This is a genomic window from uncultured Sphingomonas sp. (assembly GCF_936927845.1).
Taxonomy (GTDB): Bacteria; Pseudomonadota; Alphaproteobacteria; order Sphingomonadales; family Sphingomonadaceae; genus Sphingomonas.
This window is the reverse complement of record NZ_CAKZHV010000066.1, coordinates 1-55133: the sequence shown is the minus strand read 5'-3', so window position 1 is coordinate 55133 and position 55133 is coordinate 1. Positions and strand designations below refer to the sequence as shown.

General features: G+C 69.1%; 59 protein-coding genes, 1 other RNA gene and 1 pseudogene (1 of these 61 running past the window's edge). 29 read left to right on the top strand and 32 right to left on the bottom strand.

Translation table 11 applies throughout. The features are described from left to right. From Q0579_RS14125 to Q0579_RS14100, 6 genes are all read right to left on the bottom strand, one after another. Positions 1 to 824, bottom strand: the 5' portion of a protein-coding gene (locus tag Q0579_RS14125; protein ID WP_298813468.1) for a chemotaxis protein CheB. The gene continues 190 nt to the left of window position 1, outside the view; 824 of the gene's 1014 nt are visible here — the first part of the coding sequence; it begins with the start codon at positions 822 to 824; its stop codon lies off the left edge, out of view. 65 nt (positions 825 to 889) lie between these two features. Continuing rightward, the gene (locus Q0579_RS14120; protein WP_174192139.1) at positions 890 to 1255 is read right to left on the bottom strand and encodes a response regulator; all 366 of its coding nucleotides are present in this window, start codon (positions 1253 to 1255) and stop codon (positions 890 to 892) included. A gap of 67 nt (positions 1256 to 1322) precedes the next feature. After that, on the bottom strand, positions 1323 to 1748 hold the full coding sequence (locus Q0579_RS14115; protein ID WP_298813461.1) for a chemotaxis protein CheW: 426 nt from the start codon (positions 1746 to 1748) through the stop codon (positions 1323 to 1325). Further along, a complete protein-coding gene (locus tag Q0579_RS14110; protein WP_298813459.1) occupies positions 1745 to 4057 on the bottom strand; it encodes an ATP-binding protein in 2313 nt (770 codons plus the stop codon). Before Q0579_RS14110 ends, Q0579_RS14115 begins: the two co-directional genes overlap by 4 nt. Before the next feature lie 73 nt (positions 4058 to 4130). Further along, positions 4131 to 4778, bottom strand: coding sequence for a histidine phosphotransferase family protein (locus tag Q0579_RS14105; protein ID WP_298813457.1), 648 nt, complete (start codon positions 4776 to 4778; stop codon positions 4131 to 4133). 83 nt (positions 4779 to 4861) lie between these two features. Further along, positions 4862 to 5284 carry a Mov34/MPN/PAD-1 family protein gene (locus Q0579_RS14100; protein WP_298813455.1) on the bottom strand — a complete coding sequence of 141 codons (423 nt, stop codon included), beginning with the start codon at positions 5282 to 5284 and terminating at the stop codon, positions 4862 to 4864. Between the two features lie 18 nt (positions 5285 to 5302). Here Q0579_RS14100 and Q0579_RS14095 point away from each other — a divergent pair, with 18 nt between their 5' ends. The 5 genes from Q0579_RS14095 (at position 5303) to mtgA (ending at position 9996) form a co-directional block, all read left to right on the top strand. Continuing rightward, positions 5303 to 6250, top strand: coding sequence for an RluA family pseudouridine synthase (locus tag Q0579_RS14095; protein WP_298813453.1), 948 nt, complete (start codon positions 5303 to 5305; stop codon positions 6248 to 6250). 75 nt (positions 6251 to 6325) lie between these two features. Then, on the top strand, positions 6326 to 7228 hold the full coding sequence (rpoH, locus tag Q0579_RS14090; protein WP_019516548.1) for an RNA polymerase sigma factor RpoH: 903 nt from the start codon (positions 6326 to 6328) through the stop codon (positions 7226 to 7228). Positions 7229 to 7278: 50 nt separating this feature from the next. After that, on the top strand, positions 7279 to 8058 hold the full coding sequence (locus tag Q0579_RS14085; RefSeq protein ID WP_298813450.1) for a hypothetical protein: 780 nt from the start codon (positions 7279 to 7281) through the stop codon (positions 8056 to 8058). Continuing rightward, positions 8055 to 9278, top strand: a complete 1224-nt coding sequence (locus Q0579_RS14080) for an NAD(P)/FAD-dependent oxidoreductase (RefSeq protein WP_298813448.1) — start codon at positions 8055 to 8057, stop codon at positions 9276 to 9278. Before Q0579_RS14085 ends, Q0579_RS14080 begins: the two co-directional genes overlap by 4 nt. A 43-nt stretch (positions 9279 to 9321) precedes the next feature. Then, positions 9322 to 9996, top strand: coding sequence for a monofunctional biosynthetic peptidoglycan transglycosylase (gene mtgA, locus Q0579_RS14075; RefSeq protein ID WP_298813446.1), 675 nt, complete (start codon positions 9322 to 9324; stop codon positions 9994 to 9996). Positions 9997 to 10053: 57 nt separating this feature from the next. On the opposite strand, the gene Q0579_RS14070 is transcribed toward mtgA, so the two are convergent. The 9 genes from Q0579_RS14070 to Q0579_RS14030 form a co-directional block, all read right to left on the bottom strand. Further along, positions 10054 to 10287 carry a hypothetical protein gene (locus Q0579_RS14070; RefSeq protein WP_298813444.1) on the bottom strand — a complete coding sequence of 78 codons (234 nt, stop codon included), beginning with the start codon at positions 10285 to 10287 and terminating at the stop codon, positions 10054 to 10056. A gap of 138 nt (positions 10288 to 10425) precedes the next feature. Continuing rightward, on the bottom strand, positions 10426 to 10749 hold the full coding sequence (locus Q0579_RS14065; protein WP_298813442.1) for a YbaB/EbfC family nucleoid-associated protein: 324 nt from the start codon (positions 10747 to 10749) through the stop codon (positions 10426 to 10428). After that, a complete protein-coding gene (locus tag Q0579_RS14060; protein ID WP_298813440.1) occupies positions 10746 to 12386 on the bottom strand; it encodes a DNA polymerase III subunit gamma/tau in 1641 nt (546 codons plus the stop codon). Before Q0579_RS14060 ends, Q0579_RS14065 begins: the two co-directional genes overlap by 4 nt. Before the next feature lie 201 nt (positions 12387 to 12587). Further along, an RNA gene (gene ffs / locus Q0579_RS14055) (signal recognition particle sRNA small type) lies at positions 12588 to 12685 on the bottom strand. A gap of 47 nt (positions 12686 to 12732) precedes the next feature. Then, positions 12733 to 12963, bottom strand: coding sequence for a hypothetical protein (locus Q0579_RS14050; protein ID WP_246248485.1), 231 nt, complete (start codon positions 12961 to 12963; stop codon positions 12733 to 12735). Between the two features lie 12 nt (positions 12964 to 12975). Beyond that, a complete protein-coding gene (locus Q0579_RS14045) occupies positions 12976 to 13245 on the bottom strand; it encodes a hypothetical protein (protein ID WP_298813436.1) in 270 nt (89 codons plus the stop codon). Positions 13246 to 13332: 87 nt separating this feature from the next. Then, positions 13333 to 13638, bottom strand: coding sequence for a 2Fe-2S iron-sulfur cluster-binding protein (locus tag Q0579_RS14040; protein WP_298813434.1), 306 nt, complete (start codon positions 13636 to 13638; stop codon positions 13333 to 13335). Beyond that, a complete protein-coding gene (locus Q0579_RS14035) occupies positions 13635 to 14720 on the bottom strand; it encodes a cysteine desulfurase family protein (protein WP_298813432.1) in 1086 nt (361 codons plus the stop codon). Before Q0579_RS14035 ends, Q0579_RS14040 begins: the two co-directional genes overlap by 4 nt. Continuing rightward, positions 14717 to 15793, bottom strand: a complete 1077-nt coding sequence (locus Q0579_RS14030; RefSeq protein WP_298813430.1) for an aminotransferase class V-fold PLP-dependent enzyme — start codon at positions 15791 to 15793, stop codon at positions 14717 to 14719. The genes Q0579_RS14035 and Q0579_RS14030 overlap by 4 nt, the downstream gene beginning before the upstream one ends. A 74-nt stretch (positions 15794 to 15867) precedes the next feature. On the opposite strand from Q0579_RS14030, the gene Q0579_RS14025 reads away from it, so the two are divergent. Further along, entirely contained in the window at positions 15868 to 16524 is a 657-nt protein-coding gene (locus Q0579_RS14025) for an alpha/beta hydrolase (protein ID WP_298813428.1), read from the top strand. 125 nt (positions 16525 to 16649) lie between these two features. Here Q0579_RS14025 and Q0579_RS14020 read toward each other — a convergent pair whose 3' ends face one another. Both Q0579_RS14020 and Q0579_RS14015 read right to left on the bottom strand, forming a co-directional pair. Next, positions 16650 to 16832 (bottom strand): hypothetical protein, encoded by a 183-nt coding sequence (locus Q0579_RS14020; RefSeq protein WP_298813762.1) that lies wholly within the window; start codon positions 16830 to 16832, stop codon positions 16650 to 16652. Continuing rightward, on the bottom strand, positions 16829 to 17788 hold the full coding sequence (locus Q0579_RS14015; protein ID WP_298813427.1) for a pyridoxal-phosphate dependent enzyme: 960 nt from the start codon (positions 17786 to 17788) through the stop codon (positions 16829 to 16831). The genes Q0579_RS14020 and Q0579_RS14015 overlap by 4 nt, the downstream gene beginning before the upstream one ends. Positions 17789 to 17949: 161 nt before the next feature. Here Q0579_RS14015 and Q0579_RS14010 point away from each other — a divergent pair, with 161 nt between their 5' ends. The 6 genes from Q0579_RS14010 to Q0579_RS13985 all read left to right on the top strand — a co-directional run bounded on the left by Q0579_RS14010 (position 17950) and on the right by Q0579_RS13985 (position 22374). Then, positions 17950 to 19179 (top strand): type III PLP-dependent enzyme, encoded by a 1230-nt coding sequence (locus Q0579_RS14010; RefSeq protein WP_298813744.1) that lies wholly within the window; start codon positions 17950 to 17952, stop codon positions 19177 to 19179. 106 nt (positions 19180 to 19285) lie between these two features. Next, complete coding sequence (locus tag Q0579_RS14005; protein ID WP_298813426.1) at positions 19286 to 20368, top strand: deoxyhypusine synthase; 1083 nt, start codon at positions 19286 to 19288, stop codon at positions 20366 to 20368. A 160-nt stretch (positions 20369 to 20528) separates the two neighbouring features. Further along, entirely contained in the window at positions 20529 to 20972 is a 444-nt protein-coding gene (locus Q0579_RS14000; protein ID WP_298813424.1) for an MAPEG family protein, read from the top strand. A 1-nt stretch (position 20973) separates the two neighbouring features. After that, positions 20974 to 21159, top strand: a complete 186-nt coding sequence (locus Q0579_RS13995) for a hypothetical protein (protein WP_017978200.1) — start codon at positions 20974 to 20976, stop codon at positions 21157 to 21159. A 71-nt stretch (positions 21160 to 21230) separates the two neighbouring features. After that, entirely contained in the window at positions 21231 to 21773 is a 543-nt protein-coding gene (locus tag Q0579_RS13990) for a hypothetical protein (RefSeq protein WP_298813422.1), read from the top strand. A 61-nt stretch (positions 21774 to 21834) separates the two neighbouring features. Then, positions 21835 to 22374, top strand: coding sequence for a DUF4337 family protein (locus tag Q0579_RS13985; protein ID WP_298813420.1), 540 nt, complete (start codon positions 21835 to 21837; stop codon positions 22372 to 22374). Here the strand turns inward: Q0579_RS13985 and Q0579_RS13980 are convergent. From Q0579_RS13980 to Q0579_RS13925, 12 genes are all read right to left on the bottom strand, one after another. Then, positions 22371 to 24263 (bottom strand): XrtA/PEP-CTERM system amidotransferase, encoded by a 1893-nt coding sequence (locus Q0579_RS13980; protein WP_298813417.1) that lies wholly within the window; start codon positions 24261 to 24263, stop codon positions 22371 to 22373. The two genes, Q0579_RS13985 and Q0579_RS13980, sit on opposite strands and share 4 nt — an antisense overlap. Next, positions 24263 to 25807 carry an exosortase A gene (xrtA, locus tag Q0579_RS13975; RefSeq protein ID WP_298813415.1) on the bottom strand — a complete coding sequence of 515 codons (1545 nt, stop codon included), beginning with the start codon at positions 25805 to 25807 and terminating at the stop codon, positions 24263 to 24265. Before xrtA ends, Q0579_RS13980 begins: the two co-directional genes overlap by 1 nt. After that, complete coding sequence (locus Q0579_RS13970) at positions 25804 to 26973, bottom strand: TIGR03087 family PEP-CTERM/XrtA system glycosyltransferase (protein ID WP_298813414.1); 1170 nt, start codon at positions 26971 to 26973, stop codon at positions 25804 to 25806. The genes xrtA and Q0579_RS13970 overlap by 4 nt, the downstream gene beginning before the upstream one ends. A gap of 4 nt (positions 26974 to 26977) precedes the next feature. Continuing rightward, complete coding sequence (locus Q0579_RS13965) at positions 26978 to 28024, bottom strand: FemAB family XrtA/PEP-CTERM system-associated protein (protein WP_298813412.1); 1047 nt, start codon at positions 28022 to 28024, stop codon at positions 26978 to 26980. After that, entirely contained in the window at positions 28021 to 28866 is an 846-nt protein-coding gene (locus Q0579_RS13960) for an XrtA system polysaccharide deacetylase (RefSeq protein ID WP_298813409.1), read from the bottom strand. The genes Q0579_RS13965 and Q0579_RS13960 overlap by 4 nt, the downstream gene beginning before the upstream one ends. A 4-nt stretch (positions 28867 to 28870) precedes the next feature. Next, positions 28871 to 29923, bottom strand: a complete 1053-nt coding sequence (locus Q0579_RS13955; RefSeq protein WP_298813407.1) for an AAA family ATPase — start codon at positions 29921 to 29923, stop codon at positions 28871 to 28873. Positions 29924 to 29935: 12 nt separating this feature from the next. Next, positions 29936 to 31570 (bottom strand): hypothetical protein, encoded by a 1635-nt coding sequence (locus tag Q0579_RS13950; RefSeq protein WP_298813405.1) that lies wholly within the window; start codon positions 31568 to 31570, stop codon positions 29936 to 29938. A gap of 2 nt (positions 31571 to 31572) precedes the next feature. Next, positions 31573 to 32604, bottom strand: coding sequence for an AAA family ATPase (locus tag Q0579_RS13945; RefSeq protein ID WP_298813403.1), 1032 nt, complete (start codon positions 32602 to 32604; stop codon positions 31573 to 31575). Further along, positions 32601 to 34124 carry an XrtA system polysaccharide chain length determinant gene (locus Q0579_RS13940; RefSeq protein ID WP_298813401.1) on the bottom strand — a complete coding sequence of 508 codons (1524 nt, stop codon included), beginning with the start codon at positions 34122 to 34124 and terminating at the stop codon, positions 32601 to 32603. Before Q0579_RS13940 ends, Q0579_RS13945 begins: the two co-directional genes overlap by 4 nt. A 10-nt stretch (positions 34125 to 34134) precedes the next feature. Beyond that, positions 34135 to 34782 carry an XrtA/PEP-CTERM system exopolysaccharide export protein gene (locus Q0579_RS13935; protein WP_298813399.1) on the bottom strand — a complete coding sequence of 216 codons (648 nt, stop codon included), beginning with the start codon at positions 34780 to 34782 and terminating at the stop codon, positions 34135 to 34137. Between the two features lie 101 nt (positions 34783 to 34883). Next, a complete protein-coding gene (locus Q0579_RS13930; RefSeq protein WP_298813742.1) occupies positions 34884 to 36113 on the bottom strand; it encodes a pyridoxal-dependent decarboxylase, exosortase A system-associated in 1230 nt (409 codons plus the stop codon). Next, the gene (locus Q0579_RS13925) at positions 36110 to 37609 is read right to left on the bottom strand and encodes an AMP-binding protein (protein ID WP_298813397.1); all 1500 of its coding nucleotides are present in this window, start codon (positions 37607 to 37609) and stop codon (positions 36110 to 36112) included. The genes Q0579_RS13930 and Q0579_RS13925 overlap by 4 nt, the downstream gene beginning before the upstream one ends. 89 nt (positions 37610 to 37698) lie before the next feature. Between Q0579_RS13925 and Q0579_RS13920 the strand changes: the two genes are divergently transcribed. From Q0579_RS13920 to Q0579_RS13910, 3 genes are read left to right on the top strand one after another with little or no spacing between them, the layout of a single operon-like run. Next, entirely contained in the window at positions 37699 to 37971 is a 273-nt protein-coding gene (locus tag Q0579_RS13920) for an acyl carrier protein (RefSeq protein ID WP_298813395.1), read from the top strand. Between the two features lie 56 nt (positions 37972 to 38027). Further along, complete coding sequence (locus Q0579_RS13915; RefSeq protein ID WP_298813393.1) at positions 38028 to 38627, top strand: hypothetical protein; 600 nt, start codon at positions 38028 to 38030, stop codon at positions 38625 to 38627. After that, positions 38603 to 39388, top strand: a complete 786-nt coding sequence (locus tag Q0579_RS13910) for a hydrolase 1, exosortase A system-associated (protein ID WP_298813392.1) — start codon at positions 38603 to 38605, stop codon at positions 39386 to 39388. The genes Q0579_RS13915 and Q0579_RS13910 overlap by 25 nt, the downstream gene beginning before the upstream one ends. A gap of 9 nt (positions 39389 to 39397) precedes the next feature. On the opposite strand, the gene trxB is transcribed toward Q0579_RS13910, so the two are convergent. Continuing rightward, positions 39398 to 40366 carry a thioredoxin-disulfide reductase gene (gene trxB, locus Q0579_RS13905; protein ID WP_298813390.1) on the bottom strand — a complete coding sequence of 323 codons (969 nt, stop codon included), beginning with the start codon at positions 40364 to 40366 and terminating at the stop codon, positions 39398 to 39400. 93 nt (positions 40367 to 40459) lie between these two features. Between trxB and Q0579_RS13900 the strand changes: the two genes are divergently transcribed. Further along, the gene (locus tag Q0579_RS13900) at positions 40460 to 41848 is read left to right on the top strand and encodes a M17 family metallopeptidase (RefSeq protein ID WP_298813388.1); all 1389 of its coding nucleotides are present in this window, start codon (positions 40460 to 40462) and stop codon (positions 41846 to 41848) included. A 4-nt stretch (positions 41849 to 41852) separates the two neighbouring features. Here the strand turns inward: Q0579_RS13900 and tpiA are convergent, their stop codons facing one another. Next, a complete protein-coding gene (gene tpiA, locus Q0579_RS13895) occupies positions 41853 to 42593 on the bottom strand; it encodes a triose-phosphate isomerase (RefSeq protein WP_298813386.1) in 741 nt (246 codons plus the stop codon). 154 nt (positions 42594 to 42747) lie between these two features. Here tpiA and Q0579_RS13890 point away from each other — a divergent pair, with 154 nt between their 5' ends. After that, positions 42748 to 44694 (top strand): peptidylprolyl isomerase, encoded by a 1947-nt coding sequence (locus Q0579_RS13890; RefSeq protein WP_298813384.1) that lies wholly within the window; start codon positions 42748 to 42750, stop codon positions 44692 to 44694. Positions 44695 to 44716: 22 nt separating this feature from the next. Next, complete coding sequence (gene trpE / locus Q0579_RS13885) at positions 44717 to 46222, top strand: anthranilate synthase component I (protein WP_298813740.1); 1506 nt, start codon at positions 44717 to 44719, stop codon at positions 46220 to 46222. 85 nt (positions 46223 to 46307) lie between these two features. On the opposite strand, the gene Q0579_RS13880 is transcribed toward trpE, so the two are convergent. Continuing rightward, positions 46308 to 46787, bottom strand: coding sequence for a hypothetical protein (locus tag Q0579_RS13880; protein WP_298813383.1), 480 nt, complete (start codon positions 46785 to 46787; stop codon positions 46308 to 46310). Positions 46788 to 46937: 150 nt separating this feature from the next. On the opposite strand from Q0579_RS13880, the gene Q0579_RS13875 reads away from it, so the two are divergent. From Q0579_RS13875 to Q0579_RS18305, 11 genes and pseudogenes are all read left to right on the top strand, one after another. Next, complete coding sequence (locus Q0579_RS13875; RefSeq protein ID WP_298813382.1) at positions 46938 to 47522, top strand: aminodeoxychorismate/anthranilate synthase component II; 585 nt, start codon at positions 46938 to 46940, stop codon at positions 47520 to 47522. Then, complete coding sequence (gene trpD, locus Q0579_RS13870; protein ID WP_298813381.1) at positions 47519 to 48514, top strand: anthranilate phosphoribosyltransferase; 996 nt, start codon at positions 47519 to 47521, stop codon at positions 48512 to 48514. The genes Q0579_RS13875 and trpD overlap by 4 nt, the downstream gene beginning before the upstream one ends. Further along, positions 48511 to 49296 carry an indole-3-glycerol phosphate synthase TrpC gene (gene trpC, locus Q0579_RS13865; protein WP_298813380.1) on the top strand — a complete coding sequence of 262 codons (786 nt, stop codon included), beginning with the start codon at positions 48511 to 48513 and terminating at the stop codon, positions 49294 to 49296. Before trpD ends, trpC begins: the two co-directional genes overlap by 4 nt. Continuing rightward, a complete protein-coding gene (gene moaC / locus Q0579_RS13860) occupies positions 49293 to 49760 on the top strand; it encodes a cyclic pyranopterin monophosphate synthase MoaC (RefSeq protein WP_298813379.1) in 468 nt (155 codons plus the stop codon). The genes trpC and moaC overlap by 4 nt, the downstream gene beginning before the upstream one ends. After that, entirely contained in the window at positions 49757 to 50335 is a 579-nt protein-coding gene (locus Q0579_RS13855; protein WP_298813378.1) for an NUDIX hydrolase, read from the top strand. The genes moaC and Q0579_RS13855 overlap by 4 nt, the downstream gene beginning before the upstream one ends. Beyond that, the gene (locus Q0579_RS13850) at positions 50332 to 51513 is read left to right on the top strand and encodes a molybdopterin molybdotransferase MoeA (RefSeq protein WP_298813377.1); all 1182 of its coding nucleotides are present in this window, start codon (positions 50332 to 50334) and stop codon (positions 51511 to 51513) included. Before Q0579_RS13855 ends, Q0579_RS13850 begins: the two co-directional genes overlap by 4 nt. Positions 51514 to 51582: 69 nt before the next feature. Further along, a complete protein-coding gene (gene lexA / locus Q0579_RS13845; protein WP_298813376.1) occupies positions 51583 to 52242 on the top strand; it encodes a transcriptional repressor LexA in 660 nt (219 codons plus the stop codon). A gap of 439 nt (positions 52243 to 52681) precedes the next feature. Next, entirely contained in the window at positions 52682 to 53056 is a 375-nt protein-coding gene (locus tag Q0579_RS13840) for a transposase (RefSeq protein ID WP_170171058.1), read from the top strand. Beyond that, on the top strand, positions 53053 to 53400 hold the full coding sequence (gene tnpB, locus Q0579_RS13835; RefSeq protein WP_277600066.1) for an IS66 family insertion sequence element accessory protein TnpB: 348 nt from the start codon (positions 53053 to 53055) through the stop codon (positions 53398 to 53400). The genes Q0579_RS13840 and tnpB overlap by 4 nt, the downstream gene beginning before the upstream one ends. Positions 53401 to 53443: 43 nt before the next feature. Then, entirely contained in the window at positions 53444 to 55006 is a 1563-nt protein-coding gene (locus Q0579_RS13830) for an IS66 family transposase (RefSeq protein WP_170171059.1), read from the top strand. Continuing rightward, positions 55003 to 55133 (top strand): annotated as a pseudogene (locus Q0579_RS18305) (plasmid pRiA4b ORF-3 family protein); the annotation flags it as partial. The gene Q0579_RS13830 and the pseudogene Q0579_RS18305, both read left to right, overlap by 4 nt.

The window sequence follows — 55133 nt, the reverse complement described above, 5'->3', positions numbered from 1 at the left end:
CTCAACACCACCGCCAGCAACCGCTCACGGTACACCGCCGCGAGTGTCGAGAACATCGGATCGACCGCCGGCAGGTTGCCGGTCGGCGCGGGCTCGCGCGAAAGCCGCAGCGCGGCGGTGCCGTCGCCCAGCGACACCGCGACGACATGCGCGTCGCCGGGTGCGACGACGATCTGACCGGGCACCAGCCGGACGCGGTCGCTTGCGACCTCGCACGGGCGCCCCGACGCCGCGGTGATCTGCGCCGCGAAAAAGGACGAGAAGCTGCTCGGCAGATGCTGCGTCACCACGATCGGGCGCTGCATCGTCGGTGGTATCGCGCGCAGCACGCTGGTCAGCGCGTGGATGCCGCCGGTCGATGCGCCGATCGCCACCACGTCGAACGGGAAGGCAGGACGCGGTGCGATGCGCGCCACCGCCGATACGGTCATGTCGGGCGATGAAAGCCCGTCAAGCTTGGCGAGCAGCACGTCGGCGAAGCGCGTGCCGATCGTCGCCGCCGCGGGCTTTACCAGCGTGTCCGCCGCCCCGAGCGCCAGTGCCTCGATCGCGTCCGCCGCACCGTCACCCGCGGAGCCCGACACGATCAGCACCTTTGCTCCGCGTGCCACGCGCAGCAGCTCGGGAAGCGCGGCGAGTCCGCTGGTATGCGGCATGTCGATGTCGAGCAGGATCAGATCGACCGAGGTCTGCCGCAGCAACGCCAACGCCTGCGACGCGCTGGCGCAGGTCGCGGCCAGGCTGTAGCGCGCGCTGTCGCTGACGATCCGCGACAGCGCCGCGCGCGCCACCGCCGAATCGTCGACGATCAGGACCCGCGGCAACGCGCGACCGGCGATCGGGCGAGCGAGCGAGCAAGGAGGCGGCACGTCGGCGCTCCCGGTCAGGTTCAGGCGACGCCGACGATCTGCAACTTGCTTTCCAGCGTTTCGCGGTCGAACGGCTTCATCACATATTCGTCCGCACCCGCCTCGATCGCGGCGCGGATGTGCGCCATGCCGTTCTCGGTGGTGCAGAACACGACCTTGGGTCGCTTTGGCAGCGTCTCGTCGCCGAGCGCGCGCAGAAACTCCATGCCGCTCATCACCGGCATGTTCCAATCGAGCAGCACCACGTCGGGGTGATGCGCATGGCATTGCGACAGCGCCTCGCGCCCGTCGGCCGCCTCGACCACCGCGAAGTTGAGCGTCTCTAGGATATGGCGCGCGACCTTGCGGATGACTTTCGAATCGTCGACGATCAGGCAGGTTTTCATGCTGTTACTCGACTCGCATCATGGTGTGGGTACAGTGGCGGCAAAGCCGTAAGCGTCGCGTTAATGGCTAGGCACCGGCCAGCTCGATCAGCCGACGAAGGTTGAGCATCATCAGCGTTTCATTGTTCCCCTCGGCGACGCCGCGTACGGCCGACCAGCCACCCTCCAGCGCCATGCCAGCCGGGGCGGGCGATACCGGCAGGTCGGCGACATCCTCCAGCGTGTCGACCGCGATCGCGTACAGGTGGCCGTCGATCATCGTGACGACACCGCGCGTGCCGCCTTCTCCCGCCCCTGCCAGGCCAAGCACGCGGTGCGTCTCGATCACGGTCGCGACCCGGCTGCGCAGCGCGGCGAGACCGCGGATCGTCGCGGGCGCACCAGGCGCGGGCACCACCGCGGGCAGATCAACCACCGAGTCCACCTCGGTCGCGTCGAAGAGGATGCCGCGTCCGCCCACGTGAGCGACGAGTTGCAAGCTGCGGTCGCTCATGCCCGGCACTCCTGCAACGCGGCAACCAGCGCAGCGCGATCACCGCGGTAGAGGCCAGCCCCGGCCTGCCGGCTCAACCGGATGACGCGGCCCGGCACGCCGCTCGCTTCCTCGTCCATCGCCAGCGCGACGGCGATCGCGGTTCCTGGCACGGCCTGTCGGACGACCTGATAGCCCGCAGCCTCGATCGTCGGGCGCAGGAACGCCTCCATCCAGCCGCTCTCGCTGCCGTGCAGCAGGCACAAGGGCCGCGCACTGGGCCGCGTCGAACCATCGAACAGCGCCAGCGGATCGACCAACTCGATCGGCTCCTCGCCGAGCATCACCACCGTTGTTCCCCCCGGCCCCTCGACCAGCTCGGCGGGCAGGTCGACAATCTCGCATGCTTCGATCACGGGATAGCCGAGCTCGCGGCCGTCCAGTTGCAGCCGCAGGATCGTGTTGACCTGCGCCGGATCATCGATCCGTCCGGTCCAGAGCGGGACCGCCGCGGCCTCACGCGTTACCCACCAATTTTCTCCCGCGCACGATACTGCGCCCGGCTCGACCCGCTCGATGCGGCTGACGGCCTCGGCCGCGATCATCCGGCGACGGTCGTCGGCATCGCGGAACAGCAACGCGCGCGGTGCCTCGGCGACCGCGTCGTCCTCGACACGCGTCTCGCGCCGCTCGAAACGCAGCCCGGCGCGCTGCGCGATCCCGGCGACATCCAGCAGCAGGATCGGCACGCCGTCGTCGGGCAGCATCTGCCCGGCGTAGATGCCGGTCGACATGACCGCGGGTGCAGCGGGCTTGACCACCAGTTCCTGCGTCTCGACCACGCCGCTCAGCGCCAGCGCGAAAACACCTTCGCGCAGGGTGACGATCGCGACCATCGCCACCGGTTCGGGCGTGTCGAGCCCGAGCAGCGCCGGCAGGTCGATCATCGGCATCCGCCGCCCGCGGACCACCGCCATTGCGCTCGCACCGAAGCGATCGATCCGCAGCGCACCGCCCGCGGTGCGCGCGTCGACCGCGACGATCTCCTCCACCACCTGCCGCGACAGGGCGAAGCGCGTGCCTGCCGCTTCGACGATCACCGCGTTCAGGATCGCGAGCGTCAAGGGCACTTCGATCGTGACGGTAAGCCCGCGACCCTTCTCGTTCTTCAACGCGAGCCGCCCGCCGATCTGTTCGACGTTGGCCTTCACCACATCCATGCCGACGCCGCGGCCCGAAATCTCGCTGGCTTCCTCGCGCGTCGACAATCCGGGCTCGAAGATCAGGTCGAGCCTGCGAGCCTCGCTCCACGTCGCAATCTCGCCGGCGCGGTCGGGTCGTGCGCGCAACACCTTGTCGACCAGCCGATCGGCGTCGATCCCCTGCCCGTCGTCGATGATCTCGATAACGATCAGATTGCCCGCCTGTCGCGCCGCGATTCGCAGCGTGCCCTGCGCCGGCTTGCCCGCGCAGACGCGGTCGGCGCGTGCCTCGATCCCGTGATCGATCGCGTTGCGGACCATATGCGCGAGCGGATCGCGCAGCATCTCGATCATCTCGCGGTCGAGTTCGACGTCACCGCCTTCGATCACCAGCGACACCGACTTGCCGACCGCAGCCGCCGTGTCGCGTGCCATCCGCGGTAGCGACTGGAACAGCGCGTCGATGCGCTGCATTCGCGTCCGCGTCACCGTGTCCCTGAGTTCGGCGACCGTCATCGACAATCGCTCCAGCGTCGCCTCGAGCTGCGGATCGCCCGTATCCCGCAACTGGCGTGCGACCTGGTTACGCGCGAGCACCATGTCGGACACGCCGCTCATCATGCGGTCGAGCAGATCGACCGACAGCCGAACGCTGCGCTTGGGCGCGCGCGCTCCGCTCGACATCCCTGCGGCGGCGCCTCGCGTCACCGCCGCCGATTCGGCAGCGGCCGGCGTCGGGACGACCGGCTCCGCCACCTCAACGCCGCGCTCCAGCATCGCGATCAGCGCGGTTTCGTCACCGTCGTCGAGCGGTTCGCCCGAGTCGATCGCCTCGACCAGTTCGGCGATACGGTCGATGATCGCGAGGATCGCGGAGACGGTCGCTGCGTCGGGCTGACGGTCACCCGCGCGTACCGCCGACAGTACGTCCTCGGCCGCATGGCTCAACCTCGCGAGACGCGGCAGGTCGAGAAAGCCGCAGCTGCCCTTGATCGTGTGCACAAAACGAAAGATCGCATCGAGCCGCGCGCGATCGGTGGGATCACGCTCCCAGCCCACGATCTCGCCCGACAGCGCTTCCAGCGTCTCGCGTGTTTCGGCGATGAATTCCTGCAGCAGATCGTCCATGGGGCCTCGATGTTCGCGAGGCCCGGCATGGCAGCATTAGGTTAAGAGCCGCTTAGGAGCGCCGGGCGCGTGCTCAACGCGACGACGGCAGCGTCGCGCCGAACAGAAGCGATCCGTCCTCGCCCTCGCTCACCACCAACGATCCGCCCGCCTCGCTCGCGATCGCGTGCACCATATAGGCGGCGGCGGCACGTGGCGTGACCGCGTCGTCGGCCGCACCGTCAACCAGTGTCGCACGCAACACGGGGTCGAGCACGACGCGCGGTCCTTCGGCGCGTAGCACGATCTCGGTCAGCCCGTCGCTATCCTCCGCCCCGATCGTCAGCCGCCCGCCGCGCAGAAGGGCGTCGCCCGCGATCATCGACAGGTTGAGCAGCACCTTGATCGCCGATTTGGTCAGGTCGGCACGCTCCACCACCCAGTCGAGCGTCAGCCGCTTGTTGTCGCCGAGCAATCCCTCGATCGCGGCCTGCGCCTCGCGCGTGTCGACCCGCTCACCAAACCCGCCCGCCGCACCGAAGGCGAGCCGGAAGAACTTCAATTTGTTCGCCGACACCCGCGCGCTTTCGCTGAGCAGATCCATGCAGCGTGCGCGCATCGCCGGATCGGTCTCGTCGGCGAGCAGCTCGAGCCCGTTGTTCAGCGCTCCGACCGGCGAGAGCAGGTCGTGGCACAGCCGCGAACAGAGCAGGCTGGCGAAATCGACCGGACTGATGGCCATGGATGATCCTCGGAAGGGTGCGCAGAACTGATGGGGCGTTGTGGCGGCTGCGCGGTGGCCGCGCAAGCATGGTTAGCCCCGCGTCAACCATCCGCGGCGGGGTGCCCGGCGACGACGAGCGCGACCGGATCGAACCGCCCCTGTACTGCGCCGTGCTGGACCGCGCGCCAGGCCTTGATCTCGCCATCGCCGACGATGATCCAGATCGCACCGTCCGCCGCGGCCTCCGCCGCGTCGGTGGCGGACGGGCGCGGGTCGCCGCTCGGATGCGAGTGATAATGGCCGATCACGCTGGGTGCGCCGGCGCGTGCACCGCGCCACGCCGCGATCAACGCTGCGGGGTCGAGTTCGAAGCGCGACGCGGGGTTCACGCTCACGTTCGCGCATGGCTGCACCGCCATCACGCGCCCCGGCTCGCCGAGCAGCAATCCGCATACCTCATGCGCCGACAACGCGGCGTGATCGAGAATTCGTTGCCGATCCGTAATTGAAATTTCCACCCTCATCGCCATCTAGGATGCAGCATGGACCGGGGGGTTTCCATCATTGAAGCGACGATCGCGCCCGCGGCTGACGGCTGGCGGCTCGACCGTGCGCTGGCGGACGCGGTGCCGACCTTGTCGCGCGAGCGGCTGAAGGTGTTGATCAATGCCGGCCAGGTCTCGCAGGGCGATGCGCTCGTGCGTGACCCGGCACGCAAGTCGCGTGGCGGCGAGCGGTTCAACGTCGCGGTTCCCGCGCCCGCCCCCGCGCACAACGAGGCGCAGGATATCCCCCTCGTAGTGGCGTACGAGGACGAACATCTGATCGTCGTCGACAAACCCGCCGGCCTCGTCGTCCACCCGGCCGCGGGCAATCTCGACGGCACGCTCGTCAACGCGCTCCTCCACCATTGTGGCGGCAGTCTGTCGGGGATCGGCGGCGTCGCACGGCCCGGCATCGTCCACCGCATCGACAAGGACACGTCGGGGCTGATGGTCGCCGCCAAGACCGACCGCGCGCACGAGGGGCTGGCGAAGCAGTTCGCCGCGCACTCGATTGATCGACGCTACCACGCGATCGTCGGCGGCCGCCCGATGCCCGCCGCAGGTAGTGTCGACGCCCCGCTCGCGCGCAGTCCGCAGAACCGCAAGAAGGTCGCGATCGTCGCAGGCGGCAAGCGCGCGGTAACGCATTATCGCACGCTGCACCACTTGCGCGACGCGGCGATGATCGAGTGCCGGCTGGAGACCGGCCGCACGCATCAGGTCCGCGTCCACATGGCGTCGCTCGGCCATTCCTTGCTCGGCGACCCGGTTTATGGTAGAACAAAACAAGTTCACAAGGGCGTTTTGGATGCCCTTAGTTTCCGCCGACAGGCGCTGCACGCGACCCGGCTGGGGTTCGTTCACCCGATTTCAACCGCCACCATGGCGTTTGACAGCCCGATGCCCGCTGACATGCAGGAACTGTTCAGGCGGCTTGACGTATAGGTTCGGACCACGCGTGCTGCACCGCAACGGGACAGCGTCGACGCGTTCTCCGCGAGAAAGGGAGACGTAAGGATCATGGCAAAAGGCAGCAACGTCCCGGCGACGATCCCGGCGCTCGGCGGCGAGCAGAGCCTCAACCGCTATCTGTCCGAGATCAAGAAATTTCCGATCCTCGCGCCCGAGCAGGAATTCATGCTCGCCAAGCGGTTCCAGGAGCACGGCGATACTGACGCCGCGGCGCAACTCGTCACCAGCCATCTGCGCCTGGTCGCGAAGATCGCGATGGGGTATCGCGGCTACGGTCTGCCGACCTCCGAGCTGATCTCGGAAGGCAATATCGGCCTGATGCAGGGCGTGAAGAAGTTCGAGCCCGACCGCGGCTTCCGCCTCGCCACCTACGCCATGTGGTGGATTCGGGCCTCGATTCAGGAGTATATCCTGCGCTCGTGGAGCCTGGTAAAGATGGGCACCACCGCTGCGCAGAAGAAGCTGTTCTTCAACCTGCGCCGGATGAAAGCGCGGCTCGACGCGTTCGAGGACGGCGACCTATCTCCCGAAAACGTTCAGAAGATCGCGACCGATCTGGGCGTTACCGAGGCTGACGTCGTCAGCATGAACCGTCGCATGGCGATGGGCGGCGACACCTCGCTCAACGTCTCGATGCGCGAGGACGGCGAGGGTCAGTGGCAGGACTGGCTGCAGGACGATGCACCGCTTCAGGACAAGGTCGTCGCCGATCAGCAGGAGGCGGACGTCCGTCACGACATGCTGGTCAACGCGATGGAGGACCTGAACGATCGCGAGAAGCACATTCTGACCGAGCGCCGCCTGACCGACGATCCCAAGACGTTGGAGGAGCTCAGCCAGGTCTACGGCGTCAGCCGCGAGCGCGTGCGTCAGATCGAGGTTCGCGCGTTCGAGAAGCTGCAACGCGCGATGATGCGGCTTGCGGGCGAGAAGCGACTGCTGACCGCTTGACGGATCGCCGGCCACCCGGTCTTCTCCTCCGCTAGACGGGGGAACGCACCATGTGGCCATCGATCAAGCAGATGTACGGCGGCGCCGTCCGGTTCGCGCGGGCGGCACCGCTCTTGTTTCTGGTACCGGTGCTGGTCGAGTTCGCGCAGCACGTCGCCGAGGTGCAATCGGGCCTCTACGTCAGCCCCGAGGCGGCGCGCGCGGTCGCGAGCGATCCGACGCGCATGGCGTTTGGGTTTGCCAAGACGCTGGCGCTGCTGCTGCCGGGTTACTGGTTCACGCGTTTTCTGGCGTTCGGCGGCGACCTACGTCGCACGCTCGTCTTCGACGCGCGCGCGCTGGGATTGTTCGCGGTACAGTTCGCACTTGCGGGCGGCGTGCAATATGCAATGCTGTTTGGACCGCCCCTCGGCCCTCTGCTCGGGCTGGACGGACGCGCGGCGTCGCTCGTCACGGCTGGGCTCGCGATCGCGCAATCGGTGCTCGGCATCTACCTGACCGCCTGGTTCGTCGCCTGGCCGCTCGGCAATGCGAGCCTCGGTCCGCTGCGGTCGTGCGCGGTGATGGCGGGCAGCTTCTGGCGCGCGGTCGGTTACCTGCTCGCGGGCGTGATCCCGCTGATGGCGCTCCACTACGCGCTGGGGCTCGGCGCGATCGGTCGCCCGCCCACTTTGGTGTGGATCATGCTGGCGCTCGACGCGGTGGCGGTCGGCTTCCTCGCGCTGACCATGACCGCGGCCAAGTACGTCGCCGCGCGCGACGCTGCTGACCGCAAGCAGGTGTCGCTGTTCGCCGACGATCAGCCACACCCCGTGCCGTCGTTTCAATGAGCCCCGAGGTCCTCGTCATCGGCGCGGGCGCGGCGGGGATCGCGGCCGCGCGCGCGCTGCACGACGCGGGCGTCGATACCCTGTTGATCGAGGCGCGCGACCGGATCGGCGGGCGCGCGCGCACGATCCATCACGGCGACGCCGCGCTCGACCTCGGCTGCGGCTGGCTCCATTCGGCACGGCGCAACAGCTGGACCGACGTGGCGCGCGCGGCCGGCTTCACGATCGCGACCGACACCGCCAACTGGAGCGAGCAGTACCGCGACCTCGGCTATTCCGCCGAGGAGCAGGCCGCGTTCGGCCGCGCATGGGACGCGTGGGAGGCGCGCGCGCGCGCTGCGGCCGGCGGGCCCGACCAGCCGCTCTCCGCCTTCGTCGCCCCTGACGAGCGCTGGCGCCCGATGCTCGACGCGATCTCGGATTACGTCAACGGCGCCAACCTGTCGGACGTATCCCTGCACGACTGGCTCGCCTACGAGGATGCCGCGACCAACGACAATTGGGCGCTGCGCGAGGGCTATGGCACGCTCGTCGCGCATCACGCCGCCGGGCTCGCGGTTCGAACCGGCGTTGCTGCGAGCCACGTCGACCACAATGATCGCGCGCTGCACGTAACGACAACCGCCGGCACGATCACCGCGCGCGCGGTGATTGTTGCGGTCCCGACGAGCATCCTCGCCGACGAGCGACTGTCGTTCACCCCCGCGCTATCCGACAAGCACGCCGCCGCCGCCGCGCTGCCGCTCGGGATCGCGGACAAGGCGTTCCTGGCGGTCACCGGCGCACACTGGCCGCACGACGCGCACCTGATCGGCAACCCACACAGTGCCTGTACCGCCAGCCACCGTCTGTCGCCGTTCGGTTGGCCGGTGGTGGAAAGCTTCTTCGGCGGCGATTGCGCCGATCAACTCGAGGACGGCGACGCCACTGACTTCGCGATCGAGGAATTGGTCGCGCTGCTCGGCAGCGCGTGGCGCGCGCGCTTGACGCCGATCACCGCGACGCGTTGGCGGCACGAGGCATGGATCGAGGGCAGCTACTCGCACGCGCGCGTCGGCCACGCGCATCAGCGTGCAACCCTCGCCGGCACCGTCGATGATCGGCTGTTCTTCGCTGGAGAGGCGTGTTCGCCGCATGACTTCTCCACCGCGCACGGCGCGCGCGACACCGGCCTCGCCGCCGCCGCGGGAGTGCTTCGCGCGCTCGACCGGCGCACGTAGGTCCTTCACCCGACCGCGCCGATTGCGTAAGCCCGCGCGCACGATGATCCGGGCGGCACGCATCCTGTTCAAGGCGACTTTGTGGTTCGTCGTCCTGTCGGTCCTGTGGGTCGGCATCTACGCGCTGGTGCCGCCGCCGTTCACGCTGACGATGGCCGGCGACCTGATGCAGGGGCGCTCGATCACCAAGGATTGGACTCCGCTCGCCGACATCGACCCCGATATGCCGCGCGCGGCGATCGCGGGCGAGGATGCGCGCTTCTGCCTCCACCACGGCTTCGACTGGCGCGCGATCGCGGGGGCGGCGGCGCGCAACGCGCAGGGCGGGCGCATCCGCGGCGGCTCGACGATCAGCCAGCAGACCGCGAAGAACGCCTTTTTGTGGCAAGGCGGCGGTTACGTCCGCAAGGCGCTGGAGGCGTGGTTCACGATGCTGATCGAACTGATCTGGGGAAAGCGCCGGATCATGGAAGTGTATCTCAACCTCACCGAGACCGGTATCGGCACCTACGGCGTTCAGGCGGGTGCGATCCGATACTTCAACCATCCCGCCGATCGCCTCAGCGCGATCGAGGCGGGGCGTATGGCGGCGGTCTTTCCACTGCCGAAAAAGCGCGCGGCCGTGGATCCGCGCGGTTTCGTCCGCCGCCACGGCAACGCGATCGCCGCACGCGTCGGCGTGGTGCGGCGGCAAGGGCTCGACGCCTGCCTCAAGTGACAGGCTGGCTGGTCGGCGCGCGGTGACGAGCGACCTGCCCGCCACCGCGCCGCCGGTTCAGTTGTTTTTGTCGATCGCCGCGCCAGCCTTGTCGGCAGTCGACTCGACGCTCTTGGCCGCCGAGCTGATCGCGTTGTTCTTCGACACTTCGCTGCTGGTGCCGGCAAACAGGAAGTAGGCGGCGATGCAGACCACCACCAGCACCGCGAGCCCGATGACCAGCCCGGCGTTCGATCCGCGACGCTCGATCACGGTCGTGTGCGGGGTCTGGGTGATACGATCCTCAGCCATGCCATCCTCCTCTGATTGATGGTGGCGACAACCGAATCGTATCGAAGTTGTTCCGTCAGCGTGACGAACGCTGCACGTGCGAACGGCGGAGGCGCGTCGCACACGCCTCCGCCGTCCGTCATCCTTGTTCCGCGCCGATCAGAACGGCAGCTTGAACCCGGGCGGCAGCTGCAACCCGCTGGTCATCTTCGACATTTCGGCCGAGGATGCCGCATCCGCCTTCGCGCGCGCGTCGTTGATCGCGGCGGCGATCAAATCCTCGACCATTTGCTTTTCGCTTGGCTGCAACAGCGATTCGTCGATCGAAACCGCAATGATGCGGCCCTTCGCCGACGCCTTGACCTTGACGAGCCCGCCGCCCGCCGCGCCATCGACCTCGATCGTGTCGAGCCCGTCCTGCGCCTTCTGCAATTCGGCCTGGACGTTCTGCGCCATCGCCAGAATGTCGTTCAAATCCTTCACGAGAGACTCCGTTTGGCTGCGGGCGGATCGATGAGTTCCGCCCCGGGAAAAGCTTGAAGCGCGGCCAGCACTGCCGGGCTCTGCGCGACCTGGTCGTGACGCGCCTGTACCGCGTCGAGTTCCGCCTCTCGGACCGAAGGCGCACCGGGCGCGTCGACCATCGCGACCTTCCACACGCGCCCGGTCGCCTCCTTCAATGCGGCGGCGAGCTCGACCAGCATGTCGGCGGGCAAGGGGCGCGTGTTGCTAAACTCGATCTCGGGCGGTGCGTAGCGGACCAGTCGCGCGGCGTGGCGCAACCGCGCGACGAGCGCGATCTGCCCTGCGCCTTCAACGAGATCGAGCGCGGCGGCGAACTCACGCGGCGTACGATCGGCCGGTGCAGGCGGAGCGACCGCCGCGGGCGGTGACGACGCCGCGGCGGGTGCAGCAGCCGCCGGTCCCCGCCGCGCAAGCTCGCCCGGATCGGGCAGGCTCGCGGCGTGGATCACGCGCAGCAGCGCCATCTCCGCCGTCTCGATCGGCAAGGACGCGCCGCTCACTTCCTCGTACCCCTTGAGCAGCAACTGCCACAGCCGGTGCAACACCGGGAACGACATGCCGCCCGCCCATTCGCGATAGGCCGCCCGCTCCTCGACAGGCTGCGCCGGGTCCTCGGCGGCACCGACCTTGATCAGCGTGACGCCGTGCACCGCTTCCAGCAGCCCACGCATCACCGTCTGCGGATCGACGCCCAGCGCATATTGCCGCCTGAGCGCCGCGAGCGCGTCGGGCGCGTTTCCCTGAAGCAGCAGCGCGAGCAGGTCACGCACCGCGCCGCGGTCCGACAGTCCCAGCATCTCGCGCACCGCGTCGGCGCGCACGCCCCCACCCTCCAGGTCGGCGTGCGCGATCGCCTGGTCGAGGATCGACAAACCGTCACGCGCCGACCCTTCCGCCGCACGCGCGATCAGCGCCAGCGCCTCCGCCTCCGCCTCGACACCCTCCGCCTCGGACACGCGCGCGAAGTGATCCGCCAGTTTCTCCGCCGGAATACGCCGCAGATCGAACCGCTGGCAGCGCGACAGCACCGTAATCGGCACCTTGTTCACCTCGGTGGTTGCGAACAGGAACTTCACGTGCGCGGGCGGCTCCTCCAGCGTCTTGAGCAACCCGTTAAACGCCGCCTTCGACAGCATGTGGACCTCGTCCACGATGTAGATCTTGAACCTGGCCGATACCGCGGCGTAGCGCGACGCCTCGATGATCTCGCGTACGTCGTCGATCCCGGTGTGGCTCGCGGCGTCCATCTCGATCACGTCGATGTGGCGCCCTTCCGCGATCGCGCGGCACGGCTCGCACACGCCGCACGGATCGATCGTCGGCCCGCCCTGCCCGTCCGGGCCGATGCAGTTGAGCGCCTTCGCGATCAGCCGCGCGGTGGAGGTCTTCCCCACCCCGCGCACCCCCGTTAGCAGGAACGCGTGCGCCAGCCGCCCGCGCCGGATCGCGTTGGCGAGCGTCGTCACCATGGCATCCTGCCCGATCAGCGCGGAGAAGGTCTGCGGCCGGTACTTGCGCGCGAGCACGCGATACGTCTCCGGCTTGGCCGGTGCCGCGGGCTGAGGTGGAGAGCCGAGGTCGAAGGAGTCGGACATGTCGGGATGATGTAGGGTGCGAAGCGGCGTTTGTCGAAGCGATTAGCCAACCGTCATCCCGGACTTGATCCGGGTTCCCGCTGTTTCCTCACTGCCGCTGAGGAGAAGGGGCGCCGCGGCCAAGCCGCGTCGTCGGACGGTGCGGCGCACCGCCGGCCGCGCTTGCGGGCGTGGTGCAGCTTGCTGCACACTCGCACGCTGCGCGGTGGGAGCCGGAACGACCCGCGGCGAAATCGTTGTGGCTGCTTCCTTCCGGACCTGACCAGGTTGGCGACGACCACGTCCGCCCGACTCCCGCGCGCCCTATGGCGGAGCCGGGCGGTGTGATCAAGCCATTAGCACCGGCTCAGCGGCGATAGCGCACCGTGCGGCAGACGGTGACGCGGCGGCCGTGACGCCAGCGCTTCTCGCACACGCGGCGGTTGTGCCAGCGCCCGCGGTAACGCGGTCCGGTGTGACGCACCACCGTGCGCTCGCGCACCACGACGCGCTCCTGCGCGGCGGCGGGTGCAGCAGTCGCCGCAACGCCGGTCATCGACAGGAGGCCGAACGCCAGCATGGAAAACAGAGCCTTCATTGTACGCTCTCCTCAGTAACGAACGCGATAGCAGCGGCGGACCGAGCCGTAGCGTGCCGGGCGATAGCGACAGACAGTGCGGAAGCGCGGCCCGCGCCAGCGACGGTCATAACCGTAGCCGCGCCCGCGAAAACGGCGTGGCGGCGCGTAATAACGGCCACCGTGGTAATAGCGACCCGAATGCCAGCCGCGCTCGTCGCGCCAGCGCTGCGCGTCCGCCGCGACCGGCGTCATCGCGCTCGCCGTCACCACGCCGGCCAAGCTCAACATCATCAGCTTCATGCCTGTTACTCCTCTACGCGCCCACCCACCACGCGCAGAATAGGCCAGTGGTCCTGCTGGTTCCTGAACCGGTCGGTCAGGCGAGAGTCAGGCGGCAGGAAGGCTGAGCCCCAGTTCTTCCAGCGCCGGCGTCAGCACGATCTGACACGCCAGCCGGCTGGTGCGCCGCGCATTCGGCACCAGGTCGAGCATGTCCTCTTCCTCCTCGCTCGCAGGCGGCAGGCGATCGAAATCGGCGGCGGCGAAGATGACGTGGCAAGTCGCGCACGCCATGTCCCCGCCACACGTCCCTTCGAGCGGGAGTCCGGCGCGCTGGCAGGCATCGAGCAACCGCTCACCCGGCTCGCCCGCAAACTCGGACACCGCGTCACCATCGGTCACGAACAATCTCATGCCGCGATCCTCTGCGCGTCGGCGGCAGCGGCGATCCGACCAATCCCGGCGCGTAGCTCCTCCTCGGTCGTGTAACGCCCGAAGCCGAGCCTGATCGAGCTACGCGCCTCGGCGTCGGAGAGCCCGATCGCGCGCAGCACGTGGCTGGCGCGACCCGATCCGCTCGCGCACGCACTGCCGGCCGAGAAAGCCAGCTCGCGCAGCTCGCTCATCAATCGGTTGACGTCGAGCCCAGCGCGGCGGACGTTCAGATTGCCGCGATAACGTGGGTCGACCGCACCGTTGATTGCCCATCCCGGCAGCAGATCGACCGCCACCCGCCACAGTCGCTCGACGTGCGCCGCATCCTCGTCCGCGCGCTCGCGCATCAGCCGCGCCGCCACCCCGAACCCCGCGCACAATGCCGGGCTGAGCGTGCCAGAGCGCCCGTCTTCCTGATTGCCACCGTGGAGCAGCGGCGCGAGCGTCACCCCCTCGCGCATCCATAGCGCGCCGACGCCCTTGGGCCCATGCACCTTGTGCGCCGACACCGCGACCAGATCGACCGTGTCGGGGACCAGGACCCGGCCGTAGCCCTGCACCGCGTCGCACAGCATCAGCGCCCCCGCCGCGTGAGCCATGTCGGCCAGTGCTCCGACCGGCTGCACCACCCCGATCTCGTTGTTGACCAGCATCGCCGCGACCAGCTCCGTGCCCGGCACGATAGCCGCGCGCGCCATGTCGAGATCGACCATTCCGTCCTGCCCGACCGGCAGCACCGTCACCGCCCGCCCGCGCGCGGCCTCCGCGGCAACCGTGTCGAGCACGGCGGCATGTTCGGTCGCGAGCGTGACGATGCCGCCGGTCGTCCCCTTGATCGCCCAGTTGAGCGCCTCGGTCGCGCCGCTGGTGAAGGCGACGCGCCCGCCCGTCGGCAACAGTCGCGCCACCTCGCCCCGCGCGACCTCGACCGCCGCCTTGGCCGTGCGTCCGGCGCGGTGTGGCGAATGCGGGTTGGCGAACCCGTCCCGCAACCACGGCAGCATCGCGTCCAGCGCCTCGGGCGCGAGCGGCGTCGTCGCCTGATAATCGAGGTAGATCACGCCGCGAACGTCCGCGTCTCGCGCGCCACGCCGCGCCACGCGGCGATGAAACGCTCGATATCGCCCTCGCTCGTCGTGCGACCGAAGCTGACCCGCACCACCTCTCGCGTGCGTGGCTCGCTCCACCCCATCGCACGTAGCACGTGACTCGGCTTCAGGCTCCCGCTCGCGCACGCGCTCCCCGCCGACACCGCGATCCCGCCCAGGTCGAACCGGATCAGCTGCGCGTTCGCCGCGACGCCGGGCATGCGATAGCTGCCGATCGCGGGGTGCCGCGCGGCGCCCTCGCCCACCACCTCGCCGCCCGATCGCCGGACCGCGTCGTCGAGCCGCGCGCGTAAGCGCACCCAGCGTTCGACCGGCTCGGCCTCCTCCAGTGCCGCTGCGTAACCGAGCACGCCCGGTAGATTCTCCGTCCCCGCGCGATACCCACGCTCCTGCCCGCCCGAGGGCGCCAGCACCGCCAGATCGCGCACCAGCAGCGCGCCGACGCCCGGCGGTCCACCGCGCTTGTGCGCCGACAAGGCCACCAGATCGGCGTGCGCCGCAACCTCCGCCCCCTCGCCTGCGGGCATCTGCGCCGCGTCGACCAGCAACAGCGCGCCCGCGGCATGCACCGCCTCCGCAATCCCCGCGATCGGTTGCCGCACCCCCGTCTCGCTGTTGCACCATTGCACGCACACGAGTCCGCCCGATATCGCGTCCAGCCCCTCCCGCGTCACCACGCCCTGTTCGTCGACCGGGAGCACCCGCGGGTCCGCGCCCGACCGCCAAACCGCGTCATGCTCGACCGCGCTCGCGTACCGCGCGGGCGCATGGACGCGGTTGAGCGCGATCCCGAGCGACTCGCTCGCTCCGCTGGTGAACAGCACTTCGCTCGTCCAGCCATAGGCCGCCGCCACCTGCGCGCGCGCTTCTTCCAACGCCTTGCGCGCCGCCCGTCCCTCTCCGTGCGGCGACGACGGATTGGCCCACATCGCCATGCCCGCCAGCACGGCCGCGCGCGCGCCTGCGGTCATCGGCGTCGTCGCGGCGTGATCCAGATAGAGACGGTCAGACACAAAACGTTCCATTCTCGGGCTCTGCGCCTATATAGCGCGCCATTCCGGGCGCTCGCGCGTCCCCACGCATCATATAACGAGTGACCATGCCCGAAGTCATCTTTCCCGGTCCCGAAGGTCGCATCGAAGGCCGCTTCGCCCCTGCGCCGCGTCCGCGCGCGCCCGTCGCCATGATCCTCCACCCGCACCCGAACGCGGGCGGCACGATGAACAACCGCATCGTGCAGGAACTCTACAAGACGTTCCAGCGCCGCGGCTTCGCCACGCTGCGCTTCAACTTCCGCGGCGTCGGCAAGAGCCAGGGCGTGTTCGACAACGGCGTCGGCGAATTGTCGGATGCGGCCGCCGCGCTCGACTGGATCCAGAGCTTCCATCCCGAAGCGCAGACGACCTGGATCGCGGGCTTCAGCTTCGGCGCGTGGATCGGCATGCAGCTCCTGATGCGTCGCCCCGAAATCCGCGGCTTCATCTCGATCGCGCCGCCCGCCAACCTCTACGACTTCACCTTTCTCGCTCCCTGCCCCTCGTCAGGGATCATCATCCAGGGCGCCGAGGACGAGGTGGCGACTCCGCCCGCGACGCAGAAGCTGGTCGACAAGCTGCGCACGCAGAAGCACATCACGATCCACCACGACGTGATCCCGCGCGCGAACCACTTCTTCGAGCACGAGATGCCCGACCTAATGAAGAGCGTGGACAATTACCTGGATATGCGGCTCGACCCGAACTCACCGATCCGGTGAGTTCGTCGAAGCGGAATAGCCCAACCTATTCCGCGTCGCGCCGGCGAGCCCGGCCGGCGGCGCACCAGCGCCAAGCGACGACACGGGCTAAGCCCTGTCGCCCAGCCCACTTCTAACCCACCCCCTCACATCGTCCAGATCAGCACGTTCCCCAGCAACACCAGCGCCATCGCGATCATCAACACGCCCTTGCGCCGGTCGCGTCGTGTCCTGATCAGGTAAACGCCCCCGATCACGCAGGCGAACACCGCCAGCATCGCGATCCCCGGCGCCGCCCCGGCGATCGAGCCGTACACGCCCTCGGTCACGCGATCGCCCGCGCGTAGGCGTCAATGTCGACGTTCCCGCCCGACAGGATGACCAGCAGCCCCGGCTCCAGCGTGACCTTGCCCGCGAGCAGCGCGGCGAGCGCCACAGCCCCGCCCGGCTCTACCACCAGCCGCAACCGTTCGGCAGCCCAGCGTTGCGCGGCGCGCACCTCGGCCTCGCTCACTGCCACGCCGGTCGCGTCACGCCGACTGAGCACGTCGAAGGTGAGCGGCGACACCTGTTTCGTCTGCAGCGCGTCGCACGCGGTCGGCGGCGGGTTCGCACCCACCGGCTCGATCCAGCTCGCCTCCAGGCTGCGGCGCATGTCGTCCCAGCCCTCGGGCTCGACCACGGTGATCGCGGCATCCTTCAGCGCCAGTGCGACCCCGGCCGCGAGCCCGCCACCGCCGCACGGGATCACCGCGCGCACACACGCCGGCAGCCCCGCTGCCGCCATCTGCTCCGCCGCCTCGACGCCCGCGCTGCCCTGCCCCTCGATGATCCACGGATCGTCGAAACTCGGTACCAGCGTCGCGCCGCGCGCTTCCGCCAGCCGTGCCGCGATCGTCTCGCGGCTCTCGCTCATCCGGTCGTAATCGACCACCTCGGCCCCCAGCGCGAGCGTCGCCTCCCGCTTTGCCTTGGGCGCGTCCGCCGGCATCACGATCGTCGCCGCCATGCCCAGCCGCTTCGCCGCCCACGCGATCCCCTGTGCGTGATTGCCGCTGGAGAAAGCGACGACGCCGCGCGCACGCGCCGCTTCGTCCATCGCGGTCAGCCGGTGCCACGCGCCACGTATCTTGAATGCGCCGATCGGTTGGAGTGATTCGGCCTTCATCGCCACCGCCACGCCCTCGATCATCACCACGTACAACGGCGTCTGCGGCAGGATCGCCGCGACCTTTGCGGCAGCGTCGCGCACCCCTGCGCGCGTCGGTTGTCGTAAAATTGTCACGTTTCGCAGAATGGCATGAAACCAGGGGCCGCGAAACGCTTTACAGGGGGGTAGGTCACTCTTATGTGACCCCTCCGCTGCCCCAAGGGACTTCCACCGCAAGGCAGTGATCTGTCGAACAACAAGTCCGCGGCGTCGCCGTGGCGCGGAGGTCCCTTGAATTGCACCAGCATCATCGCGCGCTGGGGTTAGCGCCCCAATCGACTGCCGTCCGTGGCGGCATCGACATCGCCAAGGGTGGACCGGTTCAGCCGGTTACGCTCGTTCGTCCCCACGCTGCGGCGCGGGCCGCCCGCTTCTTTTCGGAGAAGTTTCCGGGCCGCTCGATGTACGCGGTGAAGGCGAACCCTAGCCCCGAACTCCTGCAGATCCTGTGGGACAACGGCATCACGCATTATGACGTCGCCAGCCTGACCGAAGTGCGCCTCGTCGCGCGCACGCTGCCGGGTGCGACTCTCTGCTTCATGCACCCGGTCAAGGCCGAGGAAGCGGTGCGTGAAGCCTATGCGACGCACGGTGTCCGCACGTTCAGCCTCGATTCGATCGAGGAACTGCACAAGATCATGCGCGCGACGGGCAATGCGACCGACCTGACGCTCTGCGTTCGCCTGCGCGTCTCGTCCGAGCATTCGAAGCTCAGCCTCGCGTCCAAGTTCGGCGTCGCGCCGCACGAGGCGAAGGAGCTGCTGTTCGCTGCACGCCAGGCCGCCGACGCGCTTGGCATCTGCTTTCACGTCGGCAGCCAGGCGATGACGCCCGACGCTTATGCCGACGCGATGGAGCGCGTGCGCGCCGCGATCGTCGACGCAGCGGTGACGGTCGACGTCATCGACGTCGGCGGTGGCTTCCCGTCGAGCTATCCCGGCATGGAGCCGCCCCCGCTCGAGCGGTATTTCGAGACGATCCACCGCGCGTTCGAGAGCCTGCCGATCTCCTATTCGGCCGAGCTCTGGGCCGAGCCGGGTCGTGCGCTGTGCGCGGAATATAGCAGCGTGGTGGTGCGCGTGGAGCGTCGCCGCGGCAACGAGCTGTACATCAACGACGGCGCATATGGCGCGCTGTTCGACGCGGCGCACATCGGCTGGCGCTTCCCCGTCACGCTGCTGCGCGAGCCCGAGTCGACCGTGCGCGATCACCCGTTCTCCTTCTATGGTCCGACCTGCGACGACCTCGACCATATGGCAGGCCCGTTCCTGCTGCCCGCCGACGTTCAGGCGGGCGACTATATCGAGATCGGCATGCTCGGCGCCTATGGCTCGGCGATGCGCACCGCGTTCAACGGCTTCGGCTCGGACGAAACGGTGATCGTCGACGACGAGCCGATGGTATCGCTCTACGACGCGATCGAGCAGGACAACGCCGAAGTCTCCTCGAACGTCGTCAAGCTGTAATCAAGCACTTGCAATGGTTAAACGGCGACGCACATCGGCGTCGCCGTTTCTACGGGTTTGCGCGTCCCCTTCGAACGACGCCGCGCCGATCATGCGGGAGCATCCCATGACTGATACCCTGAACAAGACCGCGGGCGCCAACGCGCCGATCAACGACACGCGCAAGGCCGAACTGCTGTCGAAGCAGGTAAAGCACATCGACATCAAGAGCTTCGACGCGCGCCCGATCGTCGACGCGATGAGCGACATGAGCTTCACCAGCCGTGATCTCGGCCGTGCGACCAAGATCTACAACGACATGCTGGCCGACAAGGACTGCACGGTCGTGCTCGTCATCGCCGGCTCTACCTCAGCGGGCGGCTGCATGGACCTGTACGCCGAGCTGGTGCGCAACAAGATGGTCGACGTGATCGTCGCCACTGGCGCGACCATCGTCGACATGGATTTCTTCGAGGGTCTGGGTCACAAGCATTACCAGGCGCTCGAAGTGCCCGACGACGACACTTTGCGCTCGCTCTACATCGACCGCATCTACGACACCTATATCGACGAGGAGCAGCTGCAGGACTGCGACTTCACGATCAACAAGATCGCGGAAAGCCTGGAGCCCAAGCCCTATTCGAGCCGCGCCTTCATCCGCGAGATGGGCAAGTATCTGGTCGAGCACGGCAAGAAGGACAACAGTCTCGTCAAGCTCGCCTACGAGCATGACGTGCCGATCTTCTGCCCGGCGTTCGTCGACTCCTCGGCCGGCTTTGGCCTCGTCAAGCATCAGGTCGATGCGGCGAAGGAAGGCCGCCCGTACATGGTGCTGGATGCCATCGCCGACTTCCGCGAGCTCACGCAGATCAAGATCGAGGCGGGCACCACCGGCCTCCTGATGATCGGCGGCGGCGTGCCGAAGAACTTCATCCAGGACACCGTCGTCTGCGCCGAAATCCTCGGCCACGAGGACGTCGAGGTACACAAATACGCGGTGCAGATCACCGTCGCCGACGTGCGCGATGGTGCCTGCTCGTCCTCGACGCTGCAGGAAGCCGCGAGCTGGGGCAAGGTCAACACCGGCATCGAGCAGATGGTCTTCGCCGAGGCCGGATCGGTGATGCCGCTGCTCGCCAGCGACGCCTATCACCGCGGCCACTGGAAGGACCGCGCCAAGCGCGGCTGGGCGAAGCTGTTCGCGGTCTGAGCCGCACGCGGGCAGGTAACGCCTGTCCGCGAGACGGCTCAAGCCCGGCAGGCGCGGGTGCCCGCACCCGCGTCCGACGTCACGGGGTTCACCCCCGTGACGCCGCCCCCAACGACCGAGTCCCCTTCCCCGACGCCGGCGCGTGCACTAGCGTTGCGACATGGACCCGATCCCCACCACGGCGAACGCCATGCTCCAACCGGTCGTCGTCCTGATCGCCTGGACGCTGGCGATGCTCGGCTGGCTGCTCGCGACGCGCCTGCCCGCGATGGCGCGCGCCGGGGTCAAGCTGTCCACACTCGTCGGCAGCAAGGCCGCAGACGCCGACCGCTCGCTTCCCGCCGAGGCACAGTGGAAGGCGCACAATTACAATCACCTGCTCGAACAACCCGTGCTGTTCTACGCGGTGTCGGGCGTGATCGTGCTGACCGGCACCGGCTACGGCGCGAACGTCGCGCTCGCCTGGGCTTATGTCGTCTTGCGCATCGCGCACAGCATCTGGCAGGCGACGGTCAACCGCGTCTCGGTGCGCTTCTACCTCTTCATCGCGTCGTCGCTGGTCCTCGCCGCACTGACGCTTCACGCAGGTCTGGCGGTATTCTGACATGGCAAAAGGCGAAACGTTCGAGCGGCACCGCCAACCCTGGACCGCGGACGAGATCCAGAAACTCCATACGCTGGCGAAAAAGGGCATGGCGCTGAAAGCGATCGCCAAGGCGCTCAAGCGGTCGGAGGAATCGACCAAGGACCGCGCCAAGGCCGACGGCCTGTCAATCGCCAAGCTGCGCTGAATTGTAAGGGCGCGCGCTGGACGACACGCGCGTGCCGACGCCATCCTTTGCAACCTTGAAGGGGGCGAATGATGATCCTGCTATCCTTGCTGCTCGCGACGACACCAGCACCCGATCTCGCTGCAGCGCGGCTGGCGCGCGCGGTTGATTTGTACGAGGCCGCGTGCCTGAAAACCTTTCCCGATGACGCCGCGATCGACGGGCTGATGACGCAGCGTGGCGCCAAACCGCTCACCGCGGAGCAGGTAAAGGTGACGCTGCGCGACGATCCCGGCCGCGGCTGGCAGATCGGCGACGGCGCGGAGCGAATGCTGGTCTTCCTCGAACTGCCGCCGTTCCACGCCTGCTCGGTGCGCTTCGACATGCCGAACACGGGCTATGATCTGTCAGGCTATGAAGCCGCGGCGACACGGTTCACCGCTGATCACGAGGGTTTCAGCGCGATGCCGCCGTTCGATCAGCGTGTCGGCACGATGCGCATCCACGCCGAGGGCAGGCAGCGCGTCACAGCGGATAGGGGGGAGTCGCTGTTCGTCATCGCGCAGCAGAATGCGGCTAACGCGAAAACTGATCTCCGCTTCGTTCACCAGATCGGCGCTCCGCCTGGAAAATGAGCCGGTGAGATGACCGCGAGTTAATTGGCGTGGTTATCCGCCGCGGCGCATATCCTGGCGCATGGAGATCGAAGTCAGCGCCGAGGCAAAGGACAAGCGACTCAACCGCGGCGTCGCGGTCACCGTTGTCGTACTGTCGGTCGCCATGGGGCTGGGCAACATCAAGGACGGCAACATCGTCCAGGCGATGGAGCAGGCGCAGGCGCGCAGCGTCGATCGCTGGAACGAATATCAGGCGACGCGGGTCAAGGCGCGCGTCGTCGAGACGAGCATGGCCGAGGTCGCCGCCGCGCGCGGCACCGCGCCCGCGACATTCACCGCCGACCTCGCGCGCTACAAAAACGAAACCCCGCAGCTGAAGGCGCAGGCGCAGGAGTTTGAGGCGCAGTATGACGCGCTCAACATCCACGACGATCAGTTCGACGCGAGCGAGGCGGCGCTCTCGACCGCGATCTCGGTTGCGGCGGTGGCGGCGCTGGTCGAGGCGCCTTGGGTGCTCGCCGCCGCGTGGGTGTTCGGCGCGTTCGGGCTGTTCCTGTCGTTGTGCGGGTTCGCCGGCTGGGGCTTCCACCCCGACGTGCTCAGCACGCTGCTGGGTTAGGCGAACAGCCGCCTGAGGCTGCGCTCGAGCATCACGAACTGCCACAACGTCCGCCCGTGCTCCTCGCGCCCGCTGCGATGCGCGTCGGCGACGCGCGCGATCTCGCCCATGTCGAACCAGCCGCTGTCGCCGAGCACGCGCGAGCGCGCCAACCCCGCGGCCTCCCCCGCCAGGCTCCCGCGGAACCACGCGCTGACCGGGGTCACGAACCCCATCTTGGGTCGGTAGAGGATGTCGCGCGGCAGATAGCGTTCGAGCGACCGCTTCATCAGCCACTTGCCCTCACCCCCGCGCAACCGCATCGCCTGCGGCAGCGTCGCGGCGAATTCGACCAGCCGGTGATCGAGCAGCGGCTCGCGCGCCTCCAGCCCGACCGCCATGCTGGTGCGGTCACTCTTGGTCAGGATATCGCCGGGCAGCCAGATCTTCATGTCGGCATATTGCGCGCGGTCGATCGCGTCGCGCGCAGGCGCATCGCGCATCGCGGCGACATAGCGATCCTCGGCCCGGTGCCCGCCGAGCGCGCGCCGCGCGGTGTCGCTGAACAGGGCACGGCGCAGCGCAGGCGTCGTCACCCCGACCGATCGCGCATAGGCTTCCGCCCCATCGTCGGCGAGCGCCAGCAGCGTCGTCTTGGCGCGCAACGGACGCGGAGCCCAGTCCGCCTTGGGATAGACGCGCCCCAACGTCCCGAACACCCGCCGCCGCAGGTCGAGCGGCAGCAGTCCGCGCACCCGCTCCTCCGCCGCCTGGAAGCGATAGCGGCGATAGCCCGCCATCGCCTCGTCCGCGCCGTCACCCGACAAGGCCACCGTCACGTGCTCGCGCGCCAGTGCTGCGACCTGGTAGGTGGCGAGCGCGGAGGCATCGGCGAACGGTTCGTCGAACGCGGCCACCAACGTGTCGATCAATCCGAAATCGTCGGGTCGCACGACGCGGACGTGGTGGTCGGTCGCGAACCGCTGCGCGACCGCGGCGGCGTGGCTCCGCTCGTCGTGGCCCGCCTCGTCGAAGCCGATCGTGCAGGTCTTGACCGCCGCGCGGCTCGCCTCCGCCATCAGCGCGACGACCGCGGAACTGTCCACTCCGCCCGACAGGAACGCGCCGAGTGGGACGTCGGCGACCATGCGCGAGCGCACGCCATCGCGCATCCGCTCCAGCAATTCCTCGCCCAACGCCGCCGCCGATCCGCGCGCGCGATTGGCGAACGACACGTCCCACCATTGCCGTGGCTTCGCCGCGCCCTTGCCGCGCTCGATCAGCATGTAATGCCCGGCCGCGAGCTTGTTGACGCCCGACACCAGGCACGCGTCATCGGGGACATAGCCGTAGGCGAGGTAATCCTCGACCGCGCGCACGTCCGGCTTTCGCCTGAGCAACGGATGCGCGAGCAGCGCCTTCAGCTCGGACCCGAACGCGATCGCCCCGTCCGACAGCTCGGCCCAGTGAAGCGGCTTCACCCCCATCCGGTCGCGCGCGAGAAACAGCGTCTGCGTCGCTGCGTCATGGATCGCGAACGCGAACATGCCGTTCGCCCGCTGCAACATCGCCGCGCCCCAGGCGGCATAGCCGTGGAGCAGCACTTCGGTGTCGCCATCAGTCGCGAACACCGCGCCGCGCCGCTGCAACTCGCTGCGCAGCTCGCGATAATTGTAGATCTCGCCATTGAACACGATCGTCAGCCGCGCGTCCGCGGTCGCCATCGGCTGCGGCGACCCTTCGAGGTCGATGATCGACAGCCGGCGATGCGCGAAGCCGACGCCGGGCGCGGTCCACACGCCCGCGCCGTCGGGCCCGCGGTGCGCGATCGCATCCGCCATCGCGCGCAACCGCGCCGGGTCGACCGGCTTGGGCGTGGCGGGATAGAACAGCCCCGCGATGCCGCACATCAGCGTGGGGTCTCGGCGATCCGCAGCATGGCGGCACCCGGATCGCCCAGGCGCGCCAGGAAGCGCGTGATCGCCGCGCGCGGATCGTGCCCCGGTGCCGCGACCGCCGACAGGTGCAGCACGATCGCGGGCTCCGGCGCGCCGAACAGCCGCATCTTCACCGTCGCAAGCTTCACCTGTTTGTCGTCCCCGGTCACCGTGTTCCCGACGCGGTACCATGTCGCGACGACGCGCTCCACCTCCCCGCCGCCTGTACCCGGCGGCGCATCGGCGACGATCCGCATCGCGCGGCCACCGTTCAGATCGGGCAGGTCGGCAACGCGCACCCAGCGATCGTCTTCGCGCAGCACCCCGGTGCCGTAGGAGACGAGCTCGCGCCCTTCCTCCTGCCGGGCGAACACCGCGACGCTCATGTCGACCGCATCGCCCGCCGGATCGGCGTAGCGGCCGAGCAGGAAGTGATCGGCGCCCGGATGGTAGGGCGACCATGCCGCGCGCGGGTCGAGATCGACGCGGCGCCAGCCGGCAACCTCGGGCAAGGCGATGTGCATCGGCAGCGGCGCCGAGCGCGCCATGATTGCCGCCGCACTCGCCGGGAATACGCCCGCGCCTGCTACGACCAGCACGCCCGCGACCACCACCTCCAGCGTGAGCCGCGGTCTTGTCTGAAGTTCGGCAGGGTCGAACGCCGGATCGTCGGGCGAACGATCGAACCACCGCCACGCCAGTCCGAGCACCCCCGCCATCACGATCGCGAAGAACACCCAGCCGTAGACGATATGGTCGAACCCCGTCGCCGCCTCGACGCTGGTCAGATGCGCGGCGTAGATCGTCCCGAACGCGCGCACGCCGTTGGCGATCACCGGCACGACGACGCACACGCCCATGAACAGCGCGCGCCTGCGCCACGCGGTGAAGCATTGGTTGGCGACCAGCACGCCGAACGCCACCATCGAGATGACGAACTTCGCCCCCGAGCACGCCTCGGCGACCTCGAAATAATAGCGTCCGGCGTGGATCAGCACGCCGTCGACCACCGCGGGCACGCCGAACAGGTGGAGCAGCGGCATCGTGATCGCAACCGTCACGTCCTGCAGTGGCGGCTCCAGCTCCTGCCCGAACGGCACCATGAAGAACGCGTAGCCGAGCGGGAACAGCAGCCCGCGCGCGACATTCGGACCGAGCGTCGTGACGACAGCGCCTTCCAGCATCAGCACCAGCCCTAGCTGCCGCGCAAACGCGACGCCCGCGACCTCGCCCAGCAGCCACCCCGCCCCGCCACCAGCGACGACGAGCAGTCCCGGCGCCCAGGCGATCGGCCTGAGTTGCGCCAGCTCGACGCGCCGCGCCCAGACCAGCCAGCCAACGACCGGCGCGATAAACAGGCAATGCCCGAACGTCGTGCTGGTCCACCACAGATGAACCACGTCGCGCACGTCGCCGGTAAAGATCAGCAGCAACGCCGCGGCGGCGAGCGCCAGCACGACGAGATGCCTCGTCCACGCCCCCACCGCGAACGCGCGCCGGTGCACGGCGATCGTCACGCGGCGGCCCGCGCGGGCGCGTCGAGCCCCATCAGCGCGTCGAGCGGCGCAAGGCAGGCGTCCCACGCATAACGCGCGCGCACCCGCGCCCGCGCCGCCTGTCCCAGCATGCGCGCCTCCTCCGCATCGTCCAGCAGCCGGATCACGGCCTCACCCATCGCCGGATCCGCCGCGACGCGGATCGTCCCCGCATGGTCGATCCCCTCGGCCGCGGCGGGCGAGGCGACCACCGCGCGCGCCATCGCCATCGCTTCCAGAACCTTGTTCTGGATGCCGCGCGCGAGCGCCAGCGGCGCGACGACCACGTCGGCGGCGGCGAGCCAGCCGCGCACATCGGGCACCTCGCCCGTCACGATTACCGCCTCGCTCACCAGCGCGCGCACCTCGCGCACCGGCGCGCGCCCGACGATCGCGAAACGCACCTCGGGGTGAGCCTCGCGCACCCGCGGCAGCACCTCGCGCGCAAACGCGATTACCGCGTCGACGTTGGGTTTGTAGTCCATCTGCCCGGTGAAGACGATCAGCCGTCCCTGCCCAGTCACGGGCACGAAAGCGGCGGCCGGACCGAAGACGCCGGTGTCGATCCCATTCTCCAACGCGCGCGCACCCGGCACCAGTGCGGCTTCCTCCGCGCTGACGAATAGGCTCGCCTCGACGCGCGCCGTGACTGCGCGCTCATACGCACCGAGCAGCCGCGCCTCGCGCCGATACATCCAGCGTGACACGCCGCGCGCATCCTCGGCGAAAGCCGCGAACTTCTTCGAATCGGCGTCGACGAAATCCATCACCGCGGGCACGCCAGCCGGCAGGTACTGCGCCATCTGCCCCGAAAAGGCGTAGACCCGGTCGATCCCCCGCTCACGCACGATCCGCGCCACCGCAGCGTGCACGCGCGCGTAGTCGAAGGCCGCGAGTGACAGCGGCCGCCCGCTCGCCAGCGCCTCGACTCCCGCACGCCAGCGCGGCTTGGTGCGCTCCACCACCACGCATTCACCCAGCATGTCGCGGAACTCCGCCGACGGTGTCAGGTCGCGCGGGTCATCGGCGAAGGCGACCAGATGCACCCGCGCGCGCGCCGCCAGGTGCCGCAGGACGTGGAAGCTCCTGATCTTGTCGCCGCGATCGGGCGGGAACGGCACGCGATGCGCGAGGAACAGGATCTCCATCGCCTCAGCCCAACCCGCGGCTGATCCACGGCCCCAATGCATTGGCGAGCGGCAGCGGCAGCTTCTTCCACGTCCGCACCATCAGCGCGTATTTGGGATTGAGCGGGTTGACCTCGCGCCGCTCGCCCTCGCTCCACGACGCATAGGACAGCGGTCGCCCCTCAAAACCCCAGTTCTTCTTGAACGCCGCCGCACCGGTGCCGACCTTGGAGCGCCCGAAGTCGAACCGCGTGCATCCGCGCGCGCGCGCGTGCGCCATCAGCGCGAAATACATCCGGTCATTGGCCCGCAACCCGCGGGCGGCATCGGTCCCGCCGCCCCAATAAGGATAGACTGTGCCGTTCCAGTAAAGGCTCAGCACGCTCGCAACCGGCACACCCGCGTGCCGCACCGTCAGCACGTCCGCATCCATCCGCGCCACCGCCTCGCGGAACAGCGCACGCGGGAAGACGGGCGTACCCAGATTGCGCACCGATTCGGCATAGACGCGGTAGTGATCGGCGAGCGCGCGTGCGTCGCGGCCGATCTCGACTGCCAGATCGTTCGCCAGCGCCTTGCGCACCTCGGCGCGCTGCTTGCGCGGGATGGCGAGCAGTTCGGCCTCGTCGCTCGCCGCCAGATCGCGCGCGAAGCCGAGATAGCTGCCCTCGTCGATCGCCCAATCCGCCGGATGCGCGCCACCGCGCAACTCGATCGAGGGACAGTTAAGCCGTCCCGCCAGCTCGCGCGCCGCAGAAGCGAGCGGTTCGATCGCGCACGTCTCACCCAGGATGCCGCCATCGACCGCGAACCCGCTCGACACAAGGGCGCGCCCGAACAGCGGCGAGCGCATCTCGGTCAGCGGCAGCACGCCCGCGAGCGTGCCGTCGCCGTGCTCGGCGAGCAGGACATGCGCGCGCTGCCCGCACCCCGCGGCGACAGCCTCGCCCCACGCCGGCAGATGGAACGGTGTCGCTTCCGGGTGCGCGCGCACGAACGCGTCGACGCGCGCGCGATCCGCGGGCGCGGCGGCACGCACGCCAACCGGTCTGGCGAGCAGCGGCATCGTCATGCCGCCAGCCGTTCCACCACGGCGTCGACGCGGCCCCAATCGTGCCGTTCGAGCAATCCGCGCAGCTTCCCCGCCATTGCACCCAGCCGGCTGTAATGGCGCAACTTGGAGCGGAGCGGGGCCTCGGTGACGCGCGGCTGGTCGGGATCGACCTCCCACGGGTGAAAATAGAACATGCCCGGCTGCGCCTGCGCGTTGACCTGCCGCACCGCAAAATCGGTCACCGCCGCGGGCAGAAGGCGAAAGAAGCCGCCGCCCGTCGCGAAGCGCCGCCCGGCCGCCTCGCCCACCGTCACCGGCAGCTCGACCAGCCCTGCGTCGGGGAGCGGCCGCCACGCGAACCGCGGGCTCTTGCGCCAGCCATAATGATCGTGCGCGATCGGCGCGACGCTGGAGGAATAACGATAGCCTTCCTCCGCCAGCACCACGTGCGCCCAAGGCGTGCGCTGGTCGATCGAGAAACTGGGCGCGCGGTATCCGGTGACCGCGACTCCCGTCGCATCCTCCAGCGCGCCGCGCGCGCGCCGCAAATCGGCGCGGAACGCGTCCGCATCCATCGTGAACACGCGCTGATGGTCCCAGCCGTGGCTCGCGACCTCGTGCCCTGCATCCACGATCCGCCGCATCAGTGCGCCCTGCCGCGCCGCGACCCACCCAAGCGTAAAAAAGGTCGCGCGCGTGCCCGTTTCGGCGAACAGGTCGAGCACGCGCGCGGTGTTGCCCGCAACCCGGCTTTCCAGCGTGTTCCAATCGCGCTTGTCGATCGTGCGCTCGAACGCGCCGACCTGGAACCATTCCTCCACGTCGACCGACATGCCGTTCAGAACACGAGGCTTCGTCATGACTTCAGGCTGCCCCGCGGACCGGTACGTCGCGCAAGTCGTCGCGCTCGACCCAGTCGATCAGCAGAGTCAGCACGCGCCTGAGCGCCGCGTCCTGTTCCGCGATCCGCGCCTCCAGCGCCGCGAAACGCTCGTCGTCGATCCCTGCTGCCGGTGCGGCGGGCACTGGCGGCGCCACTTCGGCCTCGTCGTCGTTGGTGTTCGCTGCCGCGGGACGCTCGGGTGCGGTGTGGGCCACCGCCGGCATCTCGCGCCGCTGATCGTTCACCACTGCCCGCACCACCTTGGCGTCGATCAGTTCGACCTCGGACACCGCAGCGTGGAGCAGCACGCGGCTCATCAACTGGTTCAACCGGCGCGGCACGCCATCGCTCGCGCGGTACAGCACCGGAAAGGCGTCCTCGGTGAAGTTCGGCCGCCCGGTCCATCCGGCGATCTGCAGTCGGTGGCCGACGTAATCGGCGACCTCGTCGGGCTCCATGGGATCGAGGTGGTGCACCGCGATCACGCGCTGGCGCAACTGCTCCAGCCGCGCCGACCCGTTCAGCCGCTCGCGGAACTCGGGCTGGCCGAGCAGGAAGATCTGCACCAATGCATGACCCCCTGCCTGGAAATTCGACAGCATCCGCAGCTCTTCCAGCGCCGAGGTCGGCAGCGCCTGACTCTCGTCGACGATCAGCAGCGTGCGCCGGCCCGTCCGCGCGACGCCGTGCAGCCCGCGCTCGATCAGCAGCAGCAACTCGGCCTTGTTCTTACCCGAATGGTCGATCCCCAGCCCGGTCGCGACGATCCGCAGCAGGTCGTCGGCCTCGATCGCGGTCGACACGATCTTTATGACCTTCAAGTTCGCGGGATCGATCTGGTCCATCAGATGCCCGACCAGCGTCGTCTTGCCCGCACCGATATCGCCGGTGATGACGATGAAGCCCTCACCCTGCGCAAGACCATAGCCCAGATACGCCATCGCCTTCTTGTGCGTGGCGGTATCGAACCAGAAACGCGGGTCGGGCGTCAACTGGAACGGGCGGTCGTGGAAACCGAAGAACGTCTCGTACATGGCCGTATCCGTTCAAAAATTGTAGCGCGCGCCGAGCAGCGCCTGCGCCGACACCTGCTTGTCGAAATCGCCCTGGTCGAACGCGTAGATACCCGCCGACAAGGCGGTGCCGAGCCGCCCGAAGTTGCGGCTGTAGGTGCCGTTCAACCCGGTTCCGTACACGTCCTGCGCACCCGGAAGGTCGCTGGAGAACCAGTTCGCGTACAGGTTCGCGTCGAACTGCGACACGCGGCTCAACGCACGCGAATAGAACACCTGCGCATAGGCGCTCTGGTCCTCCAGCCCCAGCACCTGCGTGCCGACCGCGACGCGGGGCGCGTACAGCCGGCGGTTGGCGTAGCCCGCGCCGATGCCGTAGCCGGTGCGGCCCTGCTGCACGCTCCACGCGCCGTCGATCCCGCGCGCGCGGTAGCTCGCGGTCGAGATCGACTGGAACACGTCGTTCAAACACCCGCCGGCGCCGTTCTGCTGGCTGCCGCCCTGGCGTCCGAAGATGCAGCCGCCGAACAATTGCCCGAACGGATCGTTTTGCGTCTGGAAACTGGTCGGCAGCCCCGCGATCCCGTCGCGCAACTGGCGACCGAACGTCTCGATCGCGTCGTAGACGATGACCTGCAACCCCGATGCCTCGGACATGCGCCACGACAGCGCGCCGGTGTAGGTTTCCCCGCCGTAGCGGTAGCCCGCGGTGGCCTGCAGCTCGACGCGCGGCGACGGACGCCAGATCACGCCCGCGTCGTAGATCAGCCCGTCGGTGTCGTAGGCGATCCGCTCGGGCGAGTTCGGATCGGTCACGAAACGGCCGTTCCAGTCGACCACCGCGTTGCCGGCCGTGTCGACCAGCGGATCGCGCTGCGTCGCCTTGATCCGCTCGTAACCCGCACCCGCGCGCAGCGCGACCGTGCGGCTGACCGGCAGCACCACGTCGCCGCGGCCGTAATAGCCCTCGTAGTTCTGATCGAGCTGGTTCGCGTCCTCGCGCTCGTACGCGCCGCTCAGCGTGACGCCGACCAGCGCGATCCGGTTGGCGGGCACGCCGATGCTCGCCTGGACGACGTGGTTGGTCGAGGAATCATAGCCATCCAGCCGCGGAGAACCGGGCGCCAGTGCGATGTCGGTGTCGCCCTCCACCTTGGTATAGCCGAAGCGGTAGCTGCCGGTCACGTCGAACGGCCCGGCGCGCGTCTGCACGCTGGGGCCGGCGAACAGCGAATAGACCTGGGTCAGATTGTCGGTGGTGCCGATCAGGTTGATCGGCGCCGCGCCGCGAATGTCGCTGCGCTGCCGCGTCGCCAATGCGCCGCCGTCCAGCGACAGCCACGGCGCGACCTGCGTCGTCGCGCGCGCCAGACCGCTATGGACGCTCAGGTCCTCGGTGTTGTCCTCCCAGGAGAAGCGCCGTTCGTAGCGGTAGCTGATCTGCGCATCGGTTCGCGCCGTCGAAATGCCCGCATCGATGCCGGCCGCGAGCGAGGTATAGGTGACGACGTCGTCGCCGTTCGACAGCTCCGCCGCGACCGCCTGCGTCGCCTCGATATAGGGCGTGACATAGCGCGACTGCGCCGCGGCAGGCGCGGCGGCGAGCACGCCCGCCATCGTCGCCGTCGCCAGCAGCGCACCCGTCGCCAAATTGGGAAAACGGCCCACGATTATTTCTCCTGACCGTAATAGCTGCCGAAGCGCCCGCGCCCCGGCTCGAACGAGACCGAATTGATGACCAGATGGATTTGCTCGCACCCGTCGAGCAGGTTCACCGCCTCGCGCACGTCGGCCTCCGTGGTGCGATCGGCGCGCACCACCAGCATGACCTGCCCGACCAGCAGCGCCAGCGTGGACGCGGGCGAGGCCGCGAGCGCGGGTGGCGTGTCGAAGATGATGATACGGCGCGGGTTCGCCTCCAGCAGCCGGTCGAGCACCGCTTCGGTGCGGTGCGAGGCGAGTAGTTCGGTGTCGGCGTGGGTGCGCTTGCCCGCCGGCAGCAGCGACAATTGCGGCACGTCGGTCCTGACGACGCAGCTCTCCGGATCGAGCCGCGGGTCGCCCAGGATGTCGAGCAGGCCGACGCTGTCCTCCAGTCCGAGCCGTTGCATGATGTCGGGCTTGGCGAAATCACCGTCGACGAGCAGGATTTCGACGTCGCGCTCCGCCGCCAGACTGATCGCCAGGTTGATCGCGCAGAACGTCTTGCCCTCGCCGGGCTTGCCCGACCCGACGATGATCGTGCGCGCGCGCTGCCCGATCGGTCCATCCGCGATCTCGCGCGCGGTCAGCAGCAACTGCCGCTTGACCAGCCGGAACTCCTCGGCGAGCGCGCCGACCGGGGCGCCGGGCACCAGCATTCCGGCTTCGGCGAGCATCGTGCGGTCGATCTGCGCGACGTCGCTCTCGGGCGCCTCCCACTCGTCCAGCCCGTCGTCGTCGGTGTCGGACAGGAACTCCGCAGGGATCGCGGCAAGCGTCGGCGGCACCGGTCGCGTTGCCACGCCATCGTCCGCTGCCGCGCGGGGCTGATCCTGCCCCAGGGCGACATATTCCTCATCGGCAAGATGATCCGCCTCGGGGGCATCCTGCTCCTCCAGCGGCGGCACTCCCCGGGCGCGAAGATGGGCGCCGAAGTCGTAGACCTTCGCCGCGCGCTCGATCAGCGACTCCTCGGTCGCGGATTTCGGATAACGGTTCATGCGGCAAGTCCCCGCTGGAGCATCTCGACGCCGAGCAGCGCCACGTAAGCGACGCCAAGCGCGGCGAACCCGCCCGCCAGCCACGTCAGCCGGCGCCGGCGCAACTCGGTCTGCTGGCGCGTCACCATCTCGCCGATCGACCCGATCACCGCCATGCCGGTCACCTTTTCGAGCTTCTGCGCGGTCGGGAACGTGCCTTGCAGCTGCCCGAGCGCGAAGGCGGCCCCGACGCCTGCGACCAGTCCGGCGATCAGCACGCCCGTCAGCAACAGCGGCCGATTGGGCGCGGTCGGCGTACGCGGCACGGTGGGCGGATCGATCACGCTGAACTTGACCGCGTCGGTCTGCGTCTGCGCCTGGCTGCGCAGGCTCACCTGCTCGCGCTGCGCGAGCAACTGGTCGTACTGGCTTTTCAGCACGTCGTAATTGCGGTCGATCTCGCCCTGCTCGGCCGCGACCGCGGGATTGCCGACCAGCTTCGCGTTCAACTGGTCGAGATCGCCCTGCAATTGCTGCTTGCGCGCCTGCAGCGCCGCGACGGTTGCACCTTTGTCCGCCATCAACGCCTGCAAAGACCCATATGCCGGGTTCGAGACGCCCCCATCGGACCCGCCCGTCAGCGGCTCGCCGCGTGCGGCCGCCTGCGCCTGCGCGAGCTGCTGCTTCAGCGCGATCACGTCGGGATGGCTCTCGGTATAGCCGCGGCCGCGCGCGTCGGCGAGCTGGCCCTGGATCGCCGCCAGTCGCGCGCGCGCCGGGCCGACGCCGGGCGCGATGCCTGCGCCCGCGATCGTCTTGGGCGTTGCCGCCATCTGCCCCGACAGCGCCGCCATGCTCGACTGCGCCGCCGCCAGATCGGCGTCGACCTGGCTCATCTGCGAGCGCGCAGCGCCGATGCGATCGCTGATCGTGCCGGTGCCGGGCAGCGAGCCGAGGTAATTGTTCTGGAACGCCGCGCGCTTCGCCTCCGCGTCCTGCAATTGCGTGCCGAGCGCCTGCAACCGGTTGTCGAGGAAGGCGAGCGTCTGCGTGTTCTGCGACCGATCGGTCGACAGATTGGTTTCGATAAAGATGTCGATCAGCTTCTGCGTGATCGACGAGGCGAGCTTGGGGCTGGCGGCGGTGGTCGTGATCTCAAACAGATTGTCCTGCTGCGCCGTCACCTTGATCGCGGTCTGCAGCCCGGCGACCCGGTCGGCGATGTCGCGGTCGCTCGACACCGTCTTGGCGAGCTCGGTCCCACGCACGACCTTCTCGAGGCTCACCGCGCTGGTCAGCGTCTGGCGCACGGTGTCGATGTCGCGCGCGTCGTCGTTCGCCGCCTGCATCGAATCCGCGCCGGCGGGCAGGACCGATCGCATCTGCACGAACACGCGCGCCTTCGAATCGTAGCGGCTGGGTATCTGGCTGACGACCAGCCAGCCCGCGATGCACACGGCCCATGCGACCGCCAGCGCGATCCAGCGCCGTGTCCAGATCGCGTGCAGCGCGACCCGCGCTTCGTCGATGATACCGCCCACCCGCGCTACCTCAGAACATGCTTTCGGGGATGATGATGACGTCGCCGGGTTCGAGCCGGACGTTGGCGCTCGCGTCCCCGTCCTTCAGCAGCTTGTTGATCCGCAGGCCGTATTCGGTCTGCTTGCCTGTCGCGCGGTCGTAGCGGATCAGCCGCGCCTTGTTCCCCGCGGCATATTCGCCGAGGCCGCCGACCGCGATCATCGCGTCGAGCAGCGTCATGTTGGCGCGGTACGGCAGGCTCGCGGGCTTCTGCGTCGCGCCGACGATGCGCACCTGCTGGCTGAACGTGCCGGAGAAGCTGTCCACGATCACCGAGACGATCGGGTCCTTGATATATTCGCCTAGCGCCAGCTTCATGTCGGCGGCGAGCATTGCGGGCGTCTTGCCGACCGCGGGCATGTCGCTGATCAGCGGCGTGGTGATGCGGCCGTCGGGGCGCACCTGCACCTTTGCCGACAATTCGGGATTGCGCCACACGAAGATGCTGAGCGAATCGAGCGGGCCGATGACATATTCCTCGCCCGGCTGCTCCTTGCTCGCGACAAAGGTTGCGGGCGGCAGTTCGGGCCGTGTGGCCCCGCCGCGGGCGCAGGCGGTCAGCGTCGTCGACGCCATCAACGCTGCGATGAGACCCTTGGAAACCTTCGCGAACCGCATGCAATCCTCCGTGCGCGCCCGTGTCCGGCCTCGCGGGGATCACGTCCCACCGACCGGTTGCGCCAGCAGTCAGCTATGCGTCGTAGAGGTGAAGATAGCGTTTAGGACGCGCCCGCGAGCACTTCGGCGGGCGCGGGATGTCCCAAAAAGGCACTGGGGCTCGCCGTCAGCCCGTACGCGCCCGCGATGAAGATCGCGATCACGTCACCCACGTCCGCGCGCGGCAGCACGACGCCGTCGGCCAGTCGGTCGAGCGGGGTGCACAGGCAACCGACCACTGACACTGCATCATCGGCAGCTTCGCCCATCCGTCCCGCGATCGCGACCGGATAGTTGCGCCTGACCACCGTTCCGAAATTACCGCTGGCGGCGAGCTGGTGGTGCAACCCGCCATCCACCACCAGAAACGTCTCGCCGCGGCTCTCCTTCCGATCCACGATGCGCGTCAGGTACACGCCCGCCTCGCCGACCAGCCACCGCCCGAGCTCGATCGCGAACGCCGTGCCCGCAAGTATCGCGCCACGCCTGTCCAGCGTCTCACCCAGCGCCGCGCCGATCCGCGCCACGTCGACCGGCGTGTCACCGGCGAAGTGCGGTATCCCGAACCCGCCGCCCAGGTTAACCATCGGCGGCGCTTGCCCGCTCTCCACTGCCAGCCGCTCAGCGAGCGCGACCGTCGCGGCCTGCGTCTCGATCAACGCATCGGTATCGAGCGCCTGCGAGCCCGCGAAGATGTGAAAGCCGCGCCATTCCGCCCCGCTCGCGACGATCGCGCGCACGAGCGCGGGTACGCGCTCGGCATCGACGCCGAAGGGTGACGCGCGCCCGCCCATCTTCATCCCCGACCCGCGCAGCTCCAGGTCCGGGTTCACGCGTACCGCGAGCCGCGGTGCGACGCCGATCCGCTCCCCGGTCGCGATCGCGCGCGCGGCCTCGTTTTCTGATTCGACGTTCAGCGTCACGCCCGCGCACACCGCCGCCTCCAACTCGGCATCGCGCTTGCCCGGCCCCGCGAAACTGATCGCCACGCCCGGCTTGAACGTCAGCACCTCCGCGAGCTCCCCCGCCGACGCGACGTCGAGCCCGTCGACCAGCGGTGCGATCGCCTGAACCAGCGGCACGAACGGATTTGCCTTTACCGCATAATGGAGTCGCACGCCTGCCGGCATAGCGGCCCGGAAACGCGCCACCTTCTCGCGCACCACGCCGACATCGTACACGAACATCGGCGAGCCATGCTCCGCCACCCACGCGTCGGCCGGACGCCCGGCGATCAACAGCATGCCGCGCTGATCGGCGAAGGCAGGCGGGATTGGTCCGATCGGCTTCAACACAGCGTACCTCTGATGTCGGCCGCTATCGCTGCACGGTCGAGCTTGCCGTTCGCATTACGTGGCAGCTCGGCGCGCCAAACGATCTCGGCCGGTTGCATATAGGTCGGCAGGTCACGTCTCAGTCGCGCTCGCAAGGCGATCTCGCCGCCCGCCTCCCCTCGGGCCACGACCACGATCCGCTGCCCTAGCCGCGTATCAGCGACGCCGATCGCCACCGCTTCGCGCACCTCGTCGCCCGCGGTGACCGCTTCCTCTACCTCTTGCGGGCTGACGCGGTTGCCCGATGTCTTGATCATCTCGTCATCGCGCCCGACGAAGCGCAGCAGCCCGGCCGCGTCGGCGACCACGCTGTCGCCCGACCACACCGCCGTCCCGCCCGCGCGCGCGAAGGCCGGCGCGGGGCGGAAACGCTGCGCGGTTCGCTCAGGGTCGCGCCAATACCCTTGAGCGACGAGTGGCCCGGCATGGACCAGCTCGCCCGGCTCGCCCGCAGCCGCCGCGCTGCCGTCGCCGCGCACCACCATCACCTCCGCAAACGGGATCGCCCGCCCGATCGAATCGGGGTTCGCATCGACCAGCGCCGGCGGCAGATAGGTCGAGCGGAATGCTTCGGTCAGCCCGTACATCGGATAAAGATCCGCTGCCGGGAAACGCGCCCGCAGCGCACGCACCATCGCCGGGGTCAGCGCGCCGCCAGAGTTGGTCAGCCGCTTCAACCGCGCCGCCGTCTCGGCGGGCCATTCCGCCTCGAGCAACTGCGTCCACAGCGGCGGCACCCCCGCGAGTGTGGTCGCCTCGACCCGCTCGACCGCCTTCACCACGTCACGCGCGGTCAGATAGTCTAGCGGCGCCACCGCGGCGCCCGCGAGCCAGGTCGAGAACAGCTGGTTCTGCCCATAATCGAACGACAGCGGCAGCACGCCGAGCACGCGATCGGCGGCGTCGATGCCAAGGTAATGCGCGACCGACACCGCGCCGAGCCACAGGTTCGCGTGGCTCAGCATCACGCCCTTGGGCCGCCCGGTCGACCCCGAGGTGTAGAGGATCGCCGCGAGCGCATCCGGGTCTGCGTCGGACGGCGGCAGGGCCTCACCCTCGCCCGCCTCGACGTGCACCTGCGTTGCATCCGGCACGTCGCCCGCCTCCAGCGTCGCCGCGCGCGCCGCCTGCGTCAGCAGCAGCGTCGCAACGCTGTCTGCAAGTATGTACCCCACCTGCGCGCGCTTGAGCGCCGGGTTGATTGGCACGTGCACCAGTCCTGCACGCGCCGCGGCGAGCGGCATCAGGCACGCCTCACGCGTTTTTGGCAGCCACGTCGCGACCCGCGCCCCCGCCTTGGGCACCGCGCGTGCCAGCCACCCGGCGAGCCGCGCCACCCGCGCCTCTGCCTGCGCAAAAGTCATCTCGCCCGCGCGGTCGATCAGCGCGGGCGCATTCGCAGCGCCGCACAGGACATGGTCGATCGGTCGGGCGTTCGGGTCGAGCGGCACCATCGTCCTCTCATAGCGCCCCCGTTGCGCATTTCACCCCCCGCGCCTATCGCACCGCAGCAAGAACGCGACAGCATTCAGGGGAGACGCGCGTGATTCCGGAAGGCACCAACGAGATCGAGAAGACCTTGCGCGCGGTGCTCGCCGACGTGCTGAGCCTGTCGCCCGAGCGCGTCGCCGCCTTTACGCCGGAAACAGGATTGTTCGGCTCGCTGCCGGAACTCGACTCGATGGCGGTCGCGGGCGTGCTGACCGAACTCGAAGATCGCCTCGGCATCGTGATCGAGGACGATGAGGTCGACGGCGAGATGCTCGAAACCTTTGGCGCGCTCACGACCTTCGCCGCGACCAAGGTCCTCAACTGAGCGGTCTGCGTTACGTCGACTATGACTGGCGCGGCGGCCGCGAGGCGATGCTGCGCATGGGGCCGGACGGCGGCCCGACGATCCTCGCTCTCCCCGCCTTGTTCGAGGAAGCCAATCGCACCCGCGCGATCCTCGTCGGCGTGCTGCGCCGGCTCGCCAACGCCGGCTGGTCGGTCGCGCTCCCCGACTTGCCCGGTCAGGGCGAAAGCCTGCTTCCGCTCGCGCAGGTCACCCTCGACGACTGGCGCGCCGCCGCGCAGGCCGCCGCCGCACAGCTCGCATCGCCGATTCACGTCGTCGCGGTCCGCGCCGGCGCGGTAATCGACGCCGACGTCGCCGCGGACAGCCGCTGGTACTGGTCGCCGTTAACCGGCGCGGAGCAAGTGCGCGAACTCACGCGGCTGCGCGATCTGGGTGACGGCGACGGTTATGCCGGCAACGTCGTGTCCGAGGTATTGTTGTCGCAGCTCGCGGCCGCCGAGCCGACGATCACCCCGCCCCCGCGCGTCGTGCGGATGGAAACCGATCCGCGCCCCGCCGACCTGAAGTTCTTTGGCGCGGCACCGTGGCGTGCGAGCGAGCCTGCGGGCGATCCCGCGCTTGTCGCGAACCTCGCCGACGACATTGCCACATGGCTCGCCGCGTGCGCCGGCTGATCACCTTCGCCATCGACGGCACGACCCTCGCCGGCTCGCTCGACGAAGGCGCGGGCACGACCGGCCTCCTGATCGTCGCGGGTGGCAACGAGGTGCGCCACGGCGCGCACCGCGGCATGGCGATGCTGGCGCAGGGACTTGCCGCGCAGGGGACGCCGGTGTTCCGCTACGATCATCGCGGCGTCGGCGACTCGGAGGGCGAGAACCGCGGCTTCGCGCACGCGGGCGACGATCTGCGCGCCGCCGCCGCCGCCTTCCGCCGCGCCGCACCGCACGTCACCCGTCTCTGCGCCTTCGGCAATTGCGATGCCGCGTCCCTGCTCGCGCTCGATGGTCGCAGCGCCGACGTCTCGCGCGTGCTGCTCGCGAATCCCTGGACCATCGAGCAGACCGACGACCTGCCCCCCGCGGCCGCGATCCGCGCCGGCTACGCGCGCCAGCTGCGCGACCCGGCCGAGTGGCGTCGCCTGTTCGGGGGCGGAATCGACGTCGGCAAGGCGATCAGGGGTTTGGCGAAGATCGTTTGCACCCCGTCTGACCAGGGCACCCTCTCACGCCGCGTGACCGATGCAATCGCGGGCTGGGGCAACGACGCGACCGTCCTGCTCGCCCGCGACGACAACACCGCCCGCGCTTTCGTCGACGCCGCGCGCGCTCACACCTTCCGCACGCAGACGATCGACACGTCCTCGCACAGCTTCGCGCGCGCCGCCGACAAGCAGGCGCTCGCCGACATCGTCACGCGCTGGCTGGCGGAATAAGCGGCAGGATTACTCCGCCGCTTCCTTGAACTCCTCGAACTCGACCGCCGCCAGGAACCGCTCGGCGTCGAGCGCGGCCATGCAGCCGGTCCCAGCCGCGGTCACCGCCTGGCGGTACGACTTGTCCATCACGTCGCCGCACGCGAACACGCCCGGCACGCTCGTCTTGGTGGTGCCGGTCTCGACTGCAATATAGCCGTCGTCGTCGAGTGCGAGATGCCCGCGGAACAGCTCGGTCGCCGGGTGATGCCCGATCGCGACGAAGCCGCCGTCGACCGGAATGCGCGAATGCTCGCCCGTTTGTGTGTCTTCCAGCTCGAGCGCGACCAGCCCCGCATTGCCGCCGCCGTCGACGAACTCGCGCACTTCCTTGTTCCACAGCACCTTGATCGACGGATGCGCGTGCAGCCGCTCCTGCAGGATGCGCTCGGCGCGCAAGCTGTCGCGGCGGTGGATCAGCGTCACATCGTCCGAATGGTTGGTCAGGTACAATGCCTCCTCGACTGCGGTATTGCCGCCGCCGATCACCGCCACCTTCTTGCCGCGGTAGAAGAAGCCGTCGCACGTCGCGCACGCGCTGACGCCCTTGCCCTTCATCGCGTCTTCGCTGTCGAGCCCGAGCCATTTGGCCTGCGCGCCGGTCGCGATCACCAGCACCTCGCCCTCGTACACGTCGCCGCCGTCGCCGGTCAGGCGGAACGGCCGGCTGTCGAGGTCGACCTTCACGATCGTGTCCCACATCATCCGCGTACCGACGTGCTCGGCCTGTTTCTGCATCTGCTCCATCAGCCACGGACCCTGGATCACGTCGGCGAAGCCGGGGTAATTCTCGACGTCGGTGGTGGTGGTCAGCTGCCCGCCGGGCTGGATGCCCTGCACCACGATCGGCTTCATGCCGGCGCGCGCGGCGTAGATGGCGGCGGTCAGCCCAGCGGGGCCCGAGCCGAGCACGAGCATGCGAGTCGAATGTGTCGTCATGCTGCGGGATGTAGGGCGCTGCGTGCGGCTTGGAAACTGTGCGCCGCGACAGCTTCGTTGCGCCCACTCCCAAGTCCTGCTTTGGTCGCGCACATGACCGACTTCACGTTCTTACTCCAGCCCGACCGTGGCCAGCCCGCGCGCGATATCCACGTCGTCCACCCGAACCTGTACGAGACTTGGGCAGCAGAGCAGACGCCCCGCGTCCGCGCAGCGCTCGCTGCCAATCGCGTGGTCGGCAAGGCAGGTAACCGCGCGGTGCTGCCGGGCGACGAGGCAGACGACTGGTCGATGCTGCTGGTCTGCAACGAAGACCTCGACTCACCCTGGCGCATTGCCTCGCTCGGCGATGGCCTGCCCGAGGGCACCTATCGCCTCGCCGGCAATGCGCCCGTCGGTGCAGCGGGGCTCGGCTGGCTGCTCGCGCAGCACCGTTTCACCCGCTATCGCACGGGCGAGCCCTCACCGCACCGCGTTCTGCTGACCGACGATCATGCCGGGATCGAGCAGACCGTCCACCTCGCGCGCGCGACCGCCCTCGTGCGCGACCTGGTCGACACCGGCGCCAGCGACATGGGACCCGCGGAGCTACAGACCGAGGCCGCGGCACTTGCCGACCGCCATTCCGCCACGCTCGCGGTCACCAGCGGCGACGCGCTGAAGACAGGTTACCCGATGATCCACGCGGTCGGTCGCGCCGCCGCCGAACACCGCGCCCCCCGCCTGATTGAACTCGAATGGGGCGACGCCAGCCATCCCCGCGTCGCGATCATCGGCAAGGGCGTGTGCTTCGACTCGGGCGGGCTCGACATCAAGCCGTCGGCAGGCATGCGGCTGATGAAAAAAGACATGGGTGGTGCCGCGCACGCGCTGGCACTCGCGAGCCTCGTCATGCAGGCGGGGCTGCCGGTCCACCTCCACCTGCTGATCCCCGCGGTCGAGAACGCGATTTCCGCCGACGCCTTCCGCCCCGGCGACGTGCTGACAACGCGAAAGGGTATGACGGTCGAAAACACCAACACCGACGCCGAAGGGCGGTTGATCCTCGCCGACGCGCTGACCAAGGCGGGCGAAGGCGCCCCCGCACTCATCATCGATTTCGCGACGCTGACTGGCGCCGCGCGCGTCGCGCTCGGCCCCGATCTGCCCGCCACCTTCGTCAACGACGACGCGCTCGCCGCCGACCTGTCCACCGCCGCCGACGCGGTGAAGGACCCGCTGTGGCGATTGCCGTTATGGGACGGCTACGACGCGATGCTCGCGTCCGACATTGCTGACATGGTCAACGCGCCCGACGGAGGGTTAGCGGGCGCGGTGACCGCTGCCTTGTTCCTCCGCCGCTTTGTCGCGGCGGGCACGCCCTGGGCGCACCTCGACACGTTCGCGTGGCGTCCGACCGCCAAGCCGGGACGTCCCAAGGGTGGCGAGGCTTACGGCCTGCGCGCCGCGTTCGAGTTGCTGCGCCGCCGCTTCCCCACCTGAGCCATCAATCAGCCGCGGCGATGATCGGCACGAACTTCGCCGCGGTCAGGCTCGCGCCGCCAACCAATGCACCGTCCACATCGGCGACATGGAGCAGTTCGCGCGCATTGTCGGGTGTCACCGAGCCGCCGTAGAGGATACGCACCCGGTCGGCTTCTTCGCCGATGATGGCGCGCAGTTTGTCGCGGATGGCGCCGTGCATCGCCGCCACGTCGTCCGCGGTTGGCGTCCGCCCGGTGCCGATCGCCCAGACGGGTTCGTACGCGATCGCGCACCATTCTCCGCTCGCCCCGTGCGGCAGCGACCCCGCGACCTGCGCGGTCACCACCGCCTCCGCACGCCCCGCCTCGCGCTCGTCCAGCGTTTCGCCGACGCAGACGATCGCGTGCAGCCCGTGCCGGTGCAACGCCGCTGCCTTTGCTCTCACGTCGGCATCGCGCTCGCCCTGGTCGGCGCGGCGCTCGGAATGGCCGACGATCGAGAAGCGCGCGCCCGCTTCCTTCACCATCGCGGCCGACACGCAGCCGGTGTGCGCGCCCTGGTCGGCGGCGTGGACGTCCTCCGCTCCGATCGTAAGCGCGGAAACTTGCTCGGCCGCCGGCGCGATCAGTGTTGCGGGCACCGCGACTGCCACATCCACCCCTGCGTGCGCCGCCGCCGCATCCGCAATCGCCGACAGTTCGGACAGCGCCGCACGGCTACCGTTCATCTTCCAGTTGCCCGCCACCAATTTGCGCCGTGTCATCCCGCTCTCCCCTTGTTCTGCTGTTACGATCAGCGCGCGATAGCGGGGTCTGCGCCGTGGCGCCACGCCGGGCGCGCGCCTCAAGCGGCATTGCCTATGCGGGGAGCGGTGCCTAAAGCCGCCCGGTTTCCTTGACCTCACGGCTTTCCGGTTCATGCTCAGCTTCTTTCGCCGCATCGTCAATTCAAAGGCTGGCGTCTTCATCACGCTCGCGCTGCTCGGCATCATCGCGCTGTCGTTCGCGGCCGGCGACGTGACCGGACTGTCGTCGGGCGGCGGCGGGTTGTTGGGCAATTCGGTGGTAACGGTCGGCAACGCCGGCATCACCGCCGCCGACGTGCGTAAGCGCGCGCAGGACGAGGTCCGCTTCGCACAGACGCAGCAGCCGGGCTTCGACATGGCGCAGTTGGTCCAACTGGGCGGCGTCGAGTCGATCATCGAGCGGATTGCGAACGCGATCGGGCTGGAGAAGTTTGGCCATGACCAGGGCATCCGTGTCAGCCGTGCGCTGATCGGCAGCGAGATCAAAAACATCGCCGCGTTCCAGGGCCCGACCGGCCAGTTCGACCAAGCCAGTTATGAGCGGCTGATCGCGCAGCGCGGCCTGACCGACGCGCAGATGCAGGACGAGTTCGCGCGCAGCATCATGACGCAGTTCCTCGTCATCCCGACAGTGGGCGCGAGCCAGGTATCGGAGAAGCTGGCGCTTCCCTACGCATCGCTGCTGCTCGAACGCCGCGAGGGGCAGATCGCGCTGATCCCCGCCGCCGCGGTGCCCGCCGGCGCCGCGCCGACCGACGCCGAGGTGCAGAAATTCTACGCCGGCCATCTGCCGCGCTACACCGTGCCCGAACGTCGCGTCGTCCGCTACGCGATCGTCACCCCCGACAGCGTGAAGGCGCAGGCGACCCCCTCGGACGCTGAAATCCAGCAGGCGTATAACGGCAACGCCGCCGCCTACCGCCCGCGCGAACAGCGCACCGTCAGCCTCGTCACCGTGCTCGACCAGAAGGCCGCCGACGCGCTCGCGGCCAAGGTGAAGGCGGGCACCGCGCTCGCCGCCGCGGCGCGCGCGGCCGGGCTAGAGCCGCGCACGATCGACAAGGCCGACAAGGCCGCGCTCACCACGCAGAGCTCGGCCGCGGTCGCGGACGCGCTGTTTGCCGCACAAAAGGGCGCGGTGGTCGGCCCGATCAAGGGCGCAATCGGCTTCGTCGTCGCGAGCGTCGATGCGGTCACGCAGGTTCCCGGCCGCACGCTCGCGCAGGCGCGCGACGAGATCATCCAGACACTGACCCGGACCAAGACCGCCGACGCGCTGTCGCAGGCACAGAACAAAATCGATGACGCCCTCTCCGACAATGCCAACATCAACGAGGTCGCCGCCGACCAGAAGCTGAGCGTCGCGACGACCAAGCCGTTGCTCGCCTCGGGCATCGACCCCGACGACGCCGCGACCAAGCCCGATCCGCGCCTCGTGCCGATCATGCAGGCGGGGTTCGCGGCGGAGGAAGGCGACACGCCGACGATCGTCGCGCTCGGCATCGATGGCGGCTTCGCGGTCGTCGGGCTCGACCGCGTCGTGCGCGCCGCGCCGCGCCCGCTCGCGCAGGTCCGCGCGCAGGTGGTGAAGGATGTCGTGGCCGAGCGGCAGCGCAACGCCGCCAGGCAGATCGCAACGCAGGCGCTCGCGAAGCTCGACAAGGGCGCAACGCTTCCCGCGGTGCTCGCGCAGACCGGCGTGCGCGGTCCCGCGCCGCAGCGGATCGACACGACCCGCGCGCAACTCAACGCCGATCGCCGCGGCGTCGACCCGACGCTCGCATTGCTCTTTTCGATGAAGCAGGGCAGCGCAAAGATGCTCGCCGCGCCCAACAACATGGGCTGGCTGCTGATCAAGCTCGACCGCGTGACGCCGGGCGACGCGCGGACTAAGCCGGGCGTGATCGCGGCGACGCGCGCCGACCTCGGCCGCGTCATCGGTCAGGAATATGCACAGCAATTCACGCGCGCCGCGGTCGACACGGTGGGCGTCAAGCGCAAGCCCGACGCGATCGCGGACCTGAAGCGCGAACTGGCGGGTCAGGGTGGCAATCAGTAATCCTAACGGCAATCCCGGCAGCGTGCCGGACGGTCCTGTCGACCCGCGCGACAAACTGGCCGCGGGTCGCCCCGCGCTGGTCTGGCGGCGGCGCATCGCGGATACTGAAACGCCCGTCGCCGCCGCGCTGAAGCTGCTCGAGCCCGGTCGCGGCGACTTCCTGCTCGAATCGGTCGAGGGCGGCGCGGTGCGCGGGCGCTACAGCCTGCTCGGCCTCGCCCCCGATCTCGTCTTTCGCGCCGAGGGCGAGCGCGCCGCGATCAATCCGCGCTGGCTTGAGGATCGCGACGCCTTCGCCCCCTGCACCGAACCGACGCTCCAGGCGCTGCGCACGCTGGTCGCCGCGTGCCGGATGACCGTTGCGCCCGAACTGCCGCGCGCGCTCGCCTGTCTGGTCGGCTATTTCGGCTACGACACGATTCGGCTGGTCGAGGATCTGCCCGCGCCCGCCACCGACGCGCTCGGCGTACCCGACATGATGTTCGTGCGCCCGACCGTGATCCTCGTGTTCGATCGCCTCGCCGACGCGCTCTTTCTTGTCGCCCCGGTCTGGCCCGACACCGCCCGCGCGCCCGACGCGCTGGTCGCCGCGGCCGAGGAACGGCTCGATGCGGTCGAGGCGCGGCTCGCGACCGCCGCGCTGCCGCCGCGCGTCCGCGCTGACGCGGCGGAGATCGCGCTCACCCCGACCCTGCCCGCGGGCCGCTACGCCGAGATGGTCGCCGCGGCGAAGGACTATATCTACGCCGGCGACATCTTTCAGGTCGTGCTGGCGCAGCGTTTCACCGCGCCCTTTCCGCTGCCCGCGTTCGAGCTCTACCGCGCGCTGCGCCGGATCAACCCGTCGCCTTTCCTCTACCACCTCGATCTGCCCGGCTTCTCGCTGACCGGGTCGAGCCCCGAGATTCTCGTGCGTGCGCGCGACGGCGAGGTGACGATCCGCCCGATCGCGGGCACCCGCCCGCGCGGGCGCACCGCGGCGGAGGACGCCGCCAACCGCGCGTCGCTGCTCGACGATCCCAAGGAGCGCGCCGAGCATCTCATGCTACTCGACCTCGGCCGCAACGATGTCGGCCGCGTCGCGCAGGCGGGCAGCGTCACCGTCACCGACAGCTACATCGTCGAATTCTACAGCCACGTCATGCACATCGTCTCGAACGTCGTCGGCCGGCTCGACCCGGCGCACGACGCGATCGACGCGATCCTCGCGGGCTTTCCCGCGGGCACCGTCAGCGGCGCGCCCAAGGTCCGCGCTTGCGAGGTCATTGCCGAATTGGAGCCAGAGAAGCGCGGTGTCTATGCCGGCGGGGTCGGCTATTTCTCGCCCGACGGCAGCATGGATTCGTGCATCGTGCTGCGCACCGCACTGGTGAAGGACGGCGTCATGCACGTCCAGGCCGGCGCAGGCATCGTCGCCGACAGCGACCCTGCGTACGAACAGCGCGAGTGTGAGGCGAAATCGGGTGCGCTTCTCGCCGCAGCGCGCGAGGCGATCGCGCAGGCGAGTGACGCTGGGTTCGGGCAATAGCCTGAGGCCGCCGGCCTCGAACTATCGGCGGAGGACGCCGGGTTCAGCGAACACTCGGACCGACGCCTCCGTCCTCACGCCGCCCCTATTGCGGCGCCCCCGGCATCATGGCATCGTTCTTTTCCGCGGCGCGCTTTTCCGCGGCATAGGCTCGCGCCCACATCTGCGTGCAGCCACTCTGCCCGCCCGTGCCGACCGGCGAACAGGTATCGGGCAGACCACCGGCGACACGTCCGACCTCGTCGGCCGATGCGGTACGGTTCACCCAACTCTGATTCTGGGCGGCCGGCTCAGCGGTGTTCCGCAACTGCTTGGGGATACGATATTGCTCGTCCGGGTTGATCCGGCTGCACACCACCACCTCGTCACCCTGCGCGACCGGGCATTTGTCGTTACCGGTCAATTGGACGTTGCGGATGCGGCTCGGTGGGCGGTCGGTCTCCGCTTGCGCCTGCGCGGTCGAGCTCACCGGCGCGCCGGTGCTGGTACCGACGGGCGGCACGCTCTGCGCTGACGCCGCCATCGGCAGAAGGATCAGGGAAACGGCGGTGGTGAAACGCAGCATGCGACGTGGCTCCTTGGGCAGTGCTACAAACGCCTGCCCCCCTGAATATCTCCTTACGCAAAGCCGCTTATCGTGTGTCGCGACGATTTCGCACGCGTAACGCCGGTGCAACACGTTGCGCGCCGCCACGCATCGGCTATGGCGACGCGCATGATCCTCGTGGTCGACAATTACGACAGCTTCACCTGGAACCTCGTCCACTACCTGATGGAGTTGGGCGCGGAGGTTCAGGTCATGCGCAACGACGCGCTCTCCGCCGCCGACGCGCTGGCGAGCAACGCGACCGGGTTCCTCATCTCGCCGGGTCCGTGCACCCCGGATGAGGCGGGCATCAGCCTCGACCTCGTCGCCGCCTGTGCGGAGGCACGGCGCCCGCTGCTCGGCGTGTGTCTCGGGCATCAGGCGATCGGACAACATTTCGGCGGCACCGTGCGCCGCGGCGGGTTGATGCACGGCAAGACCTGCCCGGTCGAGCACGACGGGACCGGCCTGTTCGCCGACCTCCCTTCGCCCTTTACCGCGACGCGCTACCATTCGCTGATCGTCACCGACGTGCCCGACAGCCTCATCGTCAACGCGACCGCGGGCGACACGTCGGTGATGGGCCTGCGCCACCGCGAGCTGCCGATCCACGGCGTCCAGTTCCATCCCGAGAGCATCGCGACCGAGCACGGCCACGATCTGCTCGCCAACTTCCTGCGCATCACGGGCATCAAAACCGGGGCGACGGCGTGACCAGTTTCGCGCAACTGCCCGATCCCGCTTCGCCGCTCAGCCGGCAGAGCGCGGCGCAGGCGTTCGCCGACATCCTCGACGGCCGCACCACCGAGGAGGCGATCGCCGAGTTCCTCGTCGCCTTGTCGATCCGCGGTGAGTCCAGCCTCGAGATCGCCGAGGCCGCGCGCGCGCTGCGTGAGCGCCTGATCCCGATTACCGCGCCGGCGGGCGCGATCGACGTCTGCGGCACCGGCGGCGACGGGCAGCACACGCTCAACGTCTCCACGGCCGTCAGCCTCGTCGTTGCAGCGTGCGGCGTGCCGGTCGCCAAGCACGGCAACCGCGCCGCCTCGTCAAAGGCGGGCGCCGCCGACACGCTCGAGGCGCTCGGGCTCGACATGGACCGCGCGGGCGCGCAGGCGGAGCAGACGCTCGCCGACCTCGGCATCTGCTTCCTGTTCGCCGCCAACCATCACCCGGCGATGCTCCGCATCACCCCGATCCGCCGCCGCATCGGCCGGCGCACGATCTTCAACCTGATGGGCCCGCTCGCCAACCCCGCGCACGTGACGCGCCAGTTGATCGGCATCGCACGCCCCGATTACGCCCCCGTCTATGCCGAGGCGCTGGCACAGCTCGGCAGTGAGGGCGCATTCGTCGTCTCGGGCGAAGAGGGGCTGGACGAGATCTCCGGCGCGGGCGCGACCGTCGTCGTCAGCATCGGCGACGTGGCGCTGCCCGCACGCATCACGCCCGAGGACGCGGGGCTCACGCGCCACCCGACCAGCGCGATCCGCGGCGGTGACGCCGCGTTCAACGCGATGGCGCTGCGCCGCCTGCTCCTCGGCGAGCACGGCCCGTACCGCGACGCAGTGCTGTTGAACGCTGCCGCGGCGCTCGTTCTCTCGGGCACACAGACCGCACTCCGCGACGCCGCCGCCCGCGCTGCCGAGGCAATCGACCGCGGAGACGCGAACGCGCTGCTCGATCGCTGGATCGCTTACGCATGACCATCCTCGATCAGATCATCGCCACCAAGCGTGAGGAAGTCGCCGCGCGCAAGGTGGCCTCGACCCGCGCCGACCTCGACGCGCGCATCGCCGAGCAATCGCCGCCGCGCGGCTTTCGCGCCGCGCTCGATCGCACCGTCGCCGCCGGCCGCCACGCGCTCATCGCCGAGATCAAGAAGGCAAGTCCGTCGAAGGGGCTGATCCGCGCCGATTTCGATCCGCCCGCACACGCGCGCGCCTATGCCGCGGGCGGCGCGACCTGTCTCTCGGTCCTGACCGACGAACGCTATTTCCAGGGCTCGGACGCCTTTCTTCAGGCTGCGCGCGCCGCATGCAACCTGCCCGTGATCCGCAAGGACTTCACGATCGACCCGTGGCAGGCGATCGAGGCGCGCGCATTGGGTGCCGACGCGATCCTGCTGATCGTCGCCGCGCTCGACGACGCGACGCTTGCCGAATGCGAGGCCGCCGCGATCGACATCGGGCTCGACGTGCTGGTCGAGGTGCACGACGCGCACGAGATGGAGCGTGCCGCGCGGCTGCGCTCGCGCCTCATCGGGGTCAACAACCGCGATCTGCGCGATTTCACGGTCGACTATCGTCGCACCTACGATCTCGTCGCCCACGCGCCCGAGGGATGCACCTTCGTCGCTGAAAGCGGGCTCACCATCCGCGCCGATCTCGACGCGATGGCTGCGCACGACATCCGCTGCTTCCTCATCGGCGAGGCGCTGATGCGCCAGCCCGACGTCGAGGCGGCGACCCGCGCGCTGGTCGGATGAGCGCGCTCACCCACCTCGACGCCGATGGCGCCGCGCACATGGTCGACGTCGGCGACAAGGACGTCACCCGCCGCGAGGCGACCGCTACGGGGCGCATCGCGATGTCGGCGGAGGCGGTCGCCGCGATCCGCGCCGGCGCGGTGAAAAAGGGTGACGTGATCGCGGTCGCGCGCGTCGCGGGCATCATGGCGGCGAAACGCACCAGCGACCTCGTGCCGCTCTGCCACCCGCTACCGATCACCCACGCCTCGCTCGACCTCGACGTGACCGACGACGGCGTCGCCGCCACCGCGACCGTTCGCACCGACGGAAAGACCGGGGTCGAGATGGAAGCGCTCACCGCCGTCTCGGTCGCGCTCCTTACCGTCTACGACATGGCAAAGGCGATCGACAAGGCGATGATCCTGCACGATATTCAGGTGATCGCGAAGAGCGGCGGCCGATCGGGCGACTGGCAACGGTGAGCGACTTCGGCGATCCGGCAATCGTGCCGTGGCGCACGACCGCGCGCGAGACGCTGATCGCCGACCGCTGGCTGACGCTCCACGCCGACACCTGCGTGACCGCTGAAGGTGCGACGGTCGGGCCCTACTACGTCACCGGTTATCCCGATTGGGCGCTGATTGTCGCGCTGGACGACGCCGACAACATCCTGATGATCGAGCAATACCGCCACACGCGCGGCATCGTCTCGCTCGAACTGCCCGGTGGCGGCGTCGACGCGAGCGACGCCGATTTGCTCGCCGGCGCGCGTCGCGAACTGCTCGAAGAAACCGGCTGCGTCGCCGACGATTGGCAGGTCGTCGCCTCGCTCAGCCCCAATCCCGCGATCCACACGAACCGCTGCCACGCGGTCCTCGCACGCGGCATCCGCTGTGTCGCCCTGCCGCATGACGAGCCGAGCGAGCGCGTCCGCCGCCACTGGATCGCAGTCGACGAGGTCGTTCGCCGCGCAATGGCAGGCGAGGTGCAGCAGGCGGTTCACGTCGCCGCGCTCGCGATCGTGCTCGGCCGCCTCCATCGATGGAACCCCGCATGACCCTCTTGCCCGTCGAGGAAGCGCAGGCGCGCGTGCTGGCGCTCGGCACGCCCGTCGCGTCCGAAGAGGTCGCGATCCACGCCGCGCTCGGTCGTTGGACGGTGCAGCCGATCGTCGCCGCGCGTACGCAGCCCGCGCGCGACCTGTCCGCGATGGACGGCTACGCGATCCGGTTCGCCGATCTGCCCGGACCGTGGCGCGTCGTCGGCGAAAGCGCGGCCGGCAACCCCCTCGCCGGCCGTGTCGAGGCGGGTGAGGCCGCACGCATCTTCACCGGCGCCGCGATGCCCGACGGGGCCGACACCGTGCTGGTGCAGGAGGAAGCCGAGCGCGACGGCGACCGCCTCATCCTCGCAGGCGAAGGTCCACCGTTCCTCGCGCGCAACGTCCGCCGCCGCGGGCTCGACTTCGCGCTTAGCGACGTGCTGGTCGACGCGGGCGAACGGCTCACGCCCGCCCGACTCGCGGTCTGTGCGACAGGCGGCGTCGGGCGCATTCCCGTCGCGCGGACGATCCGCGTAGCGATCGCCGCCACCGGCGACGAACTGATCGAACCCGGCGGCGACGCCGGGGCCGACGCGCTGCCCGAATCTAACCGCCTGCTGCTGCGCGCGCTGCTCGCCGATCTGCCGGTCGAGTTCGTCGATCTCGGCATCCTGGCCGATCGCCTCGACACGCTGACCGTCGCCTTCTCGCAGGTCGAGGCCGACGTGCTCGTCACCACCGGCGGCGCGTCGGTCGGGGACCATGATCTGGTCCGTCCCGCGCTCGACGCCGCGGGCTTTTCGCTCGATTTCTGGCGCATCGCGCTACGTCCGGGGAAGCCGATGCTCGCCGGGCGTCGCGGCGCGACCGTGGTAATTGGCCTACCAGGAAATCCGGTGTCGGCGTTCGTTACCGCCTTGCTGTTCGTGCGTCCGCTCGTCGCGCATCTGTCGGGTGCGCTTCACCCCTTCCCGTGTCCGACCAGCGCGATCCTGGGAGAGCCGCTCGCCGCCAATGGCGCGCGCAGCGACTATCTGCGCGCCGAGCTGCGCGACGGTCGCGCCTATGCGTCCACCATCCAGGACAGTTCAATGCTGCGCACGCTCGCGCGCTCGACCTGCCTGATCGTGCGCCCACCGCACGCACCCGCGGCGACCGCCGGCGACTCGGCGGAAGTCCTGATGATCGCGTAAGCACGTCGCTTGACGGAACACACGTTGTTCCATAAAGGTTCTTTATCTGTTCACGAAAGGAGCCGCGCGATGCTTACCCGCAAGCAGCATGAGCTGATTTGCTTCATCGAAGATCGGCTGGCCACCACCGGCGTGTCTCCTTCGTTCGAAGAGATGAAGGAAGCGCTCGATCTCAAGTCGAAATCGGGTGTCCACCGCCTGATCAGCGCGCTCGAGGAGCGCGGCTACATCAAGCGCTTGCCCAACCGCGCGCGGGCGCTCGAAATCCTGCGCGTGCCAGAGCGCTCGGACGGCACCGCGCCGAAGCCGGCGGCGGCTGCTCGCGATCTACCTCAGCCCGCGAACGACGTGGTCGAGATCCCGCTTCACGGCCGCATCGCGGCCGGTGTGCCGATCGAGGCGTTCGAGGGTTCGACCAGCCTGCCCGTTCCGGCTGCCCTACTCGGCGCAGGCGAACACTATGCGCTCGAAGTGTCCGGCGACTCGATGGTGGAGGCGGGCATCCTCGACGGTGATTACGCGCTGATCCGCAAGCAGGAGGTCGCGCGTGACGGGGAGATCGTTGTCGCGCTGATCGACGACAGTGAGGCGACGCTCAAATACTTCCGTCACGAAGGCGCGATGGTCCGGCTCGATCCCGCCAATCGTGCCTACGATCCGCAGCGCTACACCCCCGCCCAGGTCCGCGTTCAAGGCAAGCTCGCCGGTATCCTTCGCCGCTACGCGTGACCCACGGGTGCGCGTCGGCTGGCGCGCGCACCGCCTCGATCTGAGCGTTGGCGAAACTCACCGCGACGCCGCCGGTCCGTTGCAAAGCCGCGCGATCCAACGTCAACCAGCGCGCACGACAGCGACGGGGTACGCGTCGTTCGCTCACCACGATGTCGACACGGTGGCACAGGTCGATGAAGGCGCCTGCATCGACTAGATAGCCGCTGCGGGTGGCGAGCAGCGTCACACGACGCATGCCGACCCGCCGCGTCGCCCAACACACATCCTGGTTGCAGCGCGCGGCATGCGTCTCCGACAGAACCGCCAGTTCGCCAGTAAGCGTGGTCTACGGGCCGCCTTGCCTATTCGGCCGTAGCGGGGATGCTTGTCGTCTTTGACGAGGACGCGGACGGTGCGGGAAGTTTTCGGGTCTGAGACTGGTCATACGAGCGCTCGTATGACTGGTCGCGTAGAGGTGATTGGCCGGGTGTCGGGCCGGCGGAGCTGGTCGGACGCGGAGAAGCTGGAGATACTGGCCGAGGCGTTCCGGCCGGGCGTGCGGGTCCGTGATGTCATCGCGCGGCGCGAGGTGTCGAGCGGCCTGATCTACACGTGGCGCAAGCAGGCGCGATTGGGCAAGCTGAGCGGGGTCGCGCCCGCGCTGCCGACCTTCGCCGAGGTGCGTGTGGCCGAGGTCGCCGCTCCTGTGCCACAGCCGGCGACGTCCGCGCCGGGCCTCATCTGCATCGAGTTGCCGGGCGGCGTGCGGGTGAGCGTGGACGGCGCGGTGGATGCCGGCGCCCTGGCGCGGGTGCTGTCGGTGCTGAGGTGAGCCCGGCGCCGTTGCCGACGCGGGTGTTCCTGGCCTGCGGCGTGACCGACATGCGCAAGGGGTTCGACGGGCTGGCGGTGCTGGTCCAGCAGGTGCTGACGGAGAACCCGCATTCCGGTGCGCTGTTCGCATTCCGCGGCAAGCGCGGCCATCTGGTCAAGCTGCTGTGGTTCGACGGCCAGGGTTTGTGCCTGTTCTCCAAGCGGCTCGACCGCGGCCGCTTCGTCTGGCCGGTGACGGCCACGGGCACGGTGACACTGACGCCGGCGCAGCTGTCGATGCTGCTGGAGGGCATCGACTGGCGCCGGCCCGAGCGCACGTTCGTGCCGGCGCTGGCGGGCTGAAAACGGCGGTTTTGCATGAGTTCTGCTCGCCCGAGAGAGTGCGATCTGCTATGAATTCTGCGTGTCGGAAGCGCCCGTTTCCCCTGCTGATGCGACCGCGCGGATCGCCGCGCTGGAGGCTTCGCTCGCCCGGGCCAATGCCGCGCTCGCCGCCCGCGACCTGCTCATCGACACGTTGCGCGGGCAGATCGCCCGGTTGCGGCGGATGCAGTTCGGCGCCTCGTCGGAGAAGCTCGGTCGCGAGATCGAGCAGCTCGAACTGGCGCTGGAAGAGCTGGAAACGGAGCGGGATGTTTCCGCAGTTGAGACCGCCGCGCCCGACATGATGCCCCGACCGGCGCCGGTCCGCAGCCTGCCCGGTCACCTGCCGCGTGAGGAGATCATCCACGAGCCCGCGTCCGGCGTCTGCACCTGCCCGGACTGCGGCGGTGCGCTGCGCCGGCTGGGCATGGACGCGCACGAGATGCTCGACATCGTGCCGGTGTGCTGGCGGGTCGTGCGCAACGTCCGTCCCAAATACAGCTGCCGGGCTTGCGAGAAAATCGTCCAGGCACCCGCGCCGGTCAGCGCCGTGGCGCGGGGCAAGGCGACCTTCGCGACGCTGGCGCACGTCGTCGTCGCCAAGTTCGACCACCACCTGCCGCTGTACCGCCAGGCCGAGATGATGGCTGCGCAGGGTCTCGACATCGACCGCTCGACGCTCGCGGGCTGGAGTGGGCAAGCCGCAGCGCTGCTCGACCCGGTGGTCAGCCGCATCCGCGATGCGGTGCTCAAGGCCGACAAGATCCACGCCGATGACACGCCGGTGCCGGTGCTCGATCCCGGCCGGGGCAAGACTGCGACCGGGCGACTATGGGTTTACGCAACCGACGACCGGGCGTCGGGCAGCACGGCGCTGCGCGCGACATGGTATCGCTTCACGCCCGACCGCACCGCTGCACACCCGCTGTCGCATCTCGCCGGCTTCCGCGGCTTTCTCCAGGCTGACGCCTATGCCGGGTATGACGGCCTTTACCGGGGCGGCGCGACCGAGGTGGCGTGCTGGGCCCACTTCCGTCGCAAGGTGTTCGACCTGCACGAGCGTGTCCCCACGCCGCTGAGCACCGACATCCTCGAACAAATCGGCGCGCTCTATGCCGTCGAGGCCGAGGTCCGCGGCCAGCCGCCGGATGCACGCCATCATGCCCGGCAGGAACGAAGCAGACCGCTGGTCGACGCCTTGCGCGAGGTGCTCGACGCCGGCTTACGCCGCCTGTCGCCTAAGTCCGACATGGCCAAGGCCATCGCCTATGGCACCAGGCGCTGGCCGGCGCTGTCCCGCTTCCTCGAAGACGGACGGTTGGAGATCGATAACAACATCGCCGAACGCGCGCTGCGCGGCATCGCTGTCGGTCGCCGCAACTGGTTGTTCGCCGGCTCAAAAGCAGGCGGTGAACGAGCTGCCGCGATCTACACCGTCATCCAGACCTGCAAGGCCAACGGCGTCGACCCGCAAGCCTATATCGCCGACGTCATCGCCAAGGTCGCCGACGACTGGCCCGCAAGCCGATGGGATGAGCTCATGCCGTGGAACTGGTCTCGCGAACCTGTCAGATTGGCGGCATGACTGCCGAAACCGTCGCTCGCCTGCATATCGTCCTCAACGACATCGACCCCGCCATCTGGCGCCGGGTCGACATGCCGGTCACCGCCAGCCTCAAGATGCTCCACGACGTCGTCCAGGCTGCGATGGG

Excerpts from the sequence above, each read along its gene's own strand:
- Q0579_RS13850 (WP_298813377.1), top strand. The coding sequence starts at position 50,332 with ATGACCCTCTTGCCCGTCGAGGAAGCGCAGGCGCGCGTGCTGGCGCTC.
- Q0579_RS14105 (WP_298813457.1), bottom strand. The coding sequence starts at position 4,778 with ATGGCCATCAGTCCGGTCGATTTCGCCAGCCTGCTCTGTTCGCGGCTG.
- trpC (WP_298813380.1), top strand. The coding sequence starts at position 48,511 with ATGACCATCCTCGATCAGATCATCGCCACCAAGCGTGAGGAAGTCGCC.
- Q0579_RS14005 (WP_298813426.1), top strand. The coding sequence starts at position 19,286 with ATGACTGATACCCTGAACAAGACCGCGGGCGCCAACGCGCCGATCAAC.
- Q0579_RS13980 (WP_298813417.1), bottom strand. The coding sequence starts at position 24,263 with ATGTGCGGCATCGCGGGGCTGTTCTATCCCGCCACGCCCAAGCCGGTC.
- Q0579_RS14070 (WP_298813444.1), bottom strand. The coding sequence starts at position 10,287 with ATGGCTGAGGATCGTATCACCCAGACCCCGCACACGACCGTGATCGAG.
- Q0579_RS14025 (WP_298813428.1), top strand. The coding sequence starts at position 15,868 with ATGCCCGAAGTCATCTTTCCCGGTCCCGAAGGTCGCATCGAAGGCCGC.
- Q0579_RS14115 (WP_298813461.1), bottom strand. The coding sequence starts at position 1,748 with ATGAGCGACCGCAGCTTGCAACTCGTCGCTCACGTGGGCGGACGCGGC.
- Q0579_RS14080 (WP_298813448.1), top strand. The coding sequence starts at position 8,055 with ATGAGCCCCGAGGTCCTCGTCATCGGCGCGGGCGCGGCGGGGATCGCG.
- Q0579_RS13995 (WP_017978200.1), top strand. The coding sequence starts at position 20,974 with ATGGCAAAAGGCGAAACGTTCGAGCGGCACCGCCAACCCTGGACCGCG.
- Q0579_RS13960 (WP_298813409.1), bottom strand. The coding sequence starts at position 28,866 with ATGACGAAGCCTCGTGTTCTGAACGGCATGTCGGTCGACGTGGAGGAA.
- Q0579_RS14040 (WP_298813434.1), bottom strand. The coding sequence starts at position 13,638 with ATGAGATTGTTCGTGACCGATGGTGACGCGGTGTCCGAGTTTGCGGGC.
- Q0579_RS14110 (WP_298813459.1), bottom strand. The coding sequence starts at position 4,057 with ATGGACGATCTGCTGCAGGAATTCATCGCCGAAACACGCGAGACGCTG.
- Q0579_RS13965 (WP_298813412.1), bottom strand. The coding sequence starts at position 28,024 with ATGACGATGCCGCTGCTCGCCAGACCGGTTGGCGTGCGTGCCGCCGCG.
- lexA (WP_298813376.1), top strand. The coding sequence starts at position 51,583 with ATGCTTACCCGCAAGCAGCATGAGCTGATTTGCTTCATCGAAGATCGG.
- Q0579_RS13910 (WP_298813392.1), top strand. The coding sequence starts at position 38,603 with ATGGCTCGCCGCGTGCGCCGGCTGATCACCTTCGCCATCGACGGCACG.
- Q0579_RS14060 (WP_298813440.1), bottom strand. The coding sequence starts at position 12,386 with ATGTCCGACTCCTTCGACCTCGGCTCTCCACCTCAGCCCGCGGCACCG.
- Q0579_RS13840 (WP_170171058.1), top strand. The coding sequence starts at position 52,682 with ATGACTGGTCGCGTAGAGGTGATTGGCCGGGTGTCGGGCCGGCGGAGC.
- Q0579_RS14095 (WP_298813453.1), top strand. The coding sequence starts at position 5,303 with ATGGACCGGGGGGTTTCCATCATTGAAGCGACGATCGCGCCCGCGGCT.
- Q0579_RS14050 (WP_246248485.1), bottom strand. The coding sequence starts at position 12,963 with ATGAAGGCTCTGTTTTCCATGCTGGCGTTCGGCCTCCTGTCGATGACC.
- Q0579_RS13880 (WP_298813383.1), bottom strand. The coding sequence starts at position 46,787 with ATGCTGCGTTTCACCACCGCCGTTTCCCTGATCCTTCTGCCGATGGCG.
- trxB (WP_298813390.1), bottom strand. The coding sequence starts at position 40,366 with ATGACGACACATTCGACTCGCATGCTCGTGCTCGGCTCGGGCCCCGCT.
- Q0579_RS13955 (WP_298813407.1), bottom strand. The coding sequence starts at position 29,923 with ATGTACGAGACGTTCTTCGGTTTCCACGACCGCCCGTTCCAGTTGACG.
- Q0579_RS14085 (WP_298813450.1), top strand. The coding sequence starts at position 7,279 with ATGTGGCCATCGATCAAGCAGATGTACGGCGGCGCCGTCCGGTTCGCG.
- moaC (WP_298813379.1), top strand. The coding sequence starts at position 49,293 with ATGAGCGCGCTCACCCACCTCGACGCCGATGGCGCCGCGCACATGGTC.
- Q0579_RS14045 (WP_298813436.1), bottom strand. The coding sequence starts at position 13,245 with ATGAAGCTGATGATGTTGAGCTTGGCCGGCGTGGTGACGGCGAGCGCG.
- Q0579_RS13990 (WP_298813422.1), top strand. The coding sequence starts at position 21,231 with ATGATCCTGCTATCCTTGCTGCTCGCGACGACACCAGCACCCGATCTC.
- Q0579_RS13925 (WP_298813397.1), bottom strand. The coding sequence starts at position 37,609 with ATGGTGCCGCTCGACCCGAACGCCCGACCGATCGACCATGTCCTGTGC.
- rpoH (WP_019516548.1), top strand. The coding sequence starts at position 6,326 with ATGGCAAAAGGCAGCAACGTCCCGGCGACGATCCCGGCGCTCGGCGGC.
- mtgA (WP_298813446.1), top strand. The coding sequence starts at position 9,322 with ATGATCCGGGCGGCACGCATCCTGTTCAAGGCGACTTTGTGGTTCGTC.
- Q0579_RS13935 (WP_298813399.1), bottom strand. The coding sequence starts at position 34,782 with ATGCGGTTCGCGAAGGTTTCCAAGGGTCTCATCGCAGCGTTGATGGCG.
- Q0579_RS13890 (WP_298813384.1), top strand. The coding sequence starts at position 42,748 with ATGCTCAGCTTCTTTCGCCGCATCGTCAATTCAAAGGCTGGCGTCTTC.
- Q0579_RS14120 (WP_174192139.1), bottom strand. The coding sequence starts at position 1,255 with ATGAAAACCTGCCTGATCGTCGACGATTCGAAAGTCATCCGCAAGGTC.
- Q0579_RS13900 (WP_298813388.1), top strand. The coding sequence starts at position 40,460 with ATGACCGACTTCACGTTCTTACTCCAGCCCGACCGTGGCCAGCCCGCG.
- Q0579_RS14030 (WP_298813430.1), bottom strand. The coding sequence starts at position 15,793 with ATGGAACGTTTTGTGTCTGACCGTCTCTATCTGGATCACGCCGCGACG.
- Q0579_RS13985 (WP_298813420.1), top strand. The coding sequence starts at position 21,835 with ATGGAGATCGAAGTCAGCGCCGAGGCAAAGGACAAGCGACTCAACCGC.
- Q0579_RS14000 (WP_298813424.1), top strand. The coding sequence starts at position 20,529 with ATGGACCCGATCCCCACCACGGCGAACGCCATGCTCCAACCGGTCGTC.
- Q0579_RS14100 (WP_298813455.1), bottom strand. The coding sequence starts at position 5,284 with ATGAGGGTGGAAATTTCAATTACGGATCGGCAACGAATTCTCGATCAC.
- Q0579_RS13945 (WP_298813403.1), bottom strand. The coding sequence starts at position 32,604 with ATGAACCGTTATCCGAAATCCGCGACCGAGGAGTCGCTGATCGAGCGC.
- Q0579_RS13915 (WP_298813393.1), top strand. The coding sequence starts at position 38,028 with ATGGGGCCGGACGGCGGCCCGACGATCCTCGCTCTCCCCGCCTTGTTC.
- tpiA (WP_298813386.1), bottom strand. The coding sequence starts at position 42,593 with ATGACACGGCGCAAATTGGTGGCGGGCAACTGGAAGATGAACGGTAGC.
- Q0579_RS13970 (WP_298813414.1), bottom strand. The coding sequence starts at position 26,973 with ATGGAGATCCTGTTCCTCGCGCATCGCGTGCCGTTCCCGCCCGATCGC.
- Q0579_RS13875 (WP_298813382.1), top strand. The coding sequence starts at position 46,938 with ATGATCCTCGTGGTCGACAATTACGACAGCTTCACCTGGAACCTCGTC.